The organism is Prevotella sp. CAG:255 (assembly GCF_000431195.1).
Taxonomy (GTDB): domain Bacteria; phylum Bacteroidota; class Bacteroidia; order Bacteroidales; family Bacteroidaceae; genus Prevotella; species Prevotella rara.
Window position 1 is genome coordinate 1 of sequence record NZ_HF986800.1, and the last position, 41,618, is coordinate 41,618.

General features: G+C 47.6%; 33 protein-coding genes, 2 tRNA genes and 1 pseudogene. 16 read left to right on the forward strand and 20 right to left on the reverse strand.

What is annotated here, in order from left to right:
- The 14 genes and pseudogenes from QVO66_RS05180 to QVO66_RS05245 form a co-directional block, all read right to left on the reverse strand.
- Positions 1–268 (reverse strand): annotated as a pseudogene (locus QVO66_RS05180) (restriction endonuclease subunit S); the annotation flags it as partial.
- A 15-nt stretch (positions 269–283) separates the two neighbouring features.
- The gene (locus QVO66_RS05185) at positions 284–790 is read right to left on the reverse strand and encodes a hypothetical protein (protein ID WP_021854354.1); all 507 of its coding nucleotides are present in this window, start codon (positions 788–790) and stop codon (positions 284–286) included.
- Positions 787–2,292 (reverse strand): type I restriction-modification system subunit M, encoded by a 1,506-nt coding sequence (locus tag QVO66_RS05190; protein ID WP_021854355.1) that lies wholly within the window; start codon positions 2,290–2,292, stop codon positions 787–789. The genes QVO66_RS05185 and QVO66_RS05190 overlap by 4 nt, the downstream gene beginning before the upstream one ends.
- A 6-nt stretch (positions 2,293–2,298) precedes the next feature.
- The gene (gene hsdR / locus QVO66_RS05195; protein ID WP_288172620.1) at positions 2,299–4,632 is read right to left on the reverse strand and encodes an EcoAI/FtnUII family type I restriction enzme subunit R; all 2,334 of its coding nucleotides are present in this window, start codon (positions 4,630–4,632) and stop codon (positions 2,299–2,301) included.
- A gap of 1,120 nt (positions 4,633–5,752) precedes the next feature.
- The gene (locus QVO66_RS05200) at positions 5,753–7,090 is read right to left on the reverse strand and encodes a TolC family protein (RefSeq protein ID WP_021854357.1); all 1,338 of its coding nucleotides are present in this window, start codon (positions 7,088–7,090) and stop codon (positions 5,753–5,755) included.
- Positions 7,091–7,114: 24 nt separating this feature from the next.
- A complete protein-coding gene (locus QVO66_RS05205) occupies positions 7,115–8,230 on the reverse strand; it encodes an efflux RND transporter periplasmic adaptor subunit (RefSeq protein ID WP_021854358.1) in 1,116 nt (371 codons plus the stop codon).
- Between the two features lie 89 nt (positions 8,231–8,319).
- A complete protein-coding gene (locus QVO66_RS05210; RefSeq protein WP_021854359.1) occupies positions 8,320–9,564 on the reverse strand; it encodes an ABC transporter permease in 1,245 nt (414 codons plus the stop codon).
- 113 nt (positions 9,565–9,677) lie between these two features.
- Positions 9,678–10,937, reverse strand: coding sequence for an ABC transporter permease (locus QVO66_RS05215; protein ID WP_021854360.1), 1,260 nt, complete (start codon positions 10,935–10,937; stop codon positions 9,678–9,680).
- A 75-nt stretch (positions 10,938–11,012) separates the two neighbouring features.
- Positions 11,013–11,732, reverse strand: coding sequence for an ABC transporter ATP-binding protein (locus QVO66_RS05220; protein ID WP_021854361.1), 720 nt, complete (start codon positions 11,730–11,732; stop codon positions 11,013–11,015).
- Between the two features lie 240 nt (positions 11,733–11,972).
- Entirely contained in the window at positions 11,973–12,329 is a 357-nt protein-coding gene (locus QVO66_RS05225; RefSeq protein ID WP_021854362.1) for a GntR family transcriptional regulator, read from the reverse strand.
- Positions 12,326–13,138 (reverse strand): hypothetical protein, encoded by an 813-nt coding sequence (locus QVO66_RS05230; RefSeq protein WP_021854363.1) that lies wholly within the window; start codon positions 13,136–13,138, stop codon positions 12,326–12,328. The genes QVO66_RS05225 and QVO66_RS05230 overlap by 4 nt, the downstream gene beginning before the upstream one ends.
- Positions 13,135–13,968: a hypothetical protein gene (locus QVO66_RS05235; RefSeq protein WP_021854364.1), complete on the reverse strand. Its 834-nt coding sequence runs from the start codon at positions 13,966–13,968 to the stop codon at positions 13,135–13,137. Before QVO66_RS05235 ends, QVO66_RS05230 begins: the two co-directional genes overlap by 4 nt.
- A 53-nt stretch (positions 13,969–14,021) precedes the next feature.
- Complete coding sequence (locus tag QVO66_RS05240; protein ID WP_021854365.1) at positions 14,022–14,849, reverse strand: ABC transporter ATP-binding protein; 828 nt, start codon at positions 14,847–14,849, stop codon at positions 14,022–14,024.
- Positions 14,850–14,956: 107 nt separating this feature from the next.
- Positions 14,957–15,445 (reverse strand): DUF3836 domain-containing protein, encoded by a 489-nt coding sequence (locus QVO66_RS05245; protein WP_288172622.1) that lies wholly within the window; start codon positions 15,443–15,445, stop codon positions 14,957–14,959.
- Positions 15,446–16,169: 724 nt separating this feature from the next.
- On the opposite strand from QVO66_RS05245, the gene pyrE reads away from it, so the two are divergent.
- The 9 genes from pyrE to QVO66_RS05290 all read left to right on the forward strand — a co-directional run bounded on the left by pyrE (position 16,170) and on the right by QVO66_RS05290 (position 24,005).
- Positions 16,170–16,802 (forward strand): orotate phosphoribosyltransferase, encoded by a 633-nt coding sequence (pyrE, locus tag QVO66_RS05250; RefSeq protein WP_021854368.1) that lies wholly within the window; start codon positions 16,170–16,172, stop codon positions 16,800–16,802.
- 55 nt (positions 16,803–16,857) lie between these two features.
- Entirely contained in the window at positions 16,858–17,274 is a 417-nt protein-coding gene (locus QVO66_RS05255; RefSeq protein WP_021854369.1) for a hypothetical protein, read from the forward strand.
- Between the two features lie 106 nt (positions 17,275–17,380).
- Entirely contained in the window at positions 17,381–18,718 is a 1,338-nt protein-coding gene (gene argH / locus QVO66_RS05260) for an argininosuccinate lyase (protein ID WP_021854370.1), read from the forward strand.
- On the forward strand, positions 18,715–19,284 hold the full coding sequence (locus QVO66_RS05265; protein WP_021854371.1) for a hypothetical protein: 570 nt from the start codon (positions 18,715–18,717) through the stop codon (positions 19,282–19,284). The genes argH and QVO66_RS05265 overlap by 4 nt, the downstream gene beginning before the upstream one ends.
- Before the next feature lie 66 nt (positions 19,285–19,350).
- Positions 19,351–19,423 (forward strand) — tRNA-Gly (locus tag QVO66_RS05270).
- Positions 19,424–19,431: 8 nt separating this feature from the next.
- Positions 19,432–19,517 (forward strand) — tRNA-Leu (locus tag QVO66_RS05275).
- Between the two features lie 22 nt (positions 19,518–19,539).
- Positions 19,540–21,225 carry a hypothetical protein gene (locus QVO66_RS05280; RefSeq protein ID WP_021854372.1) on the forward strand — a complete coding sequence of 562 codons (1,686 nt, stop codon included), beginning with the start codon at positions 19,540–19,542 and terminating at the stop codon, positions 21,223–21,225.
- Positions 21,226–21,238: 13 nt separating this feature from the next.
- Positions 21,239–22,237: a DUF4369 domain-containing protein gene (locus QVO66_RS05285; RefSeq protein ID WP_021854373.1), complete on the forward strand. Its 999-nt coding sequence runs from the start codon at positions 21,239–21,241 to the stop codon at positions 22,235–22,237.
- 217 nt (positions 22,238–22,454) lie between these two features.
- Positions 22,455–24,005: a YifB family Mg chelatase-like AAA ATPase gene (locus QVO66_RS05290; RefSeq protein ID WP_021854374.1), complete on the forward strand. Its 1,551-nt coding sequence runs from the start codon at positions 22,455–22,457 to the stop codon at positions 24,003–24,005.
- 147 nt (positions 24,006–24,152) lie between these two features.
- Here the strand turns inward: QVO66_RS05290 and QVO66_RS05295 are convergent, their stop codons facing one another.
- Positions 24,153–25,382 (reverse strand): FtsX-like permease family protein, encoded by a 1,230-nt coding sequence (locus tag QVO66_RS05295; protein WP_021854375.1) that lies wholly within the window; start codon positions 25,380–25,382, stop codon positions 24,153–24,155.
- Complete coding sequence (rbfA, locus tag QVO66_RS05300) at positions 25,379–25,714, reverse strand: 30S ribosome-binding factor RbfA (protein WP_021854376.1); 336 nt, start codon at positions 25,712–25,714, stop codon at positions 25,379–25,381. The genes QVO66_RS05295 and rbfA overlap by 4 nt, the downstream gene beginning before the upstream one ends.
- A gap of 862 nt (positions 25,715–26,576) precedes the next feature.
- Between rbfA and QVO66_RS05305 the strand changes: the two genes are divergently transcribed.
- Positions 26,577–27,053: a hypothetical protein gene (locus tag QVO66_RS05305; RefSeq protein ID WP_021854377.1), complete on the forward strand. Its 477-nt coding sequence runs from the start codon at positions 26,577–26,579 to the stop codon at positions 27,051–27,053.
- Between the two features lie 412 nt (positions 27,054–27,465).
- Here the strand turns inward: QVO66_RS05305 and QVO66_RS05310 are convergent, their stop codons facing one another.
- Positions 27,466–28,779 (reverse strand): MFS transporter, encoded by a 1,314-nt coding sequence (locus QVO66_RS05310; protein ID WP_053398970.1) that lies wholly within the window; start codon positions 28,777–28,779, stop codon positions 27,466–27,468.
- Between the two features lie 98 nt (positions 28,780–28,877).
- Complete coding sequence (locus QVO66_RS05315; RefSeq protein ID WP_021854379.1) at positions 28,878–29,900, reverse strand: LacI family DNA-binding transcriptional regulator; 1,023 nt, start codon at positions 29,898–29,900, stop codon at positions 28,878–28,880.
- Positions 29,901–30,160: 260 nt separating this feature from the next.
- Here QVO66_RS05315 and QVO66_RS05320 point away from each other — a divergent pair, with 260 nt between their 5' ends.
- The 6 genes from QVO66_RS05320 to QVO66_RS05345 all read left to right on the forward strand — a co-directional run bounded on the left by QVO66_RS05320 (position 30,161) and on the right by QVO66_RS05345 (position 38,917).
- Positions 30,161–33,175 (forward strand): SusC/RagA family TonB-linked outer membrane protein, encoded by a 3,015-nt coding sequence (locus QVO66_RS05320; protein WP_021854380.1) that lies wholly within the window; start codon positions 30,161–30,163, stop codon positions 33,173–33,175.
- Between the two features lie 43 nt (positions 33,176–33,218).
- Complete coding sequence (gene susD, locus QVO66_RS05325) at positions 33,219–34,889, forward strand: starch-binding outer membrane lipoprotein SusD (protein WP_021854381.1); 1,671 nt, start codon at positions 33,219–33,221, stop codon at positions 34,887–34,889.
- Between the two features lie 46 nt (positions 34,890–34,935).
- Positions 34,936–36,114, forward strand: coding sequence for a SusF/SusE family outer membrane protein (locus tag QVO66_RS05330; RefSeq protein WP_021854382.1), 1,179 nt, complete (start codon positions 34,936–34,938; stop codon positions 36,112–36,114).
- Positions 36,115–36,148: 34 nt separating this feature from the next.
- Complete coding sequence (locus QVO66_RS05335; protein WP_021854383.1) at positions 36,149–37,600, forward strand: Outer membrane protein SusF domain-containing protein; 1,452 nt, start codon at positions 36,149–36,151, stop codon at positions 37,598–37,600.
- Positions 37,601–37,864: 264 nt separating this feature from the next.
- Complete coding sequence (locus QVO66_RS05340; protein ID WP_021854385.1) at positions 37,865–38,269, forward strand: HNH endonuclease; 405 nt, start codon at positions 37,865–37,867, stop codon at positions 38,267–38,269.
- A gap of 171 nt (positions 38,270–38,440) precedes the next feature.
- On the forward strand, positions 38,441–38,917 hold the full coding sequence (locus tag QVO66_RS05345; RefSeq protein WP_021854386.1) for a hypothetical protein: 477 nt from the start codon (positions 38,441–38,443) through the stop codon (positions 38,915–38,917).
- Between the two features lie 1,512 nt (positions 38,918–40,429).
- On the opposite strand, the gene QVO66_RS05350 is transcribed toward QVO66_RS05345, so the two are convergent.
- A complete protein-coding gene (locus tag QVO66_RS05350) occupies positions 40,430–41,050 on the reverse strand; it encodes a DJ-1/PfpI family protein (RefSeq protein ID WP_021854388.1) in 621 nt (206 codons plus the stop codon).
- 4 nt (positions 41,051–41,054) lie between these two features.
- The gene (locus QVO66_RS05355; RefSeq protein WP_021854389.1) at positions 41,055–41,399 is read right to left on the reverse strand and encodes a DUF3795 domain-containing protein; all 345 of its coding nucleotides are present in this window, start codon (positions 41,397–41,399) and stop codon (positions 41,055–41,057) included.
- Positions 41,400–41,618: the final 219 nt, after the last annotated feature.

Consider the following 41,618-nt stretch of genomic DNA (forward strand, 5'->3'; position numbering starts at 1 on the left):
CATTCGGTATTTCAAATGGAATATCCTCATCAATACATTTCACCTCCCCTGTGGCAATAATCTTCTCATAATAGGAATTATCGTCACCGCGGTAAATAATCGATTCTTTTTTATTTTTCCTTATTTTACCCTCCTTAACAAGTTTTGCTTTTTCTTCCCTGATTTTTTCAAGTAGCACAGATGCTGGTTCATCATTGGGGTCTTGCGGTACAAGTTTTCCCTGTATCGCCCATTGTAGTATGCTGTTTTTTAATTGTTTACCGTTCATCATATTCTAACCGATTTAGAAGTTCTCGTCTTTTTGTTTTTCAGTTAGGTAGAACTGATATAACTTTTTCCCTATCTTGTCTTTTTTGAAGGTACGTTCATGATTCATAGGTGTCATAGACAAACGAATTTTTGCCACTCCTTCATTTAATATTTTAAATTGTTGTGGAGTAATTCTAAATTGGGCTGTAGAACTAATTTCTGTAACAGGAATTACTATATTTCCACTTATAATACTGGTAGATTGACTTCCGTTACCAATTACAGTTCCTTTTAGTTCAAGATATTTACCTGTGAATGTCCTGATTTTCATAGTTGGTTCGTTAAGGAAATTCATCCTGTCTGAACGCACTGTAGCTATTATAGAATATATGGTGTCTTGTTTTGCCACACTATACTTCATGTAACAACCTTCGGCTGCAAGTGCTTTATAGGTGTAACCTACAGTTTGTGCTGATACGTTAGGAACAAAGACCAAGTATAAGAAAAAACTTAGTATGTAAAGATATAAATTTTTTATCATTTTTCTATTGTAATACCTAAAATTTTTTGAATTTCTGATAAAGTTTTGTCTATTTCATGTTCAAGTGTAGCTCGTTTCTTGTAATAATCGGACAGCAGTTCTGCAGGAGGAAGAATTTCTTCTTCTTCCTTCGGAAATTTACATTGGTCAAAGTTACAATCTATGTCAAGAAGCTGTTGCGCTGTAAAACAGCGTGATTTTTCGTCGTTATTTTCAGAATCTATAATTTCTTGACGGTTATTCCACCAGTCAATGATGGGCTGGCAGTGTTCTGCTCTCATTGGCTTTGTCTTAGAGAAGTGCTTGTATCCTTCCGGCATATCAAGGCGATAAAACCACGTGTTTTTTGTACAAAAGCCTTCTTCAGCTCCTTCAGCCTTTTCTTTATTAAAGAATATAATATTGGTTGCAATGCTTGTATATGGTGCGAAAATGCTTCCTGGCAGACGAATAATAGTATGAAGATTAAACTCCCGTAATAATTTTTCTTTGATGGCTAATTTTGCATTGTCTGTACCAAACAAGAAACCATCAGGCAAAATTACTGCTGCACGTCCTCCATTAGCAAGACGGTACATGATAAGTACCATGAATAGGTCGGCAGTTTCACTTGAACGTAAGTCTGATGGGAAATGTTGCTTTGTGTCATTTTTCTCATTGCCTCCGTATGGAGGATTCATCAAGATAACATCAAATTTATCTTCATCTGTATAATTAAGAACATCTTTTGTCAATGAGTTATCATGCATCACATGTGGAGAGTCTATGCCGTGTAATAGCATATTAGTAACGCACAACATATATGGAAACTGCTTCTTCTCAATGCCATAGATAGATTTTGTATATTTTTCCTGATCTTCCACGGTCTTGACTTTCTTTTCAAGAGCTTTTAGCCAGCTTGTTATGAATCCACCGGTACCGCAAGCAAAGTCAGCCATCTTTTCACCAATCTTCGGATCGATGATGTTTGCCATAAAGTCTGTTAAGGCACGTGGCGTGTAGAATTCTCCTGCTGATCCTGCTGACTGCATTTCTTTTAGAATGGATTCATAAATTTCTCCAAAAGCATGGCTCTCCTCATAATCGCCAAGGTCAAGTTGGTCTATGACATTTATTACTTGCCGAAGCAGCACTCCATCCTTCATATATTGGTTCGCATCTTCAAACGTAGTACGGACAATAGCACTACGCATAGGGGTTTCAGGTGTGACTGTCAGACCTTTTAATGTCGGAAATAGGGTGTTGTTTACAAAATCTAAAAGTTTGTCTGCTGTTAACGCTTCTCCATCTCCGTTGTCCTTTGCCCAGTTGCGCCATCGGCAATTTTCAGGAATAAAGGATGTATAATTTTCATCATCGAATTCCCAATCGTTCTCTTTCTCGTCATAAACTTTTAAAAACAGCATCCATGCAATTTGTTCAATGCGTTGGGCATCACCATTGATGCCTGCATCATTGCGCATAATGTTACGGATACTCTTGACAAAATTATTTAGTGCCATATTTGATTATACTATATTGCTATAAATTAAATTTTCAAGTTCTTTCACTGCAGATAAGTATTGTTTGTTACCGCCGAAAAATTTTGCTATATTAGATGGCGATCCCATTTTACTGAATGGGTCAAGGCGAAGAACATTCCTGCTCTCCAATTGTGTTATACCATCATCGGTGTATTTTTCCAGTAATGCTTCAAGTACTTTTTTTGCTTGTGTCCCGTATTTATTGAATATATCACGTTTCTTTACGTTTTCGGCTCTTTCACGCCTTGTTAATGGTTTCTTTCCATAAGCTATGTGGCATATGAAATCGAAGTCATCAACGTCGTCCATATTTTGCTCTTGTTTTAAGGCATGAAGGTCTATGCCATTTTCACGCAATAAATCTGTTATCTCAGTTTTGTTTTTCGCAGTATTCCAATGTAATATAAAATCATTAAGATTTTTATAAGTATCATTGATGTTCTTGCGAGTGTAATCTGTTATACTTTCTGTGCGTAAAAGTTTGCCATTGGTATCATATACTGAAACTATTTTATTGATAACCTTAACCGAACATCCATCCTTATTCACGATGGGCTTAAAATGATGTTCTGGCTCGCTGACCATAGAAGGTTTTTCTTTATATTGGGGATAGTTTATGGTTTCCTTGTATCCTTCGTTTATTGTTATAGGACCATCCCATTCCGGATCTGCAAACAGACGTGTAATATTGCGGAAATCCATAATGGTAAAGTATGTTTTACCTTCTTTTTCACGGATTCTGGTACCTCTACCGACAATCTGCTTAAACTCTGTCATAGAGTTAATGCGTTGATCAAGCACAATAAGTTTCACCATTTTACAATCAACGCCTGTAGATAGCAGTTTGCTTGTTGTTGCGATTACGGGATATTTTGATGCTACAGAAATAAAATAATCCAATTTAGATTGACCATATGGATCACTGCCTGTAATTCGAACTACATAATCGGGATTTTTTCTGCACATATCAGAGTTCTCATTTATAAGGGCTGTCCTCATTCTGTCTGCATGGTCTTCATCTGCACAAAACACAATGGTTTTTGCCATTCTGTCTGTACTTTTCAAGTATTTTGTTATCTCATGTGCCACTTCTCTTATGCGGTCCTCAATAACAATATTATAATCATAATCTGAGTTATTATAGATTCGATCTTCTATAGGATTTCCATGTATATCCGTTTGTCCTTTTACAGGTCTCCATTCATCACCTATATTTGTAGTGATGTTAACGACTCTGAATGGTGCTAAGAATCCATCTTCAATACCTTCTTTTAAACTATACGTATAAATCGGGTCATTAAAATAACTGATACTTGATTGATATTTGGTTTCTTTCGGAGTTGCGGTCATACCTAATTGTATTGCATCCGTAAAATAATCAAGTATTTCTCGCCAGTTACTGTCGTCTTTCGCACTGCCTCTGTGGCACTCATCAACAATGACCATATCAAAGAATTCAGGCTTAAACAATTCTTTATAATTCTGTTTTCCGCCTTGACCTATAAGTTGTTGATATAACGCAAAGTAAACTTCATATGCCGTACTGCCGTTGTTCAAATCTTGTTGATAATTTACTTTATGAACTGTTTTATTAAGCGGCTTGAAGTCTTGTTGTATGGATTGGTCAATCAAAATATTTCTGTCCGCCAGATATAACACCTTTTTTACCAAGCCTGCCTTTAATAATCGATAGACAATTTGAAAAGCTGTATACGTTTTACCTGTTCCTGTTGCCATGACGAGTAAAAGGCGTTTTTTCCCCTGTGCAACAGCATTGACTGTACGATTAATGGCATTACGTTGATAATATCTTGGAGGAAATATATCTTTTCCAGTACAGAATGGTTGTTCTATGACTTTCTTTTCTTTGTCAGACAGACCGTGACCATCATTGATTTCTTTCAAAAAGCGTGAATATAATTCATCTTTAGTAGGGAATTCATCAATCGATAAGGCACGTTCCTTACCGGTTAAAAAGTCATATTCTTGATAACCAAATCCATTAGAACTGAATGCAAATGGTACATCCATCATTTGTGCATATTCTTTTGCTTGTTGCATGCCAAATCCAATTGCATGATTTGCATCTTTTGCTTCAATTATTGCAATTGGAGTAGCAGGATTATAGTAAAGGACATAGTCTGCGTATTTGGCTTTACTACGAGCCACTAAATTTCCCCTAAGGTTAATTTTGCCGTCTGTTAATTTAACCTTAGTCTCCATTGTTATATCTTCCACTGACCATCCTTTATTTAAAATAGATGGAGTAATATAACGTAGTTTCACGTCTTCTTCAGATAAATCCCCAATATTATCCATACGCAAGTCTGATAAGTGTATGTTGACTTTAAGTTAATAGATGTAATTACTTGTAAGTCTGTGATTGTTGAAATTTGTTGTAACTTTATTATGATATTATAAAGAAATACGAACAATAATTGTAATGATCACGGAATGCAAAGTTACAGAATTATTTTCTCCTTTGGATGATTTTTGCTGTTTTTTTATTCATGATATAAAAATATATAATTCTATTTGATGAAATGTTTATATTTAATCACGATTTAGTTACGTAAAAGATACGAATAATGTAAAACGCGAAATTCGTGATAATTTGGTTATCGTTTTTGTTTATAATTACTACATAATATTTGTATTTTATAAATAAGTCAGTGTATAAGTTTTATTTTTTTGTTATTTGTTTTTCATGGCTGTATATATACAGAAAAAATATCCCGCAATATATTTTATCCGAAAACTCTTTACATTATTTGTGTACAGAGTTTTCTTTAAAATAGAAAATGAACGTATAACTGATGTTAAATAATCCTTGCTGAAGTCATGTCTTTATTAACATCTGTTGGCTTTATGCTCGCTTTTTAGCCTTAAAAATGGCAATTTCTGATGGTAAAATGGCTTGTTTCATTAAATAAATGGGCTTGTTGGCAATCGTAAATGGCCCACTTTTGTATGGTAAACGGCCGAGTAATATTTTTTAACTCTTTACGTTTCTTTACCCGAAATGTGTAAGTGGTTGTATTTCAGAGAATTGCGCTAAATGAGCATTTTGAGCAATTTTGTTGCCCGAAGGCAATGCTGTGAACAGCATAGCTATTCTGAGAGCGTCAAAATAAAAAAGTTTTCTGTTCTTAGACTGTATTCTGTTGTTAATTTTTAGAATATGTATGCGATGTTTCTTGTATTTATGTCGTTGCGTATAACGATGACAACTGATGATTCATGGGTGCTGGTGAGTACATATTGTGCCTGTTGTACATTGTGGCTGAATTGGTGATATAACAAGCGGGCAACAGCATGAATGTTTGTTCAGTGCTGTTGCCCGCTTGTTGTATTGTTTTGTATGTTACGCATTGTCCGTATGTGATGGCTGTGATGCCGCCATCATGCCGGACAATGGGGGATGTCTGCCGGTTGATGATTAGAAGTCAAGCTCCTTTCCGCGGTAGAAGTCGATGAGGCTTGTGTCGTAGACATATTCGTATTTGGCTATCACAAGGTCGCTTTCGGCCTTCAGCCAGTTGTTCTTTGCCTCGTTAAACTCTGTGATGTTGGCCTTGCCGTATTCATATTTTGCCGACATGAGGTCGAAGGCTGCCTTGTTGCTGCGGCTGGCCTCCATGCTGCTTTCGTATTTGGCGCGTGCGGCAATGGTGTTATAGTAGGCCTGCTGTATCTCCTTATACAGGTTTTTCCTTACGTTGTCGAGCTGAAGCTGCTGAGTTTCGCGTTCAAGCTTGGCCGAGCGTATGCTGTTTCGCGTGGCGAAGCGGTTGAATATCGGCACGTTGAGGCTCAGACCTATATATTGGCTGAAGTTGTTGCGCATCTGTCTGCCGAAGCTTTCGGCTTTGAATCCGCTTGTCTTGTAATAGTTTGAACCTATGCCGGCGTTAAACGACAGCGTGGGCAGCAGGGCGCTCTGGGCTATCTTGATGTTCATCTCGGTGCTTTTCAGCCGGTAGAGCTCTGCTTTTATTTCGGGCTTGAAGGTGATGGCCTCCTGATAAATCTCGTCGGGCGACGGGGGAACTGCCCCGGCCGACGGATCAATGCCGCCGGCATCGGGACGAATTATGGCGAAACCCTCGGGCGAGGGCAGTTCCAGCAGTTGTGTCAGGGCGAGCAGTGCCAGCCGGTAGTCGTTGTCGGCCTGTGTGTATGTCAGTCGGCTTTGGGCCAGCGTGGCTTCCTGTTGTGCCACGTCAACGCCGCTTGCCTTGCCGTTGCGGTACATCTCCTTGAGCCTTGCTACCTGCATTGAGTCTATTGAAATCTGGCGCTGTGCCACGTCGCGCATCTCCAGGTCATAGAGAATCTGCACGTATGCCTGTGCCACCTGCACGCTGATGTCGTTGCGCGCCTTTTCCATGTCGGCCGTGGCTGCTTCAAGGTTGAGTTTGTTGAGCTCTATGGTGCGCGGAATCTTCAGTCCGCTGAACAGCGGCACGCTTGTGCCCAGCGAGAAAGACGTGCTGCTGGTGTTGGTGTCAGAGTAGGTGTTCTCTGATGTCAGACCGCGTCCGAACGACCAGTTTTGTGACGCCGAACCGTTGAGGTCGGGCAGACGGCTGTTCTTTGCCGTGTTGAGGTCTATCTCGCGCTGCTGCTTGGTAACGTCCTGCTGCTTCACGGTGATGTTGTGCTCAAGGGCATAGCTGATGCACTGGCGCAGCGACCATCCCTGTGCGGCCTGCTCAGTCTGCGCTCCGGCGGCGGTTGCTGCCATGAGAGCTATTGAGGTTATTATGGTTTTCATGTCAAATGAGCTTTTTGGTTAGTTTTATTCGTCTGCACCGTCGTCGGTAACCTTCTTAGGTCCGCGAACACGGTCTTTGGCCGACAGGCCGCTCTTTATCTGTATGTTCACGCCGTCGCTCAGTCCGGTGGTAACCTTCCTGCGCTCGTAGGTCTTGTCCTCGCCGCTGCCCTTTACGATATAGACAAAGGTGTCTGAGCCGCTGAACTCTATGGCGCTTTCGGGCACGGTCAGTACGTTCTTCGCACTTGCCAGCACTATCTCGGCGTTGGCGCTGTAGCCCGAACGTATCTTGTTGCCTTCAGGCACGCTTACGGCGGCCTTTATCTCAAACTGGTTGGCTCCGTTGTTCTCTGTTGCCTTCGGCGAAATGTATTCGAGTTGTGCGTTGAACTTCAGGTTCTGCAGTGCGCCAATGGTAATCTTCATTTCCATGCCGGTTACGAGCTGTCCCACTTCGGTCTCGTCAATGTTGCCCTTAAATATAAGGTCGCCCATGTCTGCAACCGATGCTATGGTGGTTCCGTCGTTGAATGTGTTGCTCAAGATTACCGAGTTACCCACCTTTACAGGAATGTCGAGTATAAGTCCGCTGATGGTTGAGCGTATGAGAGTGCTGCTTGCGCTGGCATTGCTGCGCGACACACCGTCGCGTACAACCTCAAGGGCGTCGATGGCAGCAGCCTTTTCCTCTTTAGCCTGATTGAGCGTCTGGCGCACTTTGTCGTATTCGTCGGCGCTCACGAGCTGCTTGTCGTAGAGAGCCTTCTCGCGCTGGAAGTCTATTTCAGCCTGCTTAAGGTTGATGTCGGCAAGGCGCACGCGGCTTTCGGCAGAGCTTAGCTGGCTCATGTCGGGAATGACCTTCACCTTGGCTATCACCTCACCGGCCTTGACCATGTCGCCGGCCTCCTTGTAAATCTCGGTGATGATACCGCTTATCTGCGGCTTAACCTCCACCTCGTCGCGTGGCTCTATCGTGCCAGTTATGACCGTGGTCTTGTAGATGTCTGTAAACTTTGGAGTGAACTCTCCATAAGTCAGCGGCTTGGGCTGCGACTTTTGGTAAAGGAACACGAATGTTCCGATGAATATCAGAACGATAAGTGCTGCGACAATGAACTTAAAATACTTCTTCATGTTCAGTATGGTTTTAAATTATTTGTTTCTTTTTTATCAGTGATTTATCTTTTTGTGATGCGGGCTGTTATCATCATGGCCGTGTGTGCTTATTCGTCTCTCATGGCGTCCACCGGCTTTATGCTCATAGCCCTTGCTGCCGGAGCCAGGCCGGCCAGCACGCCGAGAATGCTGAGCAGGACGATGGCGCCAATGGCGGTCCAGAATTTTACCTGGAAGTGGGCTGTCACGATGCCGTCGGACGTGTTGCCGAGTTCAAGCATTTCGAGTATTATCACGGAGAACAGTATGCCGCTCATGCCCGCCACGGCCGTAAGTATGACGCTCTCGGTTATTATCTGTCCGAGAATGTTGCGCGGCGTGGCTCCTATGGCTCGCCGTATGCCTATCTCTGTTGTGCGCTCGCGCACCGTAACCATCATGATGTTGCTCACGCCGATGGCTCCGGCGAGCAGTGTGCCTATGCCGACGAGCAGGATGAGGAAGTTTACGCCGTTGAAAAGATTGTCGAGCATGCCGAAGAGCACCTCGGTGTTGAACACCATGATGCCTTTTTCGTCGGCAGGGTCAATCTGGTGGGCGTGTGCCACCACGCTTCTCATCTTGTCGGATATGCTGTTCATGGTTATGCCCGGCTTTGCCGTTACACATATCATGTGGACGCTGTCGCCGAGGTTGTAGGCCTTCTGCATCAATGTCAGCGGCACCACTACCGACTCCTCTGTGCGTCCGTTGATGTTCATGTTGCCCGAACTGTAGTCGACGCCTACCACGTCATAGTAGATCTTGTCTACGCATATCATCTTTCCGCACGGATCGCCGCCGCCCGGAAACAGGTCTTTATAAACCTTCTTGCCTATAACGCACACCTTGCGGTTCTGCTTAATGTCCATGTCGTTTAGGTAGCGGCCGTAGTACATCTTGGGCGCTTCCACCTCCTGATAGTTCGGCAGCAGGCCTTTCATTGAGCACGACGACTTCTTGTCGCTGAAGGTGGCGCTGCCTCCCCAGTGGGACAGCACCGGCGAGACAACTTCGAGTTCGGGCACCTGCTGCTTGAGGCGCTCCACATCCTTGTAAACCATGCTCCACTGGCGCCCTTTGCGGAATCCGGCATAAGGCTTGGTGGTGGGCTGTGCCCATATTATCGCCGAGTTGGTGGCAAAGCCTTCAAAGTTTTTCTGCAGCAACTCTTTCAGTCCTTGTCCTCCTCCGAGAAGCGACACAAGCATGAACACGCCCCAGAATACGCCGAATCCGGTAAGGAAGCTGCGGCTCTTGTTTCTCGTAAGCGTGTCGAGAATCTCGCGATAACGGTCTATGTCAAATCTCATCTTTTCTAATTAAGAATTATGAATTAAGAATTAAGAAAACATGCTTTTGCGGCTTTCGTTCATCCCAATTATGCATTATGAATTATGAATTGTGAATTATGAATTAAAAAAACTTATTCCGCTCTCAGCGCTTCGATAGGTCTTATCTTGGCAGCCTTGCGTGCAGGAATCAGTCCGGCAAGCGTTCCGGCAACGATCATCACTACCGTAGCCGATATGCATGTGCCGATGCCGACAGTGGGATTGTAGAACATCGTGGCCTCAAACAGTCCGCTGTCTACCTTCATCCGGCCTATCGTAGCGTCCATATATGCGTTGGCAGCCACGCCCAGCACCATGCCAATGTAGCCGAAGAAGGTGGTGATGATGATGCTCTCGGTGATAATCAGGCGCAATATCGACAGCGGCTTGGCTCCGATGGCCTTGCGTATGCCGAACTCGCGGGTGCGCTCCTTGACGGTTATCAGCATGATGTTGCTCACGCCTACGATTCCGCTGAGCAGCGTGAACAGACCTATTATCCACAGGGCGGTCTGTATTATGCCAATGCCCTTGTTCATCTGCATGTTCTGTGTGAAGCGGTTCCATATCCACACGGCACCTTCGTCGTCGGGAGCGGCGCGGTGGTTGCCGTTGATACGTGCCCTGTATTGTGTCTCAAACTCCTCGTTGTCCTTCTCTGTCTCAAGTCCGTGGAAGGAGAAAACTATGTTGCCAACCTCGTCGCCTTTGTTGTATATGGTGCGGAATGTGGTGAACGGGATGAACGCTCCTCTGTTCATGCCGCTCTTGTCGGCCTCGTAGATGCCTACCACGCGGAAAGCCATGTCGCCGACGTTGACATATTGGCCGACGAGATTGCTCACATCGCCGGGCAGAAGTTCCTTTGCGTCGTCCTCACTCAGCACGAGCGACTTGCGCGACTGCTCTATGTCAATCTGGTTGATAAACCTGCCGTAGAGCATCTCCTTCTTGTTTATCTTCACCTCGTTGGGATAAACGCCCGACAGAGTGACGCTCACGTAGTTGGCGTCCTTTGTAAGCGTTATGCCGCTTTGTTGCAGTTCGGCTCCGGTGTCCTCCACATATTGCTTGTAGCTTTGGTCGGTCAGGGCCTTGTCTTTGTCGTTGAGGGTTATGCGCCGGCCTTCTTTCAGACCGTCGTAAGCCTTCGACGTATACCCTGCGCCCACCATCATCGAGTTGTCGAGAAACCTGTCGCTCTGTATTTTCTGGGCGTTGATGAGTCCGTTGCCGGCTCCGAGCAGGAAGATAATCATGAAGATACCCCACGCCACGGCAAAGCCTGTAAGCGCGGTGCGCAGCTTGTTGCGCCTTACGGTGCTCCATATCTCAGCTAAAACGTCTCTCATGTTATTGTCATTGAATGTTTTTCATTAATTGTCCAGGCAGTTGTCAGACCACCGTTTCAAGTGCATTGCGCCGTGTTACTTCATCATTCCGTCGATGCCGAACGGCGAAGCGTGATGGTCGAAGTTGGTCTCTATGTTGCCTATCAGACCGTCCTTTATATGCACAATCTTGTTGGTCTCGTTGGCAACGCCGCTCTCGTGAGTAACCACAACAATGGTCATGCCGTCGTCTTCGTTGAGCTTTTTCAGCAGCTTCATCACCTCCACGCTGGTCTTTGAGTCGAGTGCACCGGTAGGTTCGTCGGCAAGAATAATCTGCGGCTTGGTTATCAGTGCCCTTGCTATGGCCACGCGCTGCTTCTGTCCGCCCGACATCTCGTTGGGATAGTGGTTTGCCCACTGCTCCAGTCCGAGCCTTTCGAGATACTCCATCGCCATGCGGTGGCGCTGCCTGCGGCCGACGCCCTGATAAAACAGCGGCAGCTCGACGTTCTCAACGGCAGTCTTGAAGGCAATGAGGTTGAACGACTGGAAGATGAAGCCTATCATGCGGTTGCGGTATTCGGCGGCGCGCGTCTCCGACAGATCCTTTATCAGCGTGCCTGCCAGGGTGTATTCGCCCGAGTCGTAGTTGTCGAGAATGCCCAGAATGTTGAGCAGCGTGGACTTGCCCGAGCCCGACGCCCCCATGATAGACACAAACTCGCCCTGCTCTATGTCGAGGTTGATGCCCTTGAGCACGTGCAGCGGCTGTCCGTTATTGTAGGTCTTGTTGATGTCCTTCAGATGTATCATTGTATTTTCCTTTTATATCATTAGACGTAATAACTTGGTTTCAGGTTGCATCATGAGCAATGTTTTTTTTCATGCGATGCCCCGGCAAGCGTGTGCAGGTGTCGGCGATACCGTCAAATGTGGCTTTTCGATGGTTAGAGAGAGTGGCGGTATGCCCGTTCCCGGCGGCCAGTGCGCCTGCCGCTTGCCGTGGCACGCATGGTGTTTGTCAGCCTCTTTTGTTCCCACGCATGATGTTTGTCAGCCTCTTTTGTTCCAGGCTTCGCTTATGTCGGCTATTGTTATGCCGAGCATCTCCATGTTGCGGAACAGTTCGGGCAGCTTTTCTTCCATAAACTGTTCGCGCCTTTCCTGCAGAATCATGTCCTTGGCTCCCTTCGTTACAAAGTACCCCAGGCCTCGCCTGTTGTATATTATGCCGGCGGATGCCAGAAGATCATACGACTTTACGGCGGTGTTGGTGTTCACCTCGAGCAGCACGGCATATTCGCGTACGCTCGGAATGCGCTCGTCGTCGTTATACTTACCGGTCAGAATCTCGTCGCAAAGGCGGTCTGCTATCTGTACGTATATGGCTTTGTCGTTGTTGAACTTCATAAATTAATCAGTTTGTTGTTTATCACCTGCATGCGGCTGTATAGCCTGTAGGCCATAACCCAGTTGAATATGCCCAATAGGGCGAATGCCGTCATTGCTGTATATGACGCGGTTTCTGCCGTCATTGTAATATCTGCTGGTGCCGTACCGCTGCCGGATTTGGATACAATCCATACCAGTGCAACGATGAGTATGACGTGTATGGCTGAGACGATGACGCTATTGTAGCGGTTTAGCAATATGCTTCCGAGAACATAGAGCGACTGTGCCCAAAGCAGCCATGCCGCACATGCCGCATAGACGGCTGCCGACTTGACGCCAAGGATGTACATGTCGCCGGCCACGCGGCTTATGTTGAAAAACACAGGGATGCCCCATTGTATCCAGTCGAGTCCCAATGCGGCGAACAGCGCCACGCGTATCACGTCGGCAAGGCAGAACATAAGGGCCATGCCTATAAGCTGTATGGCGAGCCATGCCATATGAGAGAGAAACTTCTCAAGGGCTGTTGCCGGCAGCATCTTTACCGTTATGCGCTGCTGCTTGGTCTTGATGTTCTGGCAAAACCATGTTCCGCTGATGATAACCCAGAAGAAGTAGGCCATGCCGCAGCTTCTTATCGCCCTTATCAGCGTAAGCTGCTGCATGTCGGCCGGAATGCCTTTGTAGCTTGCAGTGACGGTGTTCATCAGAAGAATAAACAGATATACTGCGAGAGCGAGGAACAATACTCTTATCATTGTATTGCGTGAGTATCGCTCAATCCATCTGAATGTGATGCCGAAACGGCTATAGTTGAAATTGCTCATAGATTGATCCATTTATTGTTGATAACTTGCGAGCGCTTGAACAGCCTGTAGGTCAGCCACCAATTTAGCAGACCGACCATTATGGCGACGGCCGTATAAACATAAGCAATGGTGTTCACGAGATTCTGGCTCTTCTCGATTGCCAGGAAGATGCTTTCCTTAGGGATATAGGATATTATTATCAGCGACAGTATGCCGAGCGCGAAGTGAGCGCATGAGGTAAGTATAAACTGGCGGCGACGGAAGAAGGCTCCGCCCAGAACGTAGAACGAGTGAGCCCAGAACACCCATGCATTGACGGCCAGAACGCCTGCAATAAAGTTCAGCCCCCAGGCTGTCATGCGCATTGAGTGTGTGTCTGCCGGGCCAAACCACATGTTGAGCACGTCGGGTATGGTGCTGTAGGTTCCGTGAGAGCCTGATATGAAGCAAATCAGCATGCGGCAGAAGTCGGCCAGACAGAACGCTACGACGCCGATAAGCACCCATACCACCGTGATGTATAGTGCGCGGACGATAAACTTCTCGAGGTCGGATGCCGGCAGCATCTTGAACGTTATGCGCTGCTCCTTGGTCTTCATGTTGTTCATAATCCAGCATCCGCTGATAGTTAAGTAGAAAGTGAAAAAGAAGGTGCATGTGATTGTTGCGCTTTGTATGTTGCTTTCAACAATAATGTCGGGCTCGCCGTGGCTTGACATCACCGATATTATGAACGGCACCAGGTATAGGAAAAACATGCATCCGGCTATGGTTGCTATCTCTTTCTTGGTGGCCTGCATCGACCATTTAAAGGTTTGTATGAATCGTTTTGTATTAAAGTTGCTCATCTTGAATCGTTTTTAATCTTATGTTCTATGTGTGTCTTGTGCTGCATCGGCAGTTATTCGCGCGGCAGCAGCTTCTTTGTTACGGCGTTGAAGAGCAGTTCGAGATTGAGCTGAGTTTCGTCTTCGTCCTCGCGTCTGCGTGTTATCACGGCGTTGCCCTGTAGCGACGGCTCGGCGTAGATAACGTCGTCGGCCGGCTCGCCCATTGAGCGGAACTCAAAGCTGTATTTGCTGCAGATGTCGGCCACCGACTCGTTGAGCAGCAGCTCTGAGTGGTCTAGTATCATGATGTGGTCGAGCAGCGACTCCACGTCGTGCACCTGATGGGTTGATATTATCATGGTGCGGTCGTCGCTCATGTTGTTTGCCACCACCTTGCGGAACTGGCTCTTCGACGGGATGTCTAATCCGTTGGTAGGCTCGTCCATCAGCAGCAGCTTGGTGTTGGCAGCCAGGGCGAAGCTCATATACACCTTCTTCTTCTGTCCCATAGACAGCTCCTTGAGGTTGATGTCGGGCGTAAGCTCAAAGTCGCTCAGGCAGCTGTTGAGCACCTCGCGGCTGAAGCGCGGATAGAACGGCTCGTTCATCTTGACATAGGCGTCGAGGCTCATCGGCATCAGCTCAAACTCCTCCGGCACGAGGAATATCTCGCTCAGCACGGTTGGGTCGTGGCGGTCGGCCTCAATGCCGTCTATGGTTATAGAGCCTTTCTCCTTGCGCAGCAGTCCGCTGATGAGGTAGAGCAGTGTAGACTTGCCCATGCCGTTCTTGCCGAGCAGTCCGTAGATGTTGTTCTCGCTGAGAGACAGGCTGAAGTCATTGAACACATATTGTTTTGCGCCTGCGTATTTGTATTTTAGGTTGCTTATTTCTATCATATTGTTTCGTTTTATTTTAAGGGGTGTTTGTTGTTAATGGGAGAGATGGGAGTAATGGGAGGGATGGGGCAGTGGTGGGGGATTATCGCTTACGCTGCGCGCTCCTCTTAAAGCTGACCTGCCAGCAGATATTCGTTGGTCTGTGTCATCACCAGCATGTTGTCTACAGTGAGCATTTTGCCCTCAGCATCGCTCCATTCATAGTTTGTCACGGCCATCACGTTACTCATTTCATGGCGGTATTCGGTGCGGCTGTCAGGGCGGTTGAAGCTCTTGTTGCGGCTGTTCCATGTGCATCTTTCAACGGCATATCCGTCGGCCGTATAGCTGAAGTCGAGGCGGAAGGCCGGCACATATTTTCCCGTCAGACTGTTGTATCGGCTTGCCGTTTTGGCTGTCAGTCGTCCTGCGGCGTCGTAAGTGTAGCTGTATTTCAGCTTTCCGCTTAGACTGTTGCCGCTCTTGTTCATTACATACATTGTGTTAACCTGTCCGTTCTCAATGTCGGCGTTATATGCATATTGCGAGTTTGCGCTTCCGGCGGCGTTAAGATACATCGCCATGATTGTTGCTGTTGTGATAATAGTACTCATAATTGTTAATGTCTTTAATTGTCAATAATTGTCTTTTTGTTAATGTCTTATAGTGTACTAGTTTATTAGTACACTGCAAATGTAGACTAATAAAACATAACTTCCAAGCATTTTGACAAGAAAGTGCAATTAAAGTGCAATTTTTAACGTCTGTTTACGTTTTATGGCTGAATATTGCGTGGATATAAACAGAATTTAAGAAAAACGCCGTTTATGAAGCCGCAATAGCCATGCTGGGGCATGCCGGCTGATAGTGCGATATGCAATATAATAAGGTGTATTAGGTGTACTATGTCCCTGTGCCGGGTGTACTACGTGTATGACATACCCATGCCGCGGCACGCTGTCAGACGGCAGAATATCGGGCGTTTTCTAAAAGGTATCCTTTCGCATTGCAAAAGGGCACCTTTTAGCCTGCAAAAGACGGCCTTTTAGAGCCTAAAACATGGCCTTTTGCAAGGCGTTGAATATCAGACGGTTATGAAGGACGATGGAAACCATGCTCTGAAAGACCTTTCCGGCGATGCCGGATGCGCCTCGGTGTCTGGGGCGTAACATAGTCGTGATGCGCACGTTTAGGGCAAAAAAGGCCGGATAATTTGGTTTTGCACCCAAAAAAACGTAACTTTGCAGGATGAAAAGGCGGTGAGCCGGGCACGACGGCAAACAAGGCATGAAGGCCGGCGCGCCGCCCGGCATAATTTAAAACAATAAAAACAATACAAATATGGACACACTGAAAAAAGCATTTGCATCAAAGCTGCTGAAGATAAAGGCTATAAAGCTTCAGCCAAACAATCCGTTCACATGGGCTTCGGGATGGAAGTCGCCCTTCTATTGCGATAACCGCAAGGCCCTGTCGTATCCTGACCTGCGCAGCTATGTGAAGCTCGAGCTTGTGCATGCAGTGCTTGAGCATTTCCCGCAGGCTGATGCCGTTGCCGGCGTTGCCACAGGAGCCATAGCTCAGGGAGCGCTCGTGGCCGATGCTCTTGGTCTGCCGTTCGTTTATGTCCGCAGCAAGGCTAAGGACCACGGCATGGGCAACCTCATTGAGGGTGAGCTGCCCGAAGGCGCAAAGGTGGTTGTCGTTGAAGACCTTATATCTACAGGCGGAAGCAGCCTTAAGGCTGTTGAGGCTCTGCGCCAGGCAGGCGTCGAGGTGGTAGGTATGGTTGCATCTTACACTTACGGATTCCCCGTTGCACAGAAGGCGTTCGAGGATGCCGGCGTAGAGCTGGTAACTCTTACCGACTATGAGCACGTAGTGGCTGAGGCTGTTGAGACAGGATATATCTCTGAGGCCGACGTAGAGCTGCTGCACGAGTGGCGCAAGGATCCTGCTAACTGGAAGAAATAACACTAACAGCACATACGCCGCAGACAGCGGCGGTGTGGATAACAAAAATAGAGACATGAGCAGCAAGTATGAGAGCGGAGTGAAGCAGATACCATATCCGCAGCAGAATGTTTATGAGCGGCTTAGCAATCTCGAGAACATCGAGAAGGTGAAAGACCGCATACCGGCCGACAAGATCAACGACCTGACGTTCAGTCGCGACAGCGTGTCGGTGAGCGTGCCGCCCGTGGGCAGCATAACGCTCAACATCATCGAGCGCGAAGAACCCAAGTGCATAAAGTTCGAGACGGCCAACTCGCCCGTGCCTTTCACCATGTGGATACAGCTCTTGCCCGTAACCGACACCACAAGCAAGATGAAAGTTACGGTTAAGGCCGACATACCCATGTTCCTGAAGCCCATGATAGGCAGCAAGCTGCAGGACGGCGTTGACAAGATTGCCGACGCGCTGGCAGCCATTCCTTACGAGTAGGCCGCGGCGTTTAGGGCTTATACCTTATATAATAAATGCAGCCCCATTACGGCCGGGCGCGCAGACGCCGGCCGCAGTGGGGCATTATGATAAAATTAGTATTGCGATGTCAAATAAACTTTGGGAGAAAAATTACGGAATTAACGAAGATATAGAGCGGTTCACCGTAGGGCGCGACCGCGAGATGGACATGTATCTGGCCAAGTATGATGTGCTGGGCTCAATGGCACACATCACCATGCTCGAGTCGATCGGACTGCTTGGCAGCGACGAGCTTAAGGCACTTCTGGCCGAACTGAAGAACATCTATGCCGTGTGCGAGCGCGGCGAGTTTGTCATTGAGGACGGCGTAGAGGATGTTCATTCGCAGGTGGAGCTCATGCTTACGCGCAAGCTTGGCGACATGGGCAAGAAGATTCACAGCGGACGCTCGCGCAACGACCAGGTGCTGGTAGACCTTAAACTCTTCATCCGTCATGAAATCAGAGACATCGCAATGCTCGTCAAGGTGCTTTTCGATGAGCTGATAGAAAAGAGCAACCAGTTTAAAGACGTGCTCATGCCCGGCTACACCCATCTTCAGGTGGCCATGCCCAGCTCGTTCGGCCTTTGGTTCGGAGCCTATGCCGAGAGCCTTGCCGACGACATGCTCTTCCTGCAGGCTGCATGGCGCATGACCAACCGCAATCCACTGGGCAGCGCTGCCGGCTACGGCTCGTCGTTCCCGCTCAACCGCACCATGACAACCGAGCTGCTGGGCTTCGACACGATGAACTATAACGTGGTGTACGCTCAGATGGGGCGCGGCAAGACAGAGCGCAACGTGGCATTTGCCATGGCGTCGATAGCCGGCACGGTGGCCAAGATGGCATTCGACGCCTGTATGTTCAACAGCCAGAACTTCTCGTTCGTCAAGCTCCCGAAGGAGTGTACCACAGGCAGCAGCATCATGCCCCACAAGAAGAATCCCGACGTGTTCGAGCTGATACGCGCCAAATGCAACAAGCTGCAGGCGCTGCCGCAGCAGATTGTGCTGATAATGAACAACCTGCCGTGTGGCTATTTCCGCGACCTGCAGATTATCAAGGAGTCGTTCCTTCCTGCTTTCGACGAGCTTAAGGACTGCCTGCAGATGGCAGCCTACATCATCAACAAGATGGAGGTAAATCGCAACATTCTCGACAACAAGATGTACGACCTCATGTTCTCCGTTGAGGAAGTAAACCGCCTTGCGGCTGCCGGCATGCCCTTCAGAGACGCCTACAAAAAGGTTGGACTCGACATCGAGGCAGGTCAGTTTGTGCCCGACAAGAACATACACCACACTCACGAAGGTTCTATCGGAAACCTCTGCAACGACAAGATACAGGCTCTCATGGAGCAGTGTCTCGACGGTTTCCACTTCGAGAAAATGGAAAATGCTGAGAAAAACTTACTGAAATGAAAAAGTACACCTATTATATAATAGCCCTTCTGGCACTCTTCGTGTCGTGCGACGATGCCGAGTTTGAGTTCAGCAGCGACTCTTGCTACTTCATATTCGACAACAGCGCCAACCGCAGTCCTATGCTCGGCACGGCCATGAATTCGCTTTCGCCCGGCGTGTTCTGCCATGCGGCAGTGAGCGGAAGATATTTCGTGTTCAACACAAACACCGCTCCCGGACAGACCGAACGCGTGGCATTCAATGCCGTCGACGAGCAGCGCACGCTAATCCTCGGGGCATATAACGAGAGCGGAATTATCGTGGGCTACGGCAACCTAAACTCGCCGGCCATCTTCTATGCCTACGACAATCAGTGCCCCAACTGCTACAAGGAGAGTAACCTGCCGCGCTACGGACTTACGATGGACACAACCGGCAAGGCGACATGCAAGAGCTGCAAGCGCGTGTACGACATGAACAACGGCGGAATCATATCCAGCGGCGATCCTGGAGACAAACTTATACGCTACAGATGCAGTACAACGGGCCCGACAGGCGTGCTTTCGGTCATTAATGGGCAGTGAGAGTATTAAAATGTGTAAATTAGTTTGCTCTTTCGAGAAATAAACTTATCTTTGCACTGCTCTAATGCGGAAATAGCTCAGTTGGTAGAGCACGACCTTGCCAAGGTCGGGGTCGCGGGTCCGAGTCCCGTTTTCCGCTCTAGTGGAGCCGCAATGGTGGAATTGGTAGACACGAGGGACTTAAAATCCCTTGGCCAGTAATGGCTGTGCGGGTTCGAGTCCCGCTCGCGGCACTTATATCTAAAACCTTTCATTATGAAAAAAAATCTTATCTTATTCTTATCGGCAGCATCAGTGATTGCACTGTCTTCTTGCTCTTCTAAGCTTGGAGAGTTGTCTGCTGACAATTTCAATGTTACACCTAATCCGCTCGAGTCTAGAGGTGGACAGGTGGCTGTAACAATCAATGGTACATTCCCCGAGAAGTACATGAAGAAAAAGGCTATGGTTACAGTTATCCCCGAACTGCGTTATGGCAACGGACAGGCTGCACAGGGTCAGGCTGCTAAGTTCCAGGGCGAAAAGGTTGAGGGCAACGACCAGACAATTGCTTACAAGGCTGGAGGTAACTATACAATGAAGTCTAACTTCAAGTATGTTCCCGAAATGCAGAAGAGCGACCTTTATATGACTTTCGATGCTTATGTTGGCAAAAAGAAGAAGAAGGTAGAGATTCCTGCTGTTAAGGTTGCTGAAGGTGTTATCGCTACATCTGAACTTTATAAGAATACTCTCGCCGGAAGCGGCGCTTGCATCGCTCCCGACACATTCCAGCGTGTTAGAGATCAGAGACAGGCTGCTCAGATTAAGTTCCTCATCAACCAGGCTAACCTGCGCAAGAGCGAGCTGAAGAACAACTCTGTTAAGGAGTTTGTTGAGCTGCTTAAGAAGATCAACGCAGATAAGGAAGGTCTGAACATCAAGAACGTAGAGGTTTTGGCTTACGCTTCTCCTGATGGTGGATTCGACTTCAACGACAAATTGGCTAGCAAACGTCAGGATGTTTCTGTAGACTACGCTAAGAAACAGCTTAAGAGCGCTAAGGTTCAGTCTGACGTTACCGGTAAATATACTGCACAGGACTGGGAAGGCTTCCAGCAGCTTGTTCAGGCTTCTGACATCCAGGACAAGGACGTAATCCTCCGAGTTCTCTCTATGTATCAGGATCCTGAAGAGCGTGAGCAGCAGATCCGCAACATGTCTGCAGGTTTCCGTGAGCTCGCTGACGGTATTCTTCCTGAACTCCGTCGTTCTCGCCTGATCATCAACTATGAGACAATCGGCCGCAGCGACGAGCAGATTAAGGAGCAGTATAAGGCTGACGCTACAAAGCTTAGCGTTGACGAACTTCTTTACTCAGCTACTCTTGAGGACAACGTAGACGCTCAGGAGGCTATCTACAAGAAGACTATCGAGGTTTATCCTAACGATTACCGTGCTTACAACAACGTTGCTGCTATCGAGTTCGCTAAGGGCAACGATGCTGAAGCTAAGAACTATCTGGCTAAGGCTCAGTCAATCAACGGCAATGCTGCTGAGACTAACGCTAACCTTGGCTTGATGGCACTGAAGAACGGCAACGTAAGCGAGGCTGAAAACTATATCGCTAAGGCTAACGGAGCTGGTGACTACAACAAGGTTCTTGGTACTCTGAACCTCGCTAAGGGTGACTATGCTACAGCTGAGCAGAACCTCAACGGTATCAACTGCAACACAACTGCTTTGGCTCAGATTCTTAACAAGAACTATGCCGGTGCAGCTAACACTCTGAACAGCATCAAGAACAAGGACGCTATGACAGACTATCTGCAGGCTATCCTGAATGCTCGTCAGGGCAACGACAGCGCAGCTTCTTCTTATCTGAAGAGCGCTCTGCAGAAAGATCCTTCACTTGCAACATACGCAAACAACGATCTTGAGCTGGCTAAAATAAGCAAGTAAACATCGCTGGCGCATGAAGCGATTGATATATCTTACGCTCACCTTGGTTTTGGTTGCCTGCGGAACACGCAGAGGCTATTTCAACTTGGATGGCCGACTACTCAACCTTAACCAAGGTGAGTTTTATGTTTACAGTCCTGACGGTGTGTTCGACGGCATTGACACGATAAAGGTTGAAGGCGGACGCTTCACTTTTGAGACGCAATGCAAGGAGAGCGGCACGCTCGTCATCGTATTTCCAAACTTCTCCGAAGTGCCGGTCTTTGCCGAGCCGGGCAAGTCTGTTTCCGTAAAGGGTGACGCATCACACCTTAAGGAAATTGAGATTGAAGGTACAAAGGAGAATGAACTTATGACGGCTTTCCGTCAGCAGCTCGTAAAGGCGTCGCCTCCTGAGGAGATGTCTTATGCTGAGAATTTTGTGAAAAACAATCCGGCTACGGCTGCCAGCGTGTATGTTCTTAAGAAATATTTTATCCTCGTTCCAGATGTAAACCTTGACAAGGCTGCAAGTTTGGCTGATATAGTTTACAAGGCACAGCCGAAGAACGGTGAGGTTGCACGCATTGTGCGTTATGTGAAGATGATGAAAAATAATGCGGGTGGCGCCAGAATACCGTCGTTCTCTGCACAGGATATCAACGGAAAGAACATTTCCGCTTCATATCTTCAGGGTAAAGTTGCCGTTGTCTATACATGGGCTGAGTGGAGCTATGAAAGCCGTAACATGCGCGACAGGCTGCTTAGACTGAAAAATGAGTATGGAAATAAACTTGCGCTGATGGGCATAAGCCTTGATGCAAGCAAGCGTACATGCAGTTTTGCTGTGCGCAGTGACTCTACGGCATCGCCTGTAATATGCGACCAGCTTATGTTTGAGAGTCCGCTTCTTGAGACCTTCGGCCTTGGACGCGTGGCAGACAACATTGTATATAATGCGCAAGGACGAATTGTAGAGCGCAGCCTGAACATCAATGAGCTTGAAACTAAGCTCAAGGTACTGCTTAATTAACGCTGTGCTTTTGCCGTTTGCCATTGTCTGCACCCTGTTGTGAGGTGCGAATTTGTGACATTGGTGATGCCGGCAGTTGGAGCTTCAGCATGAATTTTTGTCTGTTTCTGAGTTACAGACATTATAGCTATATGAATACATTTGTAGAGTTAGCGCGGTTTTTCGCAGCTAACTCGATTTGTAATTGACACAAGATTAATTGGATAATTGGTGATATATGCTTGTAAAAACTTATTGTGCGGCCGTCAATGGCCTCGACGTAACAACCGTTACCGTTGAGGTTAGCGTGTCGCGAGGTGTGCTTTATCATCTCTCCGGCCTTGCGGATACAGCTGTGAAGGAGAGCCGCGACCGTATTGTGGCTGCCCTACAGAATAATGGTATAAAGTTTCCCGTTGCCGACATTACCGTGAATATGGCTCCCGCCGATCTCCGTAAAGAAGGCAGCAGCTACGACCTGCCGCTGGCAATAGGCATTCTGGCTGCTATCGGAAAGGTGAAGCCCGACCTGCTGTCAGAGTATATGATAGTAGGTGAGCTTGGGCTCGACGGCATGATACAGCCCGTGAAAGGTGCTCTGCCGATATCTATCAGGGCACGCAAGGAAAAGTTTAAGGGACTTATTGTGCCCAAACAGAACGAAAGAGAGGCTGCCGTAGTGAATAACCTTGACGTCTACGGTATGGAGAGCATAATGGATGTTGTGAACTTTCTGAACGGTGAGGGCGACTATAAGCCTACCGTTGTCGACACGCGGCGCGAGTTTTACGAGCATCAGAGTCATTTCGAACTTGACTTTGCCGACGTTAGAGGGCAGGAAAACGTTAAGCGGGCTATGGAAGTTGCGGCTGCAGGAGGCCACAATATGATAATGATAGGTCCGCCCGGAAGCGGCAAGTCAATGATGGCCAAGCGCCTTCCGTCGATATTGCCTCCGCTCTCGCTGGCCGAAAGTCTTGAGACTACGCAGGTGCATTCTGTTGCCGGAAAGCTGGGTAAAAACATGTCGCTGATATCACAGCGGCCGTTCCGTTCGCCACATCACACCATATCTCAGGTGGCACTCGTCGGCGGAGGAATGAATCCGCAGCCCGGAGAAATATCGCTTGCACACAACGGCGTGCTCTTTGCCGACGAACTTCCGGAGTTTAACAAGTCAACTCTTGAGATGCTGCGCCAGCCGTTGGAAGACCGCAAGATAACCATTTCGAGAGCAAAATACACCATAGAATATCCCTGCTCGTTCATGTTTGTGGCCTCGATGAACCCGTGTCCGTGCGGATATTACAACGATCCTACCCACCATTGTGTGTGCACGCCGGGACAGATACAGCGCTATATGAACAAAATCAGCGGTCCGCTTCTCGACCGCATCGACATACAGATAGAGATAACGCCCGTGCCCTTCAAGGACATATCTCGTGCAGCACCGGGCGAGAGCAGCGACGTAATACGCGAAAGGGTTATCAAGGCTCGCCACATACAGGAGGAAAGATTCAGGGAATGCAAGGGAGTTCACTGCAATGCGCAGATGAGCGAGCGCATGATACACCAGTATGCCGAGCCCGGCGAAGACGGCATTGAGATGCTGCGCATGGCCATGGAGAGGCTAAACCTGTCTGCCCGAGCCTATAACCGCATACTGAAAGTGGCGCGCACCATAGCCGATCTTGAGGCTTCAGAGCGTGTGTTGCCGCAGCATCTGGCTGAAGCCATAAGTTATCGTAACCTCGACAGGAGCGACTGGGCCGAGCGAGGAGGCGCATAAGGCATGTTGCTGCCTGCTTTACAGCAGAAAAAATTAAATAACAGTAGGCCTTTATAATTGACAATAAACAAAAGGAAACATGAATGTAGGTATAAAAATCCTGAACATTCATGTTTCCTTTTTTATTTTTTCTTAGTGTAGAATCTTTTATTGAATGAGTCTTTTGGCGAAATATCTTACGGGATACCACACCGAGGCAAAGCCAACGGCAAGCACTGTGATGAATATTATGATGATGTCTTCAGGATGAACGCTCACCGGATAGGCATCCACGATGAATGAGCCGCTGCTGCGTCCCAGCGAAACAAGTCCGTAAACCTGCTGCAGCCAGCACAGCAACAGACCGACTAATATGCCGAGTATGGCTCCGATTGCCGATATCATGCGGCCTTCAAACAAGAATATCCTTACTATCTGCTTGTCGCTCGCGCCCATGTTGCGCAGCGTAACCACGTCGTTCTTCTTGTCGATAATCAGCATCGACAGCGAGCCTATGATGTTGAAGCAAGCCACGGCAAGGATGAACGTAAGGAAGATATAGGCGATAAACTTCTCTATCTTCATAATCTTGAACGTGTCAGCCTGCTGCTCCATACGGTCGAGAACGCGATACTTGCTGCCCGCAATTTTCTGCATCTCAGCCTTTACGGCGTCAAGATCGCTGCCCGGCTTGAGTCTGATCTCAAGCTGCGAGAGCATGCCCTGCTGACCGAACAAATTGCGTGCGAATGCTATCGAAGTCAATACGTAGTCGCGGTCGTAGCGCGCTTGTTTAACGGAAAACACCACACCGGGCGAAATCACCGAATCTTCAACAAATCCTTCGGTAGGATTCATCAGGTCGAGCTGTCCCTCGCGCTTCGGAGCATATATCTTCAGCTGTCCGTCCCAGTCGGCCGTCATGCCAAGGTTGTCGGCAAGGCGGATGCCCACAACGCCAAACTGGAGATTGGCGGCATGCAGCGAAAACTCGCCGTCGCCATACAGAATGTCGTTGATGTGCGACAGCTCGCTGAAGTTATCCTCAACGCCCTTCACCTTAATCATGGCCTGTCTGCCCTTGTATATGGCCATCGCCTGGTCTTCCACGCTCTCCGTTGCCACGTCGACCTGCGGCAGGTTGCGTATCTTTGTCAGTATAGGGTCGTCTGCCGGGGCTGTCTTTCCTTTAGTAGGTACAATCTCAATCTGCGGGTCGAACGATGTCAGCAGCGACGCCACGAGGTCGTGAAAGCCGTTGAACACACTGAGAGTTACCACCAGCGCCATTGTGGCCACGGCCACACCTACGACGCTGATGCCGCTGATGATGTTGATGACGTGTGTGCTCTTCTTTGAAAAGAGATAGCGGCGTGCTATGTAGAATGGAAAATTCATTTCTTCAGCAGCTCGTCAATGTGCTCGATATAATCAAGAGAGTCGTCGATGAAGAAGCGCAGCTCGGGGATAATTCTCAGCTGGTTTCTCACGCGCGTACCCAGTTCGTAGCGTATGGTTTTCTCGTTAGCCGTGATGTTCTTTATCAGTTCTTCCGACTTCTCGGGCGGAAATATGCTCAGATATGCCGTGCAGATGCTAAGGTCGGGACTGATGCGGCAGCGCGTAACGCTCACCATCGTGCCTCTCATGCCTCTTGTCTGCGACTGGAATATCAGGCTCAGTTCTTTTTGCAACAGTCTTGCAATGCGGTTTTGTCTTGTTTCCTGCATATTGATTTTTCTTTTTACGTTATCTTTATGTTATCTGCCGTCCGGTTTGGCGGAGGCTGTTTGTTTTGTGCAAACTTACTAAAAAAAACTGAGACAAGCCCATGCTTTATGGTTATTTTTTGCCTTTAGTGCCGTGCCGGTCTTCTGTCCGTACTGATGACACGGGTGTACTGTGTGGCATAATTTGTCCGCATTAGTGCTGCCGTCATGCTTTTTCTTGTAAAATAAACATTATGTTGATGCCTAATTCTGTTAACGTTAGTTTGCATATAGCCTATTTTATTCTTTCTGTATTTAACATTTTAATGAGCAGTATTTTTCCTCTAATAAATTAAAAAATGCGCTTTCTGTTTATGAATTTTGCCTGTAGAAATGTGAGAATGTGTATAGTTATTGTGATTACATATACTATTCGCACTATTAAAAGCACTATTTTAGCTTCTAAAAGGCATTAAGTTGTGATGTAAAACGTACCCTTTTGCGCTCTGAAACGTGGCTTTTTGCATGATTCCAGGCGTAAATCCGGGTTTTAGACGATTTGTATTTACGGCTTGGTTATTGTAAATCGCTGACATACAGACGCTTATGTGTAAATGACGTTTATGCCCGCTTTTTCGTATCCTGAACCGATGTTTTGATTCCGGAATGAAAAAGTAGGCATAAAAGTGTTAATATAAAAGATGTTGGTTTAACTAAAATTTACGTTTTGAAGGTTGCTGATTATCGTTGCCGATTATATCCCATGATGCATATACGGGATATGTTAAGTTTTCTCATTTAACTATGTTTTAATATTAAGTGGTTGCGTATATTGTTGAAAATAACTATTTTTGCCACCGACAAAACCTTAAAATGCAGTTCTATGAAAAATAATAATGCCGACGAAGAAACGCGTGGGCGCAATGGTAAACGCCGCAAGCCGTGGTATGGAGAAACTGGCGAAACCATTGCGATTATAGCCGTTGTTGTGGTCTTGGTGTCTGTCTTTGCGCTCGACCGTTGTGGCGACAGTGTGCATCAGCAGCAGCCGTCGTCGATAATCATGCGCGACACCGGGCAGCTGCGCCATAATGCAGCCGCAGACAAGCCTGCCGTAACTACAAGACAATTGCCCCGTACAGAGGAGACGCCACAGGAAACGGCACGCCGCGAAGGAATGGAGGCCGGATATAACGACGGCATGGAAGACGGCGAAGTGGGCGAGAAATACGAAACTCATTACAGCGAAAACGCTTCAGACTACTCAGGCAAGCTTCAGGAATGTTATGAAGATGGCTATGAGGAAGGTTACGACGAGGGTTACAGCGAGGGCAGGCAGATGCACGATGATGCCCTTTGATGTGCCGTAGCCCTGCAACATCTTTATTCTTTTATCTGTTACAGCCCTGCCGCGCCGGCTTTGTCGGCATGGCAGCATGCAGGCTGTCGTGTCTGCGTGCGGCATTGCCGTGAGAGCATTCCTGCCGGATACTGATGACAGACTTTAGTTTAACCTCGGGATGTAACATAAAATTTGCCGGAGCAGGTCTGCTTGCTACATGCTTTTTATGCAGTGTAACAGCAGGCCGGCTCCGGCAAAATCTTGAATAATCACTCCTAAAAAGTGATTTTGTCTGCGATTAGTGTAAAATCGCGAAATGCTTTATTTATGCCTGCGAATAATGCTGTTTACGATTTATGTATACCCTATGTGTATTATTCGCAGGCTGATTAAGCTGCTCATGCCGGTGCTGTGGCGCAGCATGTCCTTGTTATTCGCTTTCGCCTATAGTCTCCTTAATTATTCCGACACATGCCGCACCGATGATGAGGAACACACCGGCCACAATCATCATGTGGCTCTGTGCGCTGCCTACAAGCGTGAGGACCACGCCGCCGAGTGCTGCCGCTATGATCTGCGGGATGCATATCGTGCCGTTGAACAGACCGAGGTAGGCACCCATGTGGCTGCCGTTGAGGGCGTTGGTGACGATGGTGAACGGCATGGCCAGCATTGCAGCCCAGGCACATCCTATCAGAAGATAAGGAATAAAGAGAACATACTGGTCGCTGATGTAAGGAATCATCAGGAAGCCTATGCCGCCTAGCACGAGGCTGAGGGCGTAGGCCATCTTGCGGTTAGAGAAGCGCGGCAGAGCCATAGCCCATACCACACTGCCTATTGCCTGCACCGCAAACAGAATGCCGACCCAGTTGCCGGCCTCCTGAAATCCTGCCGATGTAGGGTCGGTGGTCTGCCAGCATGTTTCGGCTATGGCACCGTTGGTGTAGTTCCACATATACAGGAATGCAGCCCAGCTGAAGAACTGCACCAGACCTACGGTCCAGAAAGCCTTCGGCGCGTTGCGCAGCAGTTTCACGACGTTCACCTTCTCTTCGTTAAGCGGCTTGTCGAGTCCGTGATATTCTGCATACTCCTTCGGCGGCATCTCCTTCACCTTTGCCGATGTGTAGATGACGCACAGGATGAGGATGGCGGCTCCGATGTAGAACGAATAGATTACCGAGTCGGGCACTACGCCCTTTGCAGCCACGTTGCTTATGCCGAGGAACGTGAACAGGAACGGGAACACATAGCCCACCAGCGAGCCGGCGTTGCACAGAAAGCTCTGTATAGAGTAGGCCAGGGCTTTCTGCTTCTCGTTCACCATGTCGCCCACGAGCATCTTGAACGGCTGCATGGCCATGTTGATGCTCGTGTCGAGAAACATCAGCGAGATAAGACCGAACACCATGGCCGTGCTGACAGCCATGCCGAGAGAGCCGGCGTTGGGCAGCAGGCACATGACGAGTACGGCCACCAGTGCGCCGACAAACAGATAAGGTATGCGCCGGCCGAAGCGGCACCACGTCTTGTCGCTCAGCGTGCCCACTATAGGCTGCACGATGATGCCCATAAGCGGAGGCAATATCCAAAAGTAGCTAAGATTGTGAGGGTCGGCCCCCAGCGTTGCGAAAATTCGGCTGATGTTGGCGCTCTGCAGTGCGTAGGCAATCTGCACGCCGAAGAAGCCGAAGCTCAGATTCCAGAGCGTTGCGAAACTCAGGTCGGGTTTCTTCTTCAAGTTAGAACTCATAGTTTAAGGCGTTTATTTTTATTTATGTTATTATATGCTTGCTGTTGCCGCGGCTAATGTGCCGCAGTCGTCAGTGTATTCAGCTGTTATTTTGTCGACCCGCGCACCACGAGTCTTGTTCTTACCACTCTTTTCTCAATCTTGTCGAGCGGTATTCTGCCCTCGGCCTTGCCTATCAGAATAGATGCAGCCTGTCTGCCCACCTCTTTTCCGTTCTGTTCGACCGTGGTGAGCATAGGGTCGCAGGCAATGGCACGCTGTCCGTTGGTGAATCCGCACACCGAGATGTCCTCAGGGATGCGCAGTCCCATGTGCTTTGCCGTGTACATTATGCCGATGGCCGTGTCGTCGTTGACGGCGAAGAAGGCGTCGGGCCTGTCCTCCATGTTGAGCACCTCGGGCGTAATCCTTTCGGCATGTTCTCGGTTGTCGCAGAATCTTTTCACGCAACTGTCGGGGTCTATGCCGTGCTTGCGCAGCGCGTCGTGCCATCCGTTGTATCTGTTCTTCGATATCTCGAGGTTCATGCTCGAGCCGTAGTAGGCTATATGCCTGCATCCGGTCTTGATGAGATATTCCACGGCCGAGAATGCTCCCATGTAGTCGTCCACCACCACGCGGCACGTGTTCATGCCCGTGCAGATGCGGTCGAAGAACACAAGCGGCACGTTCTTGTTTATCAGGTCGGTAAAGTGGTCGTACTTTGATGTGTTGATAGCCTGCGACACAAGTATGCCGCACACCTTGTTTTCATAGAACGAGCGGCACACTTCCACCTCTCTGTCATACTGCTCAAGGCTCTGCGCCACAAGTATGCGGTAGCCGTATTTGTCGGCCTCCTCTTCGATACCGCTCAAAACTGACGAGAAATAGAAGTGGGTAAACTGCGGTACAATCACTCCAATGACTTTTATAACCCGTCTGTTGCGCAGCGACTCGGCGATTATGTTGGGGCTGAAGTTGTGTTCCTCGGCATATCGTCTTATCTCGTCGCGCCTTTTTGCGCTGATTCTCGGGCTGTCTTTCAGTGCCCTCGAAACCGTTGCCACAGAAACCTTAAGTTCTCTGGCAATGTCTTTCATCGTTATGGGTGTGTTCTTTTCTGGCATCGGATTTTATTTTACAAAGCAAAAGTAGTCAAAACACAATTATCTTGTCTTTCACATTATTATTATTATATCGTTTTATTTGTGTAAACGTTTGCACAGAGCAAAACGTATTTTTTAGCTAAAAAAAAGATAATTTTATCATATCTAAACGTATTTTTGCAGCTAGAAAAAATGACCTTAAAGCTCTATTTTTTGAACTACTGCAAATATAAACAATTTAATTAATAAATCATTAATGTTAACTTTAAAACCACAAGAAGATGAAGCAGGTAAAAATGAAAACCTCTATTAGGATTCTGGCCATCTTGTTTGGTCTGTTCCTATCAGTGGGAGCATTTGCCCAAAGTACTATTACCGGGCAAGTTACAGATGCTTCCGGAGAGCCGATCATCGGAGCTACTGTCCGTGTTGCAGGTCAGGGCGGCGGTGTGATAACTGATATTGACGGAAACTTCAGTATCAAGGCTGAGCCGGGCAGCATGCTGTCGGTTTCATACATCGGATACAAGACGGTGGAGACGGCAGCATCGCAGAATATGAAGATAGCCCTTCAGGACGACTCGCAGTTGCTTGAGGACGTTGTCGTTATCGGTTACGGAACTGTCAAGAAGGGCGACCTCACCGGTTCTGTTTCTGCTATGAAGCCTGATGATATGAGTAAAGGTATCACCAACAACGCTGCCGACATGCTTGTCGGTAAAGTTGCCGGTGTGGATGTTATCACCAGCGGCGGTGCCCCTGGTTCAGGATCTCAGATCCGCATCCGCGGAGGTTCGTCTCTTAATGCAAGCAACGACCCGCTGCTCGTTATCGACGGTCTTACCATCGACAACAACACCGCTACAGGTATGAGCAACGTGCTGGCTATGATCAACCCTAACGATATCGAGACTTTCAACATCCTTAAGGATGCTTCAGCTACAGCCATCTACGGTTCGCGCGCGTCTAACGGTGTCATCATCATCACCACAAAGAAAGGAAAGAAGGGCTCTGGTCCTAAATTCTCTTACAACGGCGACGTAACCGTTTCAACAACTCAGAAACGCTATGAAGTGCTCAACGGCGACGAATACCGCGCACTCGTAGGCAAGGTTATCGGCGAGAGCGGCGTTGCCATGCTCGGCAATGCAAACACCGACTGGCAGGACGAGATATTCCGCACTGCAGTGAGCACATCTCACAACTTGTCAATGACCGGCGGACTCAAGAACATGCCTTACCGCGTGTCTATCGGCTATCAGAGCGACCAGGGTATCATCAAGAACTCTTTCATGAACCGTTTCAACGCTTCTGTTAACCTTGCGCCGTCATTCCTTGACGATCACCTTAACTTCAACATCACTGCCAAGTACATGGCCGAGAAAGACCGCTATGTTGACAGCGGCGCAGCCATCGGCGGTGCGCTTTCAATGGACCCGACACGCCCTGTAATGGACGACAGCGAGCCTTACAAGTGGCTGGGCGGCTACTGGCAGAACATCGTTTCGGCAAACTTCAGCGATCCTTCTTGGGCTTACACCAAGAATCCTAACGCTCCTCAGAACCCTGTTGCATATCTTGAGCAGAACGAGTGCTATGCTCATTCTAACGACTTCACGGCAAACGTTGAGGTTGACTACAAGATTCACGGATTTGAGGATCTGCGCCTGCATGCAAGCTATGGTGGACAATATACTGCAAGCCGTCAGAGCGACATAAATTCTCCTTACGGTTACAGCAACAACTATTATGGCTGGGACGGCCGTACTTACTATTGGAAATACAGCATCACGGCTAATGCCTATGCACAGTATACACACACCTTCGGCGCTCACTACATCGACGTGATGGCCGGTGCCGAGGAGTCACACTATCACCGCAGCGGATACAACATCGGACAGGGTACAGACCCGTATACAGGCGAGGCCAACAACCCGGCTCTGAGAAACGAGACAGAGTGGGCCACACACAACTCTCTGGTGTCTTACTTCGGACGTCTCAACTATACATTGCTCGACCGCTATATGCTTACAGCCACAATCCGTGCCGACGGTTCTTCACGCTTTGCCGACGGACACAAGTGGGGCTACTTCCCCTCTGTAGCTCTTGCATGGAAGATCAATGACGAGAAGTTCATGAAGAACATCAAGTGGTGGAACGAGTTCAAGCTCCGTCTCGGATGGGGTCAGACAGGTCAGCAGGACATCGGTTACGACTTCCTCTACACTCCGCTCTACGTAAACAGCAACTCTTATGCTCAGTATCCTTTCGGCGACACATACTATTACACAATGCGTCCGAACAAATACAACCCCGACCTGACATGGGAGACAACAACAACATGGAACGCAGGTCTTGACTTTGCATTCCTGAACAACCGCATCACTGCAAACATCGATGCTTACTATCGTGAGACAACAGACCTTATCCAGGAGGTTGCTCTTCCTACACTTATGAACTTCGGTCAGCGTATGGCACAGAACATCGGTTCACTTGAGAACTACGGTGTTGAATTCACAGTAGGAGCCAAGCCTATCGTTACTAAGGACTTTGTATGGGACGTTCAGTACAACGTTGCATGGAACCACAACGAGATTACAGAGCTTATCGGCGGTGACGAAGACTATTATGTTGAGTCTGGTTCAACCATCTCACGCGGTAACAGCACTCACGTTCAGGCACACACAGTAGGCCAGCCGGCCAACTCATTCTGGGTTTACCAGCAGGTTTACGACGAGAACGGTAAACCGCTCGAAGGCGTATATGTTGACCGCGACGGCAACGGCATCATCAACAACGACGACCGTTACTTCTACAAGAGCCCGGCAGCTGACGTATTCATGGGTCTTACAATGAAGTTCACATACAAGAACTGGGATCTGAGCACAGCATTCCGCGCATCTCTCGGCAACTATGTTTACTATGACTTCTTGTCTAACAGGGCAGCCGTAAGCGCATCAGGACTCTACTCTAACAGCGCATTCACAAACACTACACAGGCAGCCGTTGACCTCGGCTTCAGCGGAACAAACGGTACTGAGTATTATCTCAGCGACTATTTCGTACGCAACGCATCATACCTGAAGTGTACCAACATCACGCTTGGCTATTCGTTCCCGGCTCTGCTTAAGTATGCAGGACAGGATTACTTCTCAGGACGTATTTTCGCAACTGTGCAGAATCCGTTCATCATTACAAAATATAAGGGACTCGACCCTGAAGTTGCAGGCGGTATCGACAGAAATCCTTACCCACGTCCATTCAGCGTTCAGATCGGTCTTAACCTTAATTTCTAATGGTTGTGCATTTATATAAAAGTAATAAATAAAGGACATAACAATGAAAAAGATATTTTTTAGAACATTGGCAGTCGCTGTGCTTGCAGCCGGATTGACCGGTTGTGCCAACGACCTTAACATAAGCTCAATCGACCCGCAGACCAAGCCGTCTGCTGATCCTACGGCTTTGCTGGCTAAATGCTATGCCACTCTCGGACTTACCGGTCAGAAAGGTGTAGCCGGCAATGGCGACTTGAGCGACGACGAGGGTGAGTCGGGTTTCTACCGTACAACGTTCAACTGCATGGAGCTTCCCTCTGACGAGTGTGTATGGGCTTGGCAGACAGATACTGACATTCCGCAGCTTACCAACATCGCATGGAACTCAAGCAGTATCCGTACTCAGTGGGTTTACACACGCCTTACCTACGACATCACTCTGTTCAACAGCTACCTGAGCCAGGTGCCCGACGACGAGGCCAACAAGCTCAACCGTGCCGAGGTACGCTTCCTGCGTGCTCTCCACTATTGGTACATGCTCGACCTGTTCGGCAAGTCACCTTTCAAGCTCGACTTCAACATCAGCGACCTTCCTGTTGAGAAGAGCGGCAAGGACCTTTACACATGGATCGACCAGGAGCTGACTGAGATTGAACCGCAGATGGCCGAGGTTGGTGCTTACTGCAACTCTGAGAACTTTGGCCGTGCCGACCGCGGTGCTGCCTATATGCTGCATGCACGTCTGGCCCTCAACTCTGAGATCTACACCAAGGGCGAGATTAAGGATTATGACAAGGCTATCAGCTATTGCGACCTGCTTATTGGCAGCGGAGCTTACGAACTTTCAAAGACAGCCAAGAACGGCTATTCAGGATATGCACAGCTGTTCATGGCCGACAACGACGAGAACCCGCAGGCTATGAAGGAGATTATCCTGCCTATCCGTCAGGACGGACAGAAGACACGCAGCTACAGCGGCTCATTCATGCTCGTCAGCGCGACACGTATTGCCGGAATGCCCGACATGGGAACAACTAACGGCTGGAGCTGTATCTTCGCACGTGCAGCAATGGTAAAGAAGTTCTTCCCCACACTGTCTGACTGCCCGATTTCTACAGAGCCGGCTCCTGCCGGAGCTACAGAGGCCGAAATCAAGGCTCTCGACCAGCAGGACGGTTCGTCAACAGCTCAGATCGTGGCTAAGGCAGGCGACGACCGCGCTTTGTTCTACGGCGGCCGTGGCGGTGGTGTACGCAAGCTGCAGACAGATGCTATATCAAGCTTCAACGACGGACTTTCTATCGTTAAGTGGAACAACTTCCGTACAGACGGTCAGCCCACACACGACACCGAATATCCCGACATAGACATTCCGCTGTTCCGTTATGCAGAGGTTTATCTTACACGTGCAGAGGCTTATTATCGCAAAGGCCAGCCCGAGAAGGCTGTTTCTGACATCAACGAGCTGCGCAAGCGTGCCAACGCAAAGCAGATAAGCTCTATCACATCTGACATGGACATCCTCGACGAGTGGTGCCGCGAGTTCTATCTCGAAGGCCGTCGCCGCAGCGACCTCGTACGTTTTGGCTGCTTCACGACAGGCAAATATCTATGGGACTGGAAGGGCGGAGCCGCTAACGGAACAACCGTTGACTCTCACTATAATGTTTATCCTATACCGGCAACCGACGTGCTCAACAACAGCAACCTTACACAGAACCCCGGTTATTGATAACATGGCAATCAGTTTGCAATAAAGTTTTAAAATGAAAATGATTATGAAAAATATAATAAAGAAACTGTTCGTTCCGGCACTGGTGTTGGGCGTGCTGCCTTTCATGGCTTCATGTGAGACCGACGACGAGAGCAACCCTATATTAAATCAGCCCGAATCGTTTGTGCTTAACGTGCCGGCTCATGCCAACGACAATGTATACGACTTGGCTAACTCTACATATGTCAACCTTACGACATCGCAGCCCGACTATGGCTTCCCTGTTGTAACCACTTATCAGGTGCAGGTTTCTATCGACCCAGACTTCGCTTCTGGCGATGCTGCCAAGGTGGAGGCTGCCACTTACACAACTCTTGAGACCACATACAACCAGGCTAACATGAACGTAAATGCTACCGAAATGAACAATGCCATTGTAAGAATGTATCAGGAGAAGAACAACGGCGCCGACCCATCCGGCATAGTTATGCCTGTTTACGTGCGTATGCGTGCCCACATCGCCAACAGCGACAAGGGCTGGTGCAACTCTAACGTAATCACTCTGCCAAAGGTTGTTGTATCTTATGTTGCAACAATGCCTAAGACTGTATATATCGCAGGTTCTTCTATCCGCAACGGTTCTGAGGCTAAGCCTCTTGCTGCTGTCTACGGATTCGAGGGTCAGTTCTACGGCATGGCTTATCTTGCTGCAGGCTCAACATTCATGTGGGGCGACACAGACACACCGGACAAGGGCTATGCACTGACCAACTCGTTTGACGACCAGGCCGGCGCAGGCTTGTCTCAGGGTGCTGACGGCGGCATACAGGTGGCCAACGGCGGATGGTATGTTCTGTTTATGAACGTTTCGGTTGAGAACAACCAGATTAAGTCTGCCCTCACTGTTTATCCGGGCGAGGCTTACGTCATCGGTACTGTTATGTCTCAGGGGGACAATTGGGGACAATTCCCGGAAACTCAGCTTACAGCTCCTGCCGATGCTTCTGCTCAGTGGGTATCTCCTGCCTTCCTTGCCGGCGGCGAGCTCCGCGCAAGCATCAAGGTGCCGGGTCTCGACTGGTGGCGCACAGAGTTCACTCTCTATAAGGGCGACCTCTACTGGCGCGACTGCGACATCCCTGACAATTGGGCTAAGAACGTGGGCAGCGACTATTCTGTTACCTGCGAGAAGGGTCAGAAACTCTATGTAGACTTCGACTACGACAGAGGAGAAGTAAAATAACCAATAATCTAAACCATTTAACAGAAATATCATTATGAAAAAGATATTATTTTTGGGCGGTCTGTTGCTTTCAGCCATGACGTTCGTTTCATGTAACGGCGATTATGACGACTGGGCCGACCCGCAGAGCAATCCGCAGGAAGAAGCAGTTACGTTGCCGGGCTATACGGCAACGGCTGCCGACCCTATCGACCTGGCTAACCCCGGCACAAGCGTCAAGGCGTTCACGCTTTCGGCTGCAACCCTGCCAGAGGGTGCCACGATAGAGCATACACGTGTAGAACTGTTGCCGGCTGACGGCTCTTCTGCAACAAAGAAAACGCTCGAGGCAACCGCCGACGGCATGCTCGACAGCACTGCGCTTCAGGACGCCGTGGTTGAGTTCTACGGACGTCGTCCGGCAGCCCGCGTGTTCGACGCTCAGGTTTATTCTGATATCGTCATCGGCGGCCAGTCGTTCCTGGTTGATGCCGGCAAGATTCAGATTTCAGTTACGCCTAAGGCTCCTTACATTGCCGACGCTTATTATCTTGTTGGCGACATGTGCGGATGGGCTGCCGATGCAGCTATCAAGTTCTCACATTCAGGTGCCGATGTATATGAGGATCCTGTGTTCTCTGTAGTGTTCACAACACCTAAGGCCGACTGCTACTGGAAGATAGTTCCGCAGGGCAACATCGACTCTGGCGACTTGTGGCATGAGGGAACAGACGGTGTTGTGGGTGTTGCCATTGACGGCGACCCGAGTCTCACAGGCTCACTCGTAACCACAGCTCCTAAGGCCGGCAAGATAGAGAAACAGGGCTTCTATAAGCTCACCGTCAACATGATGGACTATACTTACACCATCGAAGAGATGGCCGGCGAGTATTACATGGTGGGCGACCTGCAGGGATGGAACAACGACCCGGCTACAGGCATGACATGTCTGTTCTATCCGCAGACAAGCACCGTGATGAGCTACACTACAAAATGGAAGGGTGCTTACGACCTGAAGTTCTGGGCAGGTGCCGACTTCGGCAACTGGGACAAGGCTTACGGATGTGCAGTTGACGGCGACAACTCTCCTGCCGGCAACATCGTAAACTCCGGCGCACAGTCTATCTCTGCTCCTTCTGCCGAGTATTACACCTTCACCATCGACATGACAACCATGAAGTATACATGGACTAAGCTCAGCGACCAGGCTCCGAAGGAATACACCTCAATCTCGCTCATCGGCGACTTCAACAGCTGGAACGGCGACGTAGACCTCACTCAGGTTACTCCTCACAACTGGTATGCCAAGGTCAGCATCCCGTCTGACGGCGGACTCAAGTTCCGTGCAGGACATGACTGGGCTGACAGCTGGGGCAACGGTGCCAACATTGCCGACAACTATTATGGCAAAGCCGACTATAACGGCGGCAACATGACAGTTCCGGCTGGTACCTACAGCGTCTACTTCAACGACATTACCACTGAATTTGTATTCTTAGCAGAATAATATCAGATTTTGTGTTATGCGCCATGCACCCTTGTTTAAATACAAAGTGCGTGGCGCATTTGATTTTTTGCGGCGCCTCTGGCCCAGGATAAAAAACTTACAGAAATCATACGTCATACAAAATAATTCTATAACTTTGCTTTTGGTTATCATAGCGATTATTGTTCATTATTCTTTTTCCGCAAAAGATACGGCAATTTCGTTAATCACCAATTTTACAAGCATTTACAATTCATCTAACTCGCTTTTAAAAAATTATAGGATATGAAGTATTGGATGCAACCTGCTAATCCTAAAATATTTAAGATTACAGAACTATTTCAAAAGAGAGACGTGGTTGATTGGCGTCAATTTAGAAATTATGAAATTGGAGACATTGTATATTTATATATTGCTAGACCTATTTCGCAAGTAGTATTTAAAGCAGAAGTAATAGATATAAATGTTAAAGCAGAGAATACTATTGCTGATAAAGAATTTTGGGTAAATCCTAAAGATTTTGATACAAGTATTAATCTGAATCGCTTTTATAGAATGAAATTGCTCGCAAAGAACACTACAGAACTTCTTAAATTGAATGATTTGTGCGAAAATGGGCTTAAAGCCGCTCCGCAAGGTTCATTGATTATCAAAGAGCCACTTCTTTCTTATATTCAAGGAGTGTTCTAAATTAATGTGAGTTCGACGTTGTTCTTAGCGTTGTTTTGAAGCAACAAGGCTATTGTTCTGTCGGATATGTTATCCGACAGCATCACGTATCAGGATCTTTGATCCGAGACTCATACCTATTAATAAAAATTAGGAAGTAATCGGAGTTTTTCAACTAAAAAGCCTTAATCTATGAAGCTAAATCTAATTTGTTCATGTTTTGCCGCTATGTGTGCGGCGTTCGTTGTTTCGTCATGCAGCAGCGACGACGAAGGAACGACAACGGTAAACGTCCGTAATGTCTACACTACGGGATGTAAGACCGAAGGACAGCCTTCACAGGCCGGCTCCGCAACAACACGCAGTCCGTTTGATACAGAGTATGTAGAGTATAAGAGCAAGAGCGACGGTTATGTCTACATCAACCATGCTAACGTGTCTTACAACTGCTGTTCGGAGAAAATAGACGTTACGCTGACCGTTACAGGCAACCGCATAAGCGTTGTTGAAAAGGAGACCGACACAAGCTGCAACTGCATCTGTCCCTTTGACGTCTCTTACGAGGTCGGGCCGTTGAAGGCCGGCAAGTATATTCTCGTGATAAACAGCCACAACACGCTCCACGAAATCAACTTCACGTATCCGTCAGACGGCAGGGTTGAGCTTTAGAATATTCTTATTTAAAGAGTAAAGACAAATATCTTGTGGATTCTGTCATTGTTATGAATCCACAAGATATTTTTTTGTTGTATATGCTATGCATGTGCAAGTGAAAAACGAAAAGTGAAGAGTGAAAAATCCAAATGCCTTGTGGTGATGCAAAATTTTGTAGGGAATTGTTGTTGAGAAACAGCAAGACTAATGTTCTGCCGGATATGACAAATTAAGTGAAGAACGAAGAGTGAATAATTCATATGCATTGTAGTGATACAAAATTTTATAGGGAATTGTTGTAGAGAAACAGCAAAGCTAATGTTCTGTCGGATATGCTATCCGACAGCAAAAAATATAAGGATCTTTGATCCGAGACTCATACCTATTTAATCAAAAAATAGGAAGCAAGCGGATTAAAAAAATCCTTATATTCAGTTCCGGCAGATTACAAATCAGCCGGCACAATAGTCTTGTTGGTATATGTCCGGCGTCACTGGAAAATCTTTTAAATTGAAATGCTTTATGGTGATGGAAAATTCTATTTTTGTTTTGAAGCAACAAGACTATTGTTCTGTCGGATATGCTATCCGACAGCAAAAAATATAAGGATCTTTGATCCGAGACTCATACCTATTAATTAAAAATAGGAAGTAATCGGATTAAAAAATCCTTATACTCAATTCCGGCAGATTAATTTTATTGATTGCCGGCACAATAGTCTTGTTGGTATATGCCGTTTGTTTTTAAGTTACAATGCATCTGACTTTAACTCCTAAAAAAATATCTCCTAAATTGAACGTTTAACGTCTCCAGAATCGCCATGCTCGTCACGGTTTCGTGGTTTGGCGTGAAAAATAGCTGATTTTGCACATTTTTGTTAAGACGTTGATTTATAATGTTTTATACATTTCGCTGAACTAAAACGCAATGGTTAAAAAATATTACTCGGCCACTTTTCGCTCAAAACCGATAGGTTTACCGTTCGGATGTTGCCCTTTTGCATCACAAAAACAGCCGTTTTAGCTCTGAAAATCCATGTTTTTGCGCCATTTTTGCATGAGAAAAGCAAACGGATGTTAAATATTTTGCTGCTGCAATGCATACTCTTTAACATCCGTTATATGTTGATTTTCCAGATTGAAAAAATATTTTGTCCTGACTTTTTACTTTTTCATGCTAACATCCTGACCACGGTTTAGCGTCTTTATGTTTTTATGTATAAGATACCCGGAATTTGTTTTATGTTGCAAAAATGAAATAGCTCGGCATGAAAAATACTTGGTAGGCGAGTGGGTTAGGAGGGAGACGAGGTGAGTTTTTGTGGGGTTTGAGTATATTATAATAAACAGAATGTCTTGTTTAGGACATCTTGTTATCAGGCAAAGCGAAAGGCTGAATCCTAATGCGATTTAGGTTAAAATGTGGCAGCAACAAAAGTGACGAAATGGTATGCATCTAAATTATTTTTTTATTTAATAATTCAGGCGTGACGTCACTTTTGTTGCTGCCGACTGTTTGCATAATGACTTATTTGCTTGAACTTGAAGTAATCTTTACAAGTCCTTCTTTATTAAAGCGATAAAACATTTCCGTGCGTTCTGGAGTGTCGTTCTCAAGCAGTAGAAGAAGTTCTTTGGCAAATTCCAAATAGCCGGAGCCGTTGGCTGTAACTATACGCTTGTCTGACACAGCCTGTTCGTTTACATAGTTGGCCTCGTTCGTATAGCTGTTTCCGCCCCAAAGTTTCAGTTGTTCCAGTCCGTTTCCGGTATGCCTGATGTTATTCAGAAATCCGTGTCTGGCGAGGAATGATGCCGCGTTGCATATTGCTCCAACAATGATGCCCCGACCGATGGCGTTTCTTACTATTGGCACCACTCTCTCGGCTTCCTGCCCGTTAAGCCAGCCGAATCCGCCTATAAGTATCAGTGCTGCGTAATCCTCGGGCATGGTGTCTAGCGAGTAGTCGGGCAGAGTGCGGAAGCCTCCGCAGGAGCATACCGCGTCCAGTGTGGGGGCAACGGTCTTGTTTACAAACTTAGGTGTCTCTTTCATGCCGCGCTCATCGCATGTTATGGCTGAGGCAAGGAACGCAGGTTCGTGGTCGGCATAGTTGTCCAGAAGGACATATAATATTTCGTTCTTCATATCTTTATCTTCTTTTTATTGTCTGACATTTACGTTTGCTCATTTCTTCGGCAAAAGCCTTTTCGCCTTTCTCTTTGATATAACGTATGCATGCCGCCCTGTCAGAGTTGAACAGAAAGGCAAACACTTTTGCTATCCAGTTTGAATACAGTTTGCAGTTGTTCACGTCGCGCGGGCACTCGGCGCATGTGTTGAATTTGTTTGCCATGCAGCATGAGCGTGTCTTGCACCATGACGCTTTCTCGTTCAGCCTGCATCCGGGACATTTCCCGGCAAGGTATTTGCGGCATGCTCCGCAATAAAGGCCGCAGGCCGCAATGTTTTGTGTATCAGAAATTATTGTTTTCATGTAAATCAACTTGTAGAGTGATTAAATTCTCCGTTAATCCAGAATGTGGCCTCTGTACCTTTAAAATGCAGAATGACATAGTTATGGTTGCATCGGCATTCCGCAACTTTGGCAGAAGTGTTGTTCCATATATCAGTCTATTTTGTGCCCATAAGCTCCTCTGAGGGCGGTTATACAATATGAAAGCGTGGAACTGCAATATATGATATTCGGGAAGTC

Excerpts from the sequence above, each read along its gene's own strand:
- QVO66_RS05185 (WP_021854354.1), bottom strand. The coding sequence starts at position 790 with ATGATAAAAAATTTATATCTTTACATACTAAGTTTTTTCTTATACTTG.
- QVO66_RS05190 (WP_021854355.1), bottom strand. The coding sequence starts at position 2,292 with ATGGCACTAAATAATTTTGTCAAGAGTATCCGTAACATTATGCGCAAT.
- hsdR (WP_288172620.1), bottom strand. The coding sequence starts at position 4,632 with ATGGATAATATTGGGGATTTATCTGAAGAAGACGTGAAACTACGTTAT.
- QVO66_RS05200 (WP_021854357.1), bottom strand. The coding sequence starts at position 7,090 with ATGAAAACCATAATAACCTCAATAGCTCTCATGGCAGCAACCGCCGCC.
- QVO66_RS05205 (WP_021854358.1), bottom strand. The coding sequence starts at position 8,230 with ATGAAGAAGTATTTTAAGTTCATTGTCGCAGCACTTATCGTTCTGATA.
- QVO66_RS05210 (WP_021854359.1), bottom strand. The coding sequence starts at position 9,564 with ATGAGATTTGACATAGACCGTTATCGCGAGATTCTCGACACGCTTACG.
- QVO66_RS05215 (WP_021854360.1), bottom strand. The coding sequence starts at position 10,937 with ATGAGAGACGTTTTAGCTGAGATATGGAGCACCGTAAGGCGCAACAAG.
- QVO66_RS05220 (WP_021854361.1), bottom strand. The coding sequence starts at position 11,732 with ATGATACATCTGAAGGACATCAACAAGACCTACAATAACGGACAGCCG.
- QVO66_RS05225 (WP_021854362.1), bottom strand. The coding sequence starts at position 12,329 with ATGAAGTTCAACAACGACAAAGCCATATACGTACAGATAGCAGACCGC.
- QVO66_RS05230 (WP_021854363.1), bottom strand. The coding sequence starts at position 13,138 with ATGAGCAATTTCAACTATAGCCGTTTCGGCATCACATTCAGATGGATT.
- QVO66_RS05235 (WP_021854364.1), bottom strand. The coding sequence starts at position 13,968 with ATGAGCAACTTTAATACAAAACGATTCATACAAACCTTTAAATGGTCG.
- QVO66_RS05240 (WP_021854365.1), bottom strand. The coding sequence starts at position 14,849 with ATGATAGAAATAAGCAACCTAAAATACAAATACGCAGGCGCAAAACAA.
- pyrE (WP_021854368.1), top strand. The coding sequence starts at position 16,170 with ATGGACACACTGAAAAAAGCATTTGCATCAAAGCTGCTGAAGATAAAG.
- QVO66_RS05255 (WP_021854369.1), top strand. The coding sequence starts at position 16,858 with ATGAGCAGCAAGTATGAGAGCGGAGTGAAGCAGATACCATATCCGCAG.
- argH (WP_021854370.1), top strand. The coding sequence starts at position 17,381 with ATGTCAAATAAACTTTGGGAGAAAAATTACGGAATTAACGAAGATATA.
- QVO66_RS05265 (WP_021854371.1), top strand. The coding sequence starts at position 18,715 with ATGAAAAAGTACACCTATTATATAATAGCCCTTCTGGCACTCTTCGTG.
- QVO66_RS05280 (WP_021854372.1), top strand. The coding sequence starts at position 19,540 with ATGAAAAAAAATCTTATCTTATTCTTATCGGCAGCATCAGTGATTGCA.
- QVO66_RS05285 (WP_021854373.1), top strand. The coding sequence starts at position 21,239 with ATGAAGCGATTGATATATCTTACGCTCACCTTGGTTTTGGTTGCCTGC.
- QVO66_RS05290 (WP_021854374.1), top strand. The coding sequence starts at position 22,455 with ATGCTTGTAAAAACTTATTGTGCGGCCGTCAATGGCCTCGACGTAACA.
- QVO66_RS05295 (WP_021854375.1), bottom strand. The coding sequence starts at position 25,382 with ATGAATTTTCCATTCTACATAGCACGCCGCTATCTCTTTTCAAAGAAG.
- rbfA (WP_021854376.1), bottom strand. The coding sequence starts at position 25,714 with ATGCAGGAAACAAGACAAAACCGCATTGCAAGACTGTTGCAAAAAGAA.
- QVO66_RS05305 (WP_021854377.1), top strand. The coding sequence starts at position 26,577 with ATGAAAAATAATAATGCCGACGAAGAAACGCGTGGGCGCAATGGTAAA.
- QVO66_RS05315 (WP_021854379.1), bottom strand. The coding sequence starts at position 29,900 with ATGCCAGAAAAGAACACACCCATAACGATGAAAGACATTGCCAGAGAA.
- QVO66_RS05320 (WP_021854380.1), top strand. The coding sequence starts at position 30,161 with ATGAAGCAGGTAAAAATGAAAACCTCTATTAGGATTCTGGCCATCTTG.
- susD (WP_021854381.1), top strand. The coding sequence starts at position 33,219 with ATGAAAAAGATATTTTTTAGAACATTGGCAGTCGCTGTGCTTGCAGCC.
- QVO66_RS05330 (WP_021854382.1), top strand. The coding sequence starts at position 34,936 with ATGAAAAATATAATAAAGAAACTGTTCGTTCCGGCACTGGTGTTGGGC.
- QVO66_RS05335 (WP_021854383.1), top strand. The coding sequence starts at position 36,149 with ATGAAAAAGATATTATTTTTGGGCGGTCTGTTGCTTTCAGCCATGACG.
- QVO66_RS05340 (WP_021854385.1), top strand. The coding sequence starts at position 37,865 with ATGAAGTATTGGATGCAACCTGCTAATCCTAAAATATTTAAGATTACA.
- QVO66_RS05345 (WP_021854386.1), top strand. The coding sequence starts at position 38,441 with ATGAAGCTAAATCTAATTTGTTCATGTTTTGCCGCTATGTGTGCGGCG.
- QVO66_RS05350 (WP_021854388.1), bottom strand. The coding sequence starts at position 41,050 with ATGAAGAACGAAATATTATATGTCCTTCTGGACAACTATGCCGACCAC.
- QVO66_RS05355 (WP_021854389.1), bottom strand. The coding sequence starts at position 41,399 with ATGAAAACAATAATTTCTGATACACAAAACATTGCGGCCTGCGGCCTT.